The organism is Halodesulfovibrio sp., from assembly GCF_025210605.1.
Lineage (GTDB): Bacteria > Desulfobacterota > Desulfovibrionia > Desulfovibrionales > Desulfovibrionaceae > Halodesulfovibrio.
In genome coordinates, this window is sequence record NZ_JAOARI010000002.1 from 173015 (window position 1) to 230685 (window position 57671).

Consider the following 57671-nt stretch of genomic DNA (forward strand, 5'->3'; position numbering starts at 1 on the left):
AGGTACTTTGAAACTGGCATTCCTAATAAACTGTAGAATCTTCGAGAGAAGATTTTACAGAGCACAACAAAGTGCCAGTCAGCAGTAAACCATCTTTTTTTTAATTAGTGTGTACTGTTAAGTAGCTGCACAGGGATGTTAGACAACGTTGGTATCCATATACGCAGAAGCAAAAATATTGTGGAGGCGTAACAACCCCACGTTGCAACACATTTTTGCTGATAACGCATTAAGGAAGAAAAGAGGGCAGCAACACAAGGTTGCAATGTAAAAATACGCCCTACCAAGTTGTAGAATTTTTTCGAGAAAATGATTCATACATGAATCATTAACAGATGAGAGGCGGAGACCAGACAGATAAGCGACCTAGCAACCCGCCACAACGAAAAGTTTTTTCAACCATGCATTACATGGGAAAAGAAGAGAACCGAGTCCCTGTGCGGTAGACATCTAAAAAATCTTTACGACTTTTTCCGAAGTAGACGTCTCTAAGTCATTTTTGCATGACATTCAACAACACTTTTTTAACACGATCCCTTTTGTCATAAAAAAATATCTCAAAAAGGACTACAGCATCATGGTATAAAGCACATGAGATACACGTAGTACAATGCGGAATCTAAAAAAATGAAAACAGTTTCATGTAATGCGATACCAAAATGCTGATTCGATACTCCTAACTACATCGCATGGCACATTTTTCGCCATAAATACCATAGATGCTTGCAAACTGTTTACAGATATTTTTTTCGACTTCTATTTCAATATACTATATTTGTTACCAAAACATTGCACTATTCTGGCATCCATATTGTGTCACAGAGTAAAACTGCTTGCCCACTATGCAAACATATTTGACGGAGCCTTCAATGCATCACCGCTACACGTTTCTTCTTCTCTTCCTCTTTTCTTTCGTACTCTTGCTGAGCAGCGGATGTTCCAACAGACAATATGTTTCCGGCGACCCAACCTATACAACCAAAGACTGCATACAAGTTTTAGATGTCGATGAACATGAAGCATTGAAGATTGGATACACCGCGGCTTTAGAAGCGTTCGATAGCGTCACATATCAACCAAGTGCACAGCGCATACGAGCCTCATATTACAGTGACGTAGTGGGAAATGCCCGTTCCAACATTGATGTTGTCGAATTAACTTCAAAAACTGACAATACGATCTCTGGCTTTGTCTTTGATGTTAACACAAAGGGCAAAGGACTTAACAGCACACTTATACCAAGCTATCTGACAAAAAAATTTGCTAAAGAGCTTCAGATTTATATTAATGAAAAAAAAGTGCTCACCAATGTGATTTGTGGATTTGAAAGGTACAACTCATCGAACAAATTACATCGAGCATCGGGGACATGCTGGCTTGTAGATTCTCGTGGCTACCTTGTTACCTGCGAGCATGTTGCAGGACACAAACGTGCATTAAAAGTATTCTTGCCGGACGGAACCGTAGTTCCAGCGAGCGTCGTCATTACCGATGAAGCTAATGATATTGCCATTCTTAAAATTGACCCTCTGCCGGAAAAATACCGTCCAATTCCTGTGGCACTCACAGGTATGAGTGACATTGGCGAATCCATTTATCTTCTCGGTTTTCCGAAAGGAGATACGATTGGCACTGTGCTGAAAATGACAGATGGCATTATCAGCGCTCATCTGGGATTTAAAAACAACACGTCTGAATATCAGGTAGATGCAGCAATCAATGGCGGCAACAGCGGAGGCCCTGTGCTTGATGCGCACGGCAGAGCTATTGGCATGGCTAGCTCTAAAATTGTCGATAAAGGAACCGAAGGACTCGGGTACATAAAAAAATCCAGCTGCCTTGCATTACTCTTCGCACAAGTTGGTATTTCTCCCATGCCATCAATTAAAGAAAAATTTACCGCACCTGAAATTTATTCCCAATACCGCAACTCTGTTTTCCTTATTAAACGAAACTAGCGTACCTTGCCGAGCAAACTGACAACTTACCCACGTTGCTATTTGAATGAGGCAAAACACACTGCATGCATAAAAAACTTTTTATCAATAATTACAGACGATAAAGCATTGAAAGCTCTCCATTATCAATTTTTGACGAACACGCCGAGATGATTATATAGAGAGCGGCATTGGCGTGAGAGCAATTTTTAGCGTGATGCCCCTGCATATACCGGCATCGTTATCGCATCATTATATACAGAAAAAGAGAACCGAATGACACCAGTCACTGAGCAAAAAATGGTCGAGGTAAAAATCGACCCGCGTGACATCCATAGCCCGAAAGTAATTCGAAAGGCGGCATTGCGAAAAGCTGGTCTTCCGAATATTCCAGAAATTCAGTCGCATGTTGTGCGTCGCTCTATTGATGCGCGCTCTAGAAGCCCTAAATTTGTATGTCAGGTACAGCTTGGGGAAGCTCCGCAGGAACAGTCTGGTTCTATCTTCTGTCCACAAAAATTAAATGGCAAACGAGTCGCAATTGTCGGTGCGGGACCTGCCGGATATTTTGCAGCTCTGACTCTCCTCGAAAAAGGGATTAAGCCAATTATCCTTGAACGCGGTAAAGACGTAACTACACGCCGATACGATCTGAAAAAAATTCAGGCAGACGGTGTTGTTGACCCGCATTCAAACTACTGTTTCGGTGAAGGTGGTGCCGGTACCTATTCAGACGGCAAGCTCTACACTCGCGCAACAAAGCGCGGCAATGTGAAGCGCATCCTTAACCTATTCATTGAAAACGGTGCAGACCCAAGCATTCGAATCGACGCACATCCGCATCTTGGCTCGAATATGCTGCCACGAATCGTGAGCAGTATGCGCGAAGCCATTGTTGCTGCGGGTGGCGAAATTCATTTCGGAGCACATGTCGCCGACCTGATAAAGGATAATGACACCGTTAAAGGTGTTATTCTGGCATCCGGCGAACGAATTGATGCCGATGCTGTCATTTTGGCAACAGGACATTCCGCACGCGATGTTTTCCATATGCTTATTCGCAATAAGGTACCTGTGGAAGCAAAACCATTTGCTCTTGGTGTTCGTATTGAGCATCCACAGCCGCTTATTGACCAAATCTTCTATCACCAATCACCGCGTCACAATAACCTTCCCGCTGCCAGCTACCGCATTACTACACAGGTAGATGGACGCGGTGTATTCTCTTTCTGCATGTGCCCGGGGGGATTTGTTGTGCCTGCGTCCACAGCTCCGGGTGAGCTTGTGCTGAACGGTATGAGTATGTCCAGCCGCAGTGCCCCATTTGCCAACGCAGGGCTTGTCGTTGAAATCCGCCTTGATGATGTTGGTGGTGATCCTTCTGACCCACTTGCAGCGCTGGCGTTCCAAGCTGCTGTAGAAAAAACAATGTTTGAAGCAGGTGACGGCACATCACAAAAAGCACCGGCACAACGTGTGGGCGACTTTATTGCAGGAAAAATCTCTGAATCCCTGCCAGAATCCTCGTACGTCCCGGGGCTATATTCTGCGCCACTAAATGAGCTGTTACCAAGCAACGTTGCAGAGAGACTCGCCAAAGCACTACCTGTTTTCGGGAAGAAATATAAAGGATTCGACTCCAACGAAGCCAAAATGATGGCAGTTGAATCCCGAACCAGTTCACCAGTACGCGTGCTTCGTGACCGTATTACGCTAGAGCACCCTTCAGTGCGTGGGTTGTACCCATGTGGAGAAGGCGCAGGCTATGCAGGTGGGATTGTTTCGGCTGCTATTGACGGTGAGCGTGTCGCAAATTCCATTGCCGAATCTCTGTAACAGATCAGCAACTGTCACATGCCTTGCTGACTCTACGACTCCGGGGTGTTTTTTTCGATCGAAAAAGCCTGCTAGAACTCCTTGCTCAAGAGATGACGTCCCTTTTTGCATCTGAAAGTTGTTTCTAAAATCCAAAAAAAAACGTCATGAGGTTATCGACGTATCTGTCGTAATCTCATGACGTTTTTTTATTCTAGCAGACATATATTCTCATCATGCAACAAGCATTACTCTGAGAAGATAGTAATTTATTTTTTCTATGGCATTTTTTCCATTGACAGCCTTTCCAAGAGTTACTACTAATCTACTCATTGATTGAGCAATCAATCTAAGACACAGATGCATTTCCGCAGCATCACTGCTCCACCACCACTTAGCAGGTGTCTATCTCATAAATTTCTTTATGAAACGCTCTTGGAACCCTCTTCTCACCGGAAGAGGGTTTTCTTGTATGCAAAGTACTGCCACACAATTGCATCGAAAAAACAACCAGCCCCCCAAGATTCATTCTGCTAAAAAGAATCCATGAAATCTGCAAATAACTTGGTATGATCCCCAGTGTGGCGCATGGTTACATTCAGTGTAAATGTACCATCGCTAGTCAATACTTGCTTAATAACAGCATCAATCATCACAACATCTTTTGCGCCAAATGGAGTAATATCAAGCACTACCTGTTGCCCTTCCGAAAAGGTAATACCATACGTCTCTTCATCTGCGCAGACAGAAGCAGCCGCAAGTAAAATAGTGCTGCAACTCTCCGAAACATGTATCAATATCCCCTCATTGATAGCATCTCCAACGTGTACAGCTACCGGACAAAAGCAGTTATAGTCTGACTCATTTTGTATTAGCATCCGTTCTACTTCCTGTAACAATTCCCAAAGGCTTGCAACGATACTCCAGTGCAGCATAGACCCCATCTATCCTCACTGGATTCTTTCCCCCCACGTCATGAGTGCACTAACGTGCTATCCCAAAGAAAATAGAATCTATCCCGACATAACATTCTAAGAAATAACGTTTTTTGTACTCATTCCGCATAATTTGTAAACAGATCCCCCAGCGCCTGTTCATTGGCTACAATCACGAAATTACGCATGCAGACACTTTGCACTGCGTAATTTTTTATTTTTACATACAGCAATTCAGGTAATACCTTTCTATAATGCTACTAAGATATTTGAAAAAAATAAAGTTACCATTTTTTTTGATTGCAATACGTCATTCTTACAAAACACCGCATTCTACTAAGGGAAAATCACAGTAACCTTCTTTTTCACCACCTTTCAGAAAAATATATTTGCAGCACTCTCCCGCTGTATTCACACTGAGTGCAACCAGCATCACTTTTTGAGCTAACCAGTTGTCCTATGGGCATAAAAAAAGCCGGAACATGAACCGTTCCGGCTAAAAAAGTAACAATATATGATTATTAAATATAGACTCGTCGTACACGAGCCATAAGACGCGCTACAATTTCATAATTAATTGTTCCGAGCATCTGGGCTGTTTCATCCGCAGTAATGGAGCTATCTCCTTGTGAACCAAGGATAACGACTTCATCACCACAATCAGCATCCGGTACTGCTCCAAGGTCAATCATAGTCTGATCCATACAAACTCTACCCACTACAGGAACCCGTTTACCATGCACCAGCATAATTCCCTTTGATGAAAGTGATCTATCATATCCGTCTGCGTAGCCTATCGGGACAACTCCTATCCGCGTATTTTCTTCGCACACATGAGTATGACCGTAGCTGACGGTTGTCCCGCCCGGTGCTTCTTTAACACTCACCAAGGAAGCTTTGACTGTCATGGCAGGCTTTAAATCAAGCATACTGCGATCTATTACGTCAGAAGGATACAGCCCGTATGTGACAATCCCCGGTCTAACCATTGTAAAATGCGCTTCCGGCATCGTCACAATTGCTGCACTGTTGGCAGCATGAATGCGTGGAAACTCAAATCCGGCAGCCTTCAAGGATTCGATGGTCTGTTTGAATAGATCCAATTGCCTGTAGGCATTATCCAAGCAGGCAGCATCACTGGCGGCAAAATGTGTACAAATTCCTTCCAAATCAAACACGCCATGCCGATTAATATCATTCACACGGTCAACAATCGAAGATTGCCCCGCAAAGCTTTCCGGCAAAAATCCTAAGCGTCCCATTCCGGTATCAATTTTAATATGAACCGTAAGTTTCGCCTTGGCACAGTGTAAAAATGATGCAAGACGTTCTGCATATTCACAGGAATGCACTGTCTGCGTTAATTTAAGATCAACAAGGCGCGGTGCACAATCGGGCGGCGTATATCCCAGAATCAAAATTGGTGCTTTAATACCAGCATTTCGCAACACAATAGCTTCGCTCAGCCGCGCTACACCAAGGTATTCCGCGCCTTCACGAATAGCGGCGTTAGCAACCTGAATTGCACCATGACCGTAAGCATTGCCCTTCACCACAACAAGCATTGCTTTTTGATTTCCGACAACACGCCGGATTTCTCGTACATTATGACGAATTGCAGAAAGATCTATTTCAGCCCACAATGGCTCTGAATGCAGCATATTTCCTTCCTTAGATGTAAAACAGCTTTGTCTTTCCCCCGCATGTCCGTACGGAAGCATGCACCCGATAGAACACAGACCAGCACCCTTTTGTTTCTATAATCAAACAATAGCAGCAACAAACAAAAGTCCTGTGTGCAAAGAGATAGCGGCAACAATCTTCCTCTATCGCAGCATACAATCCGCTTTACAAATAGCTTTATAAACAAAAAACCTTCCCGAATTGTTACCAAAGCAGGAAGGTCTTTATTTCATATCAAAAACGAGTCCGCCTTACTACTCAACTGTAACACTCTTAGCGAGGTTACGCGGCTGATCTACGTCTTTCCCGAGATAGTCAGCAGATTCATAGCTGAATAACTGTAACGCCGGAAGCACCATAAAGGATGAGAGTGGATACGCAAAGTTTGGCAGAATCCATTTATGCTTTACAGAAATATCCGAATCAGGGTTCGTCAGTGCTATCACATCACCAGCTCGAGCTTGGACTTCTTCAAGGTTTGATTTTACCTTAGTAAAGAACTGATCCTGCAAGGCAATGGCAAACGTTGGGAATTCAGGATCAATAAGAGCAATAGGCCCGTGCTTCATTTCACCGGCTGCATAGCCTTCCGCATGAATGTAAGAAAGCTCTTTGAGTTTAAGAGCACCTTCCATGGCAAGCGGGTATCCCACACCGCGACCAAGGAAGAAGAAACTTCGGGCTGTTGAGTATTCACGGGCAAGACGTTTAGCGTCTTCACGAATCCGCGGTAACTCAGCTTCCAAAAGATTAGGGAGCTTACGAAGCCCTTCAAACATTTCATGCCGCAACGAGTCTTCCATCAACCCTTTGCGCTCTGACCATGCAAGCCCCATAAGCAGCAGTACTGCCATCTGTGAGCACATGGCTTTGGTAGACGCTACAGAAATTTCAGGCCCTGCTTGCGTGTATACAGTCACATCAGATTCACGCGCGATGGATGATCCCACAACGTTGCATAAGCCGATAACAGGAACGCCCTGCTCCTTGGCAATGCGAAGTGCTGCAAGAGTATCTGCGGTTTCGCCGGACTGACTGATGACCAGTACCATATCTCCTTCATCAAGGATAACGTCCCGATACCGGAACTCAGAAGCAATTTCCATGGAGACAGGAATCCGCGCCCAACTTTCGAAAAGATGCTGCGCCCACATGCCTGCGTTAAAACTAGTGCCGCATGCCACAATGTGCAGACGCTTTGGTACAGGCAACGCTGTAAGCTCCGGCAAAAGTACTTCCTGCTTTTGCCAGTCCACTCGACCAGCTAAACAATCAGTAACCACACGCGGCTGTTCAAAAATTTCTTTCAGCATAAAGTGCTTGTAGCCATCTTTTTGTGCAGCCTGCACATCCCACTCAATGTGGTGAACCTCTTTTTCAACCGGCTCAAGAGTGCGGACGTTTTTTACTTCCCAGCTGTTTGCATCAATGCGTACCATTTCACCATCTTCAAGAAAAACAACAGTACGTGTGTATGCAAGAAAAGCAGGAACGTCAGATGCAACGAAGTTTTCACCTTGCCCGACACCAAGCACAAACGGACAGGCGCAACGTGCACCATAAATAACGCCGGGGTTGTTTTCTTCCATCACGAGTACGGAATATGCACCTTCTGCTTGATTAACAGCCCAGCTCAGCCCTGTTTCCAGAGAGCCAGTCTCTTTCACACCTTCAGCAATCAGGTTACCGAAGATTTCAGAATCAGTATCAGAACGGAAGCCGTACCCTTTTGAAGTCAACAGGTCTTTTAATTCCTGATAGTTTTCAATGATACCGTTATGAACAATAGCAAGAGATTCATCCCATGACTTATGTGGATGAGCATTACGCTCTATCGGCGCACCATGCGTTGCCCAGCGGGTGTGTCCCATGCAGGATGTTGCAATCGAAATATTCATGGATTCAAGTTTGGACTCTAAATTGCCAAGCTTGCCTTCCGCACGAACCGTTGTGAGCTTATTATTTTGCACAAATGCAACACCGGCAGAATCATATCCACGATACTCGAGGCTTTTCAATCCTTTCAATGCAAGAGGAACAGCAGGTCTATGCCCTGCATACCCAATAATTCCACACATATACTATGTCTCCTGAACTAAATAAATTCGAGGCTTTTACTACAAGTTTCACCTGACAAATTGAGACAATTTTGTACCATATAAGGTACGATAACCATCAGATAGTTTGCACAGTTTACCCAGCATAATTATCTGAATTTCCAGTAAATAAAGTCGCAAAATGCGAAATTGTCATCAATATAATCCAAGTCTATTTTCCGGTTATGTATATGCTTTCCGAGCAATAGGCAAGAAATGCACCAACACTACTTAACTATTGGAAATTGTAACGCTTTCCATACTTCAATCCCACCATCTAAGTGAATAACGTCATAGCCCGCTTCCTGTAAAAATCGCGCTGTTCGAATGCTACGATACCCAGTGGCACAATAGACGACATACACAGCATTCCGTGGTAATTCTAACAGCTTCCGTACAAACTCCTTTCCATGGTAGTCATAAAGCAATGCCCCTGAAATATGACCGGATGCATACTCTTCCGGTGTACGTACATCTAATATAACTACAGCACTATCTGTATTACGTAAAAAGTCATATACCTCTTCCGCAGAATACCGCGAAAGTTCTGCTGCAACTGCTACGGAAACGCTACACACCAATATCAACACAAAAAGTATCTTACGTATACACTGCATCCCACTCTCCTTATTAGAAGTTTAGTATACATATTCTCCGTCAGGAAACAATAATTGTTCCTAAATCTGCCCGGTGGCAAAAATATATGATGGGAAATCCCCCCTTCTTAGTGAAAACGAGGTGATGATATGGGGCAGCGAGTACCGGATATTGACTTTCAACTCGTCCGCCGAGGCGATTTAGCCATTGAATCGATGGACAGAGCTGTACAAGCAACAGGTGTAAAACAATGTTATCCGTATAGGGCACGGTGGCAATGGATGCGTAGGCTTTATTTACAGGGGCGTGCTACGCCTTCCCTGCTACGCACGTTCATTATCCGTCTTTCAAGACATACGCCTTACTCCCTGCGAACCTTAATGGATCTTCATATTCGCTCCGGAGTAGACCTTGTATGTCCTGTAATGGACGAAAAAGGACGCTTCGATCTATAAATTTTCTGCATCTACAGAACATAGGCAGGGCTATCTATTTTTTGCGGTAGCCCTGCTATTGTTTTACCTTTATAATCAGTAATGCTACCCTGCCTTTTTATAGTCACAAACTTATGTACTAAAGTCGACTCTGGCTTTCCTATCGCTGTTGAATATATTAGTAACAAATTACTTTGTCGCTAAATACCTTTTCCACAGCGGCTCTTTTCTCCATCTCGCGTTAAATAAAGCATAAGTTACAGGTAGTAAGGAGTGTTATATGATTTATACAATCTCTGCATTGGTTAATAACCAGCCGGGTGTTGTTGCCGACGTCACAGCTGTTTTTCGAGACCGCAGCATTAACTTCAAATCCATTTCCTGTGCGGAAACTGAAGAATTTGAAGTATCCAGACTGGTTATTACTGTCGAAAGCGATTCCGACACTATTAAAACACTTATTCAGGACATCGCTAACCTTGCCGCAGTTTCTGAAGTAGATACACTTGAAAGAAATGACTTTGTTGACCGTCAAATGGCGCTTATCAAGGTCGGCTTTACGAAAGATACCATGACACAGGTCATGCAGATTTTCGAAGTTTTCAGGGCAGATGTTGTCAGCATGGGACAACAAACTATCACGGTCGAAATTACAGGAGATGAAGACAAGGTAGACGGTCTCATTAAAATGCTCCGTCCACACGGTATCCGCAGTCTGTGCAGAACCGGCGTTGTTGCCCTTAAACGCGGCGACGAATAAGCAGGTCGGAGAAACACACTATGCCTATAACTTCCCTTCAGTCCCTTGCAGATTACATTATTGAAGGCCGTGTTGCCACCAAGCTCGCCGTTGCTGCCTGTGCAGAAGGCTTTGTCCTTCGCGCATGCGTTGAAGCTTACGCCAAAGGAATTGCTGAACCAATTCTTGTTGGCGATATTGAACTTGCAGAAAAGCTTGCCGCGGAACGCGACCTTGATCTCTCTCCGTTTGAAAAACATCACATTCCTGACCCAGCTGAAGCTGTTACTAAATGCATAGCCTTAGTAAAAGAAGGTCATGCCGGTGCTATTATGAAAGGTAAAGTTAACACCGATGTACTGCTGCGCGGTGTGCTTAACAAAGAAACCGGCATGCCGCCAAAAGGTGTTCTTTCCCATGTTGGTGTTTTCAACGCTCCGGATGAAGACCGCCTGATGCTCATTACAGATGCGGGAATTAACATCGCACCGAACATGCAGCGTAAGGTAGACATTGTAAAAAATGCACTGCGCATCGCAAAAATGCTCAAAATTGAGCAACCGAAAGTTGCAATGCTGGCAGCAACAGAAAAAGTTATCTACCCAGCTATGCCCGCCACACTTGATGCCCAGATGGTTGCTAAAATGGCAGAACAGGGTGAATTTGGCGATGCACTGGTTGCTGGACCTTTTGCGCTTGATCTTGCGGTTTCCATGCGCGCTGTAGAAAGTAAAGGTGTGGACAACCCTGTAGCAGGCAAAGCTGATATTCTTGTTGCACCGGATATCGAAAGCGGGAACATTTTATACAAATCGCTCACAGCACTTATGAACCGGGATATGGCTGGAATGGTTGCCGGTAGCGAAGTACCGATTGTACTTCCTTCACGCGGAGACACTGACCGCACAAAATTTTACTCTATTGCGCTAGCCATGATTATGGCTATGGATAAAAAGGAGTCGCCTTAATGGCTGAGCACATCCTGGTAATCAACCCGGGTTCAACCTCGACCAAAGTTGCCGTTTTCGACGGAGAAAATGAGTTATTCTCCTGCACAGTTGAACATGGCAAGCACGAAACACTCGCTTTTAATACAGCGATGGAACAAATGGAATTCCGTCGCAATACAATTAAGGCAGTCCTTAAAGAAAACAACTTGGATACCGTGCACTTTGACGGCATTGCAGGGCGCGGTGGACTGCTGGCACCAATGCAGGGCGGCACATGGAACGTAACCGATGCCATGCTTAAGGATCTTGAATCCATCCAGTATGGCGAACACGCATGTAACTTAGGTGCTCCGCTCGCACTCGAATTTGCGAAAGAACACGGCGTACAGGCATATATTGTCGACCCCGTTGTTACTGATGAACTGGACAGCCGCGCCAGACTCAGCGGCTTACCGGAATTACCGCGCCGCAGCGTATTTCATGCCTTGTCCCAAAGAGCGGCTGCACGAAAGGCGGCAACAAAGATTGGCAAAAAATATGCTGACAGCCGTTTTCTTGTATGCCACATGGGCGGTGGTGTATCTGTTGCGGCTCATCGCAACGGCAAAATTTGTGACGTGGTCAATGCACTGGAAGGCGACGGTCCCTTCTCTCCAGAACGAACCGGTCGACTTACAGCACTGGGAGTGCTTGATCTCGTCAAAAATGGAGCTTTCACGTATGAAGAGTTGCGCTCACGCATCCTCAAAACAGGAGGACTGTGGGCACATCTTGGCACAAACGATTTACGTGAAGTTGAAAAACGAATGGCAGCAGGTGATGCTAAAGCGCAGCTCGTCTTTGAAGCTCTTGCATATAACATAGCAAAAGAGCTTTCGAGCCTTATCCCCGCGCTCATGCGCCTTGACGAAGGTGAAAGCACGCCTGTTACCATTGATGGAATCGTCCTCACAGGCGGTATGGCAAACAGCAAAAAACTTGTTGAAACAATCATTACCAATCTACCACCGCTTGCACCTGCAATAGTCTTCCCTGCTGTAGAAGAGATGCATGCACTCGCAGGCGGCGTTTTACGCGTACTTCGGGGCAAAGAAAGCGCCCGTGATTACACAGGAACTCCCGATGACTTACTGTAAATCACAACGCATTGATTTTCCTTCTTATTTCCACTAATAAGTAAAGGATACGGTTCCCGTTATTACAGGACCATAACTTAACACCGTGGGGCAGACATGGGTTCATCCAAAGAACTAATTCTTACTAATGCACGCCAATTATTCGCTGAAAGAGGCTTTAAGGGGACAACAGTTGCCCTTATCGCACAGCTTTCTCATGTGACAGATGCTGCTATCTACAGACATTACAAGTCTAAGCAGCAAATCTTTGACAAAATTATCGAAGAACTGCTCAGTGAATACAAAGAGATGCTCAATGAGATTAAGGCTCGCCAAAAATCCGGCTACTGCCTTTTAGAAACTCTCATTCAGGACGTTGTGGTTTTTGTTAACGAAAATGAGACAGGATACAAAGTAATCCTAACAACATATGCCACAATTCCAAGTGCCAAAATTGCTATGGAAAATATGACTGACGCACTGAAAGAAACCATTAAAGCCTGCCTTGAGCGCGGCATTAAAGATGGTACCGTGCGTGAAGATATTGAAATAGACAACACAGCCGAGATCATTACATGGCTTCTTGCGGGACTTAACCGTCGCCGCATTTTCTGGCCGGAGCGTGAAGGTATTACCGAACCGGCAGTTACCTTCTGTCTCAATTCCATCAAAGGCTTTTAGACGCATATTATTGCGTACAAAAAAAGGGAGAGCATCAAAAGCTCTCCCTTTTCAAACATCGTAATTTCCGAACAGTCGGCAATGTTCTTATATGCCGGACTGAACAGTTCTGTATACTCTATCAATACAAGAATTCGGGGTAGGGCATCTTTTTAAAAGACTGCCTGCAACGGAATGCTAATAGGTTTTTGTCCCCATTTTCCGTTCTCTGATACGAGCGTCTATAAATTCTTGATACGTTTTCTGCTGGGCTTCAGTAAGAACAGTGTTCAACTCTTCTCTAAACCGCTTATGCTGTTCTAAAATATCCATTTTTATTTCGCGCTGTTCTTCTTTATCATTTGCTTCTTTAAGTGATTTAAACAGCGGCTCCATTTCAGCATCTCTGCGCGTAATAATATCTTCGACTTTTGTCTGCTGCTCAGGAGTCAGATCAAGCAATTTCGTCATGCGTTCTGCACGTTGCTGTGGAGTTTTTTTCGTATATTCATGTCCTGCCGCAAAAGCAGACGCACACATTGCTACAGCCAATACAGCCACCAATACCGTCAACAGTCTTTTCATGCTCGCCTCTCTTAGATGAAATTTAATGCAGCAATACACGTCGCGCCTGCATCAAAAATCATTATGTGAGAAAAGCAGTATTAGTCGATAGTATATTAATAAAGCTAATCAGTTATGCCTTCAATATGATTCAAAAGCTGCTGCGCAACATACTCAGGATCAAGCTCAGAAAGACATTTATATCCGACAGGGCAGGTGCTGTTATTGCACGGACGACAATCAATATCTGAATTAACGGTTGTATGCGCATCAGATGGGAAACGCCATGCATCGCTGCTGGAGCCAAGAACAACAAACGTCGGGGTTCCCACAGCAACAGACATATGCCGTGGTGCAGAACAGTTGCCGAAGTGCAAGATGCAGCGTTCCTGACATGCAGCCACTTCACGCAGTTGCAAGCTCGGCTTCGGAACAATCACCGCTTCCGGCGTATCGCAGTTTTGCAAGATATCATCAAAAATACCTTCTTCACCGGGACCTGCCAGCAGAACAAAACGAAGATCGCTATGCTTTTTCGCCAAGGCACTGATAACCTTTGCATAGTTTTCCGCAGGATATTTACGCCCAAGGTCATGGTGAGTGGCATCAACAGTAATAAGCCTGTGCTCTTCAGTTACACCCCACTCCTTTAATCGCCCAGCCATTGCTGATCGCTCTTCTTCGGTCAAAAAAAGCTTAGGGGTAGTGCAATTCCACTCAATTCCCAACGGCGCAAGAATCGCTGCCTTTGATTCAGAAGCATATCCGTCTTTGGCTGGAGTAAGGTGAGTGTAGCCGAGATCATTAATCCATGAAGAGTGGTAGCTGAGCTTCACAGGCGCATCTGTGAGATAAGAAATCCAACGGATTCTTGGAAGATGCTGCAAGCCCACCATCAGGTCATATCCCTGACGTGCCACTTTTTTGTAGAACACAAACTCTTTAAAAGGGTTAGAGAGCTCTTTTTTATCCAGTGCCCATATGTGAGAAATATACGGATTATGCTGCAACACAGGGACACATTTTTTTTCTGTAAAATAATGAATCTCTGCATCAGGAAATTTTTTTGCGAGCAACTCTGCCACTGGTGTGGAGAGCATCACGTCGCCTATCTGCCTAAGCTGGCAAACAAGAATCTTTTTTACTTTTGAGGGATTAAGGGCAAGGGTGCTGTCAGTCACAAATACTCCAGATAAAACATGCAATAATTTATACGCGACTCACAAACATAATGCCCTATGCATGCATCGTCAACGCGCTGCATCTCGCCGAAAAATCGACCTCAAACACCAGAGCCAACGGTAAACATTGTTGTTATTCAAACAAATTGGCTACAACATTTCTTCTAATCTGTATAAAAACAATACAGTTTCAGACTTTAAAAAAATCAATCTTGCGTATAAGCTTCACAACTACTGCCAATACCATCACCTACCAACGTGCAAGACACATTTGCAATACAGTTACTTTTTCTGCCATTGCAAAAAACAATGCACAAAAGCAGCAGTAATACAAACTCATTAAAGACACATATTCTAGTCCATGCAGAAAAGTTGAGATAGATTTTATGCCGAAATATGCTTTCCCCATACTTCTTTTGAGCATCCTAGTATGCTCCGCATGTGCTCCTTTTGCACCTACGCAGACTATTGCGCCCGAAGTTCAGCTTCAAAAGCCCTATTCTATCCAAGTGACGGGTGAAACAACCAATGCACTCTGGTGGAAAAATTTTAATAGCAAAGAATTAAATGCACTCATTACCCGTGCTCTTTCCGAAAACTTCACAATACACGCAGCATATGCCCGCTTAAAACAGGCTCATGCTCAACTGGAACGGGCAGGGGCGGGACAATATCCAACACTCAATCTTATAGGGAATGCCAAGGCAGGCAGAACCGGAGTAAAAGCCAACAGCAGCCAATCGGGATTGTATGACGATACACAGCAATACCGTCTGGGAGCTGCTGCGGCATATGAACTTGATCTTTGGGGACGTATAGAAGCACAACGCAGTGCAAGCGAACAAAAACTGTATGCATCGCAAGCAGACCTTGATGCTGCCGCCGTTACTGTTGCGGCTTCCGTCGCCACCACATGGGTTGATCTACTCAGAGTACGTGAAGAAATAGCAATTTTAAACGAGCAAGTAGAAAACAACAAAAAACAACTCACATTCCAAGAACTCCGTTTTGAAAACGGATTAGCGCAATCTGTTGACGTATTGCAGCAACGACAAATTTTAGCCTCAAGTCAATCGGAATTGCCGTTGCTGGTTGCCAAGGAACAAGTCCTCCTTAATGCTCTTGCTGTGCTCATAGGCAGTACGCCTCTTGATGAACCGGAAATCACACAAAAAAAACTTCCTGAGCTTATACAACTTCCCACAACGGGACTTCCGGCAGACTTACTTGCAAACAGACCCGATGTCCGCTCCGCAGGTTTCGTACTTTTTTCTGCCAGATGGAATGTAGCCGAAGCACGAGCCAACAGGCTGCCGCAATTAACACTCAATGCAGATGCCGCACTGAACAGCAGTGTTGCGGCTGTTCTTTTCAACAACTGGGCTGCTACTCTTGCAGGCAATATTGTGCAGTCAGTTCTGGATGGTGGCGTGCGCGCCTCTGAAGTCGCACGAACCCGCGCTCTCGTCGAAGAAAAAGCTGCCACTTACAGCCTCACAGTATCCAAAGCTATTCAAGAAGTTGAAGACGCTCTCGTAAACGAAGAACAGCAACAACAATACATAAAACTTCTCTCCGCTCAGCGAAACGCAACAGCAAAGACCTTAGAAGATGCGCAGTTACGGTATCTTCAAGGGCAAAGTGGCTACCTGCCTTTGCTACAGGAAATTCTCAATGTGCAACGATTGGAACGCAGCATGATAAAGCAGCAGGCAGAGCTGATAAAATTTAGAATTTCTTTGTACCGTGCCCTTGGAGGCAGCTGGACTTACGGTCTTGCTGATGTGCATGAATCATTTCCAAAAGACGATAAAACAGAAGGGATATAACAGATATGCAAGCCAACGCCCCATCCCGCAAAAAAATATTCATCAATGCAGCCATCTTCATTCTTATGACGACACTCGGCATCACAGGATATATGTTTTTCATGAATTCTAAACCGAAGGTTGCCAAGAAGCCCCCTGTGAAAAAGGTGCTTACCGTTACTACGGCACATATCAAAAAAGGCAGTGTCCCCCTTCAGATTCAAGGAACAGGAACTGTTATTCCAGCGCAACAAATTGAACTGAAACCAGAAGTAACTGGCACTGTAGTATGGATTTCTCCACAATTCGCCGCTGGTGGGGTTATTAAAAAGGGTGAGCCTGTTTTACGCATCGATACAAGCGATTACGAAATTGCTCTGCGTAAAAGCATAAGCGCACTTGATACTGCAAAAGCCGAATTGATGCTTGAAGAAGGTCAGCAGCGTGTTGCCAAAGAAAGCGTGCGCCTGCTGGATGCAAATAAAAAATCGCCTAAATACAGCACTGAACTTGCGTTACGTAAACCGCAACTGATGAAAGCAAAAGCAGGGCTTGAAAAAGCACAGGCAGAAGTTGAACAGGCAAAATTGAACCTTAGCCGTTGTGAATTACGTGCACCATTTGACGTGCTGGTGCAGAAAACCGGAGTTAACCTCGGCTCTCGAGTCACCGCTTCTTCCACACTTGCAACTCTTGTAGGTATCGAAGAATATTGGATCGAAGCAGCCATTCCTGTTGATCGTCTGGAGCAACTGGGCTTGCACCGTGACACGATTACAGCAACAGTCGTCCGACAGGGAGGCTCCTCCAGTTGGGAAGGAACAGTTCTCAGACTTACCGGAACACTTACCGAATCAACAAGACTTGCCCGCGTCGTAGTAAGCGTCAAAGATCCGCTTCGTCTTGCATCAAAAAATTTCTCCACTCCGCTTATGCTCGGTGATTATGTGGATGTAAATATTCAAGGCAAGACTATTGAATCTGTATACAAAATTCCGCGCGACTTTGTTCGCAATGAAAATCAGGTATGGATTTATGCCAACGGAACGCTTCAAGTCCGCGACCTTGCCGTCGTATGGAAATCACCGGAGGCTGTCTACGCATCTACTGGCATTGCAGAATCCGACGCTGTTATCACATCGTATCTCAGCAATGCATATTCCGGCATGACTCTGGCTCTGGAATCAACCACGACGCCCAATGTTGCCAGCCAACCCGTAAAGCAAACGCATCCTGCCAAATCAGTACCATCCGGCAAGCGTTCTTCAAACGGAAACAACGTAGCCACTGCGGAGTAACACATGGGTATATCACCACTTGCTTCGCAGCACCGGATGCAGCGCTCGTCTGATCTCCCAAAATCGCGTGGGCCTGTTGCATGGATGGCAGGAAACTCTGTCGCAGCCAACCTCCTCATGTTTGTTTTACTCATCGGCGGTATAGTACTGGGAAGCAGCACCACGCAGGAAGTTTTTCCAGAAATTGAAATGGATACTATTTCTATTTCTGTCGCGTATTCCGGTGCAAGCCCTGAAGAAATCGAGCGTTCAATCGTACAGGCTGTTGAAGAATCCATTCAGGGCATTGAAGGTATCGAAGAGATTACATCCACAGCCAGAGAAAACAGCGCGACGATTACAGCAGAAGTACTCGACGGTGCTGACGTTGACCGCGTATGGCAGGATATAAAAACAGAAGTCGACAGGATTTCGACATTCCCAGACGAAGCAGAATCACCGCGTGTAACCATTGATGCAAGAAAACGCAGCGTACTCACGCTCGTTCTTAGCGGAGATGTTTCCGAGCTGGTATTGCGTGATTATGCAACGCAACTCGAAGACGCACTGCTCCTCAGTTCCGAAATTACTCAAGCAGAAGTAACCGGCGTAAGAGATTTGGAAACTCATATTGAAATCTCCCGTAACACTCTGCGAAAATACAATCTAACACTTACCGATATTGCAAAAAAAATAGCCCAATCCTCTGTTGAGGTCGGTGGTGGTAGCCTTAAAACAACGCAAGGCGAAATTCTTGTCCGTGTAGCTGACCGAAAACTTACCGCAATAGACTTTAAACGGATTCCTGTTCTCACAGATGTGAACGGGGCTTCTATTTACCTTGGTGACATTGCCGAAATATGGGACGGAGTTGAAGACACACACAACTGGAGCAGTTTTAATGGGCATCGCGCAGTCTCTGTCGATGTGTATCGAATCGGCTCACAAACACCAGTCAGTGTTGCTACAGCAGCAAATGCTGTTGTTGAAAAATTTCAAGCAGAACTGCCGCCAAACATCACCATCGGCTCTCACCATAACCGATACATCATGTTTAAAGACCGCTCCGAATTACTTCTCAGCAACGCGTATATCGGTCTTGCGCTTGTATTTATCTTCCTTGCTCTTTTTCTAGAAATCCGTCTCGCCTTCTGGGTGAGTCTTGGTATTCCTATTTCTTTCCTCGGTGCGTTTGTTTTTCTGCCTTTTACAGACTTCAGCATTAATATGATTACCATGTTTGCGTTCATCATAACGCTTGGTATTGTGGTGGATGATGCTATTGTTGTGGGCGAAAACGTCTATTATCATAGAAATCTAGGAAAAAGCAGACTGCAAGCAGCGATTGACGGAGCAAAAGAGGTGGTGGTTCCAGTAACATTCAGTGTTATCACCAACATCATTACTTTCCTTCCACTCTATTTTGTACCGGGAACTATGGGGAAAATTTTTAAATATATTCCTATAGTTGTCGGCATTGTCTTTGCGATTTCACTTATCGAAAGCTTACTCATCCTTCCGGCTCACCTCGCGCATGGAAGCAATCGTTCACGCATTCCGGGGCTTAGCTGGCTTATCCGCTTCCAGCAACGGTTCAGTTTACGATTTGAGTCCTTCATCGCTGTAAAATATGGCACTTTTATACGTAATCTTATTACGTACCGCTATGCTGTCCTCGGAACATCGCTTGCCGTTCTTCTTTTGACTGTTGGCTTCGCCATGTCAGGTCGGCTTGGCATGGTGCTTTTTCCAACTGTAGAGTCAGACTTCGCCTATAGCGCTATAACTATGCCCTACGGCACGCCCGTACATCGCATGAAAGAAGTAGAAGACCAGCTTGTGCACTCTGCCTATGACGTTATCAATGCGAATGGTGGAGATACACTCAGCACTGGTGTTTTCACACGTATCTCGAACAATGTTCTTAAAGCGCGTATCTACCTTACACCACCGGATATACGCCCTGCTTCAACATCTGACATCACAGCCAAATGGCGTACTGCGGTTGGCACAATTACAGGCGCAGATACAGTAGATTTTCTAGCAGACAAAGGGGGACCCGGTTCCGGTAAAGGCGTGACGATTCAACTCACGCACCGCGATACTGCCGTCCTTGAAAAAGCGGCGCAGGAACTTGCGTACGCTATGTCTCTCCTTAAAGGTGTCAGTGATGTCGATGATGGTACTGCTCGCGGCAAGCGGCAATTCAACATCAAGCTGCTTCCTGCCGGAGAGGCTGCAAAACTTAGCTCACGTGATATTGCAAGCCAGCTGCGTAATGCATTCTACGGCGCAGAAGCGTTAAAACAACAAGTCGGACAAGATGAAGTCACGGTGCGCGTACGTCTTCCAGAAAAAGAACGTGCATCTGTCGCCACCTTCGACGACTTAGTGCTCAAACTTCCATCCGGTGGTGAGATGTTGCTCAGAGATGCAGCACGCATCACTAAAGGCTTTGCCGCCACATCCATAGCCCGTCAAAACGGGAAGCGAATCCGCAAAGTTACCGGAAACGTTACGCCGCGTAAGCTTTCAGGACAAGTTGTAACCTCCGTTACAACCGACATCCTGCCAGAACTGCTGCACAAGTACCCGAGTTTGAACTATTCGCTCAAAGGAAAGCAAGCAGATATGCGCGACAGTGTTCGAAGCCTGATAACCGGCTTGCTGCTCACGCTACTTGCTATCTACGCGCTTCTGGCAATCCCGTTTAAAAGTTACACACAGCCGCTTATCGTTCTTCTTGCAATTCCATTTGGTATGGTTGGAGCAATCGTGGGGCACGTCGTCATGGGATACTCTCTCAGCCTGATGAGCATGTTCGGGCTGGTTGCCCTTTCCGGAGTTGTGGTCAACGACTCTCTTGTTCTTGTAGACTTCACCAACAGACTACGTCGCGAAGGCTACGAAGCGCACGAAGCCGTTATTTCAGGAGCAATCAAGCGCTTCAGACCAATCCTGCTGACAACCATCACAACGTGCAGCGGCTTGGCTCCTATGATTCTGGAAACATCGCGGCAAGCCCGATTCCTCATTCCAATGGCAATTTCACTCGGATTCGGCATCCTGTTCGCAACGTTTATCACACTTATTCTCGTGCCATGCTTCTACCTTGTGTTCGAAGATATCGCGAACCTCTTTGTAACTAAGGCATCGCCTACAACGGAGCCTGCCAACGATTCGATTTAATTGGAGCTAAGCTTTGGGCAGCTTTTTTTTGCCTTCGGCGACCAGAGAACCTTCTTGAAAGGAAGGTTCTCTGGACTCTCCAAGAACTTTTACCCGCGAGACCAGCACGTTTTTTGCGAAACCTCACGGCTTACCCGCCACACCCCCTCAAAAACTACAAAGGCTGTCCTAAAAACTAGGACAGCCTTTTATCATTAGGGAAAGGCAGTGGGGTATAAGCCGAAAGTCAGCATAAGAAGCGAGAGTCAATCGCAGGTAAAAGTCTTTGGAGATTTTTAAGAACCTTTCTTCGAGAAAGACTCTTAAAGTCCCGCTGATAAGCGCCGTCGAGAACAACACTACAGTCTACGACAAGAAGGTTCTCTGGACTCTCCAAGAACTTTTACCCGCGATACCAGCACGTTTTTTAGAAACCTCGCGGCTTACGCGCCACGCCCCTTCAAAAGCTACAAAGGCTGTCCTACAAAACTAGGACAGCCTTTTATGATTCGGGAAAGGTAGTGGGGTATAAGCCGAAAGTCAGCATAAGAAACGAGAGTCACTCGCGGATAAAAGTCTTTGGAGATTTTTAAGAACCTTTCTTCGAGAAAGGTTCTTAAAGTCCCGCTGACAAGCGCCGCCGGAGGCATAACGCCCCCCACCCCCGCCCTATTCTTCAGTAAGAAAACAGACAGAGGTGCTGTGTGTTTCAAGAAATTTTATAGACGCAGGGAACGCCTCTTCCGTGTGCGGTTCAAGCGTAGCGGACGGCTTCAGGTCATGCTCTTGTATAAAGTCAAATAATTCTAGAAGCGGAACGCTGCCAGCACCGAGTGCGAGGTGTTGATCGCCTGAGCCGTCGTTATCATGCAAATGCAGATGCCAGAGCCTTGGAGCAAACGCGGTTAGCCATTCCAGCATGTTTTGACGCTGAGCACCCTTGGCAAACGAATGCCAATGCCCGACATCAAAGCAGTGCCCTACCCGTTCTGCCGGTAAATGCTGCACAAGATCAACGAGCGGCGCTGGAGTTACTTCGTACGTATTCTCTAAAAAGAGCGGAGTTGTCTTGTCTGCTTCTTTAATGAGCAGTGACCATGTTAGAATAGAGCGTGACAACCATTCATCATAAAACGGCTCGTGCTGCCCTTTTTCATACAGCGGATGCCCGACATAATGCGTCGGGTTATAGATATGGGAAATCTCCAACGCCTCAAGTAAGGTCTTGCGTGTTGCTTTGAGTATGTGGTTATTCAAACTCCCTGCTGCAAGATCAAAAAATGGAAGATGAACACCACACGAAAGTCCCGCTGATTTGAAACGTTTTGCCACGTTTTTATGCCAGTCCACACCTATTTCTTGAATTGCATAGGTATCCATACCTAATTCGGGCGATACACCCTCTGCAATCAGCATATCAATGTATCGCGGCTCCCTGAAGGCAAAGCTTAGCGGTAAATTTACAAATAACCCCATACTATCCATCCTCTTTTCACGGTATCCGCAGACTACAATAATCCTGCACCTTATTTTTCATTTTACACTGTTTTTTATCAACACTCTAGTCTTGCTGAAGCAGGCTTTTGTTGTCTACTGATTGGCGCGGGAATAAATCCTACTTTTTTTGTATATTTTTATTCGAAAATATATATTCTTTCTTTTCAGCTAATTACACTACAAAAAAATGAAAACCGTTCCATCCGATCCCTTGACGAAATCTTTTAAATACCCTACCCCGTCGGTATGATAAAAACTCATACCGAATCGGTAGGTTTTAAATCTACGATTTATCGATGAGTTAGAGAACATTGCTTTTTTTTGTGATGTTCATGCAACCGCATACATACCAAGACTGCCACAGTGCCCTTAGGCCGTATGGCGAGTTCGGCGCGGTTCTGCTGTTCTTCTGGAGTTGGGGAACTTTCAGAAGGCTGATGGCTAAGGGGTGTCTGAGGACGAGTTAATATTTCATCGAAAGGACTGCCACTATGATGAAGGGAAAATCACTGCTCCGCTGGGCGGGCACGCTGATGGTTGTAGCGCTTATATCGGTCGTCGGTATCAAGGCGCACAGCTCAAATGTAACAGCTGCTCCTGCCGAGCATTATGCTGATGTCATCACAATTGATGTTATCGGCGAGCTGGGTGATATGGAACTGCCAGCCGTTACGTATCGCCACGATCTGCATACTGACGCACTGAAAGAAATGAACAAGGACTGTGCCAGCTGTCACGAAAGTACAGACGGCTACATGGAACTGACCTTTAAACGCACAAGTGATTTGTCTGCAAAAGAATTGCAGGACTTGTATCACAAAAACTGTGTAGGCTGTCATGTTGACATGGCTAACTCCGGCATGGACACAGGTCCTCTGGAAAGCGAATGTCGTGCATGTCACAATCCAAATCCGGACGCGAAAGCTAAAGTAATTCCTGTCCAGATGGATAAAGCACTGCACGAACGTCATATTTCATCTAAAAAGATTGTTGTTCCAGCAATGGATAAAAACTGTGGCGCTTGTCACATGAACATCGATCTTTCAGCAGGTACCGCTACCTACAAACCGAATACAGAAGACGCTGACAACGGTTATGGTAAAGGTTTCCTCATCTACAAATGTCCTAACGCTGCCGCGCACACAAGCTGCATCGGCTGTCACATGGAAGAATCTAAAAAAGATTCTGCATTCACAGGTCCTATCTCCTGTGGTGGCTGCCACGGCGTAAAAGCTGAAAAAGAAGCAACCAAAGTAACTCCGAAACGCCTCTTCCGCGGCCAACCGGATGCTGCTCTTATCGTACCGGACACCACTGCTAAAAGCGACATTGCTCCTGTGGCATTTGACCACAAGTTCCATGAAGCAAACGTAGAAAAATGTGGCACCTGTCACGTTAACGGTATCGGTAACGAACAGTACGGCTTCAAACCACTTTACGGTGATATGCACGATGCACAGTCCACAGCAAGCTGTGTTGGCTGTCACGCAAAACTTGTTGCACAGGATGCATCATGTGCGGGCTGTCACTCCATGATTCCAGTTAAAAACTTCAACGAAAAGTCTTGCGCAACCTGTCATAACGCTAACGGCGTTACCGCAGAACAGGCAGCTAAAATGAGCAAAGAAGAACGTAACGCAGTTGCTGCTGCTGTTATTGCTGCTCGCGAAGCTGGCAAAGTAGCGTACACCGCTGAAGAAATTCCTGAATTCGTAAAAATTGACGCTCTTGCTGACAAGTACGAAGCATCCAACATGCCGCACCGCAAAATCGTTGAAACTATGCTCAACGCCACCGCGGACAGCAAACTTGCTGGTAGCTTCCATGCAGAAAAAGGCAAAGTATGTCAGGCCTGTCACCATCAGAGCCCTATGAGCATCAAGCCTCCTAAATGTCAGAGCTGTCATAACGAGTCATTCACAAACGGTGACCGTCCGGGTCTTAAAGCTGCTTACCATCAGCAGTGCATGACCTGTCACACCGAAATGAATATTCAGAAGCCAAAGAACACTGAGTGCGCAGGCTGCCACGCCGCACGCGCTAACTAGGAATCAAGGAGCAATTATGCATCGCAGAAAATTCCTAAGCCTGCTTGGCGGCGCCGGTATTGCTTCCACCTTGGGAACTACTAAGGCGAAGGCTGCCAGCAACGCTTCATTTGACGGATACCCGGACGCAATGGGCGTCCTTCACGACAGCACCCGCTGTATCGGTTGCCGTAAATGTGAAGAGGGATGTAACACTGTAAATAAACTTCCAAAACCTGAGAAACGCTTCGACGACCTCTCTGTTTTGGATACAAAACGCAGAACATCCGCCACCGTGCACACTGTAGTGAACAAGTACAATGTTGCCGGTCTGGATCACCCTATTTTCCGTAAACAGCAGTGTAACCACTGCATGGAACCAGCATGTGCATCCGCATGTTTTGTTAAAGCGTTCACCAAAAACCCAGACGGCTCCGTTACTTACAACGGCGACGTTTGTGTTGGTTGCCGCTACTGCATGATCGCATGCCCGTACTCTGTTCCTACTTTTGAATACGATGATCCATTAGATCCACTCATTCAAAAATGTACTATGTGTCACCCGCTTATTAAAGAAGGCAAACTTCCGGGCTGTGTTCAGGCATGTCCTAAAGAAGCTCTCACCTTCGGCAAGCGTTCTGACCTTATTGAAATCGCACGCGAGCGCATCCGCAAGCATCCTGACCGCTACGTAAAGAAAATTTACGGCGAAACAGAAGCTGGCGGAACCAACTGGCTCTACCTTGCTCCAGTAAAACACACTGAACTTGGTCAGCCTGTTGTCGGTAAAAAATCCGCTCCGGAGCTTACCGCTGGTGCTCTCGGCGCTGTTCCTATGGTAGTAGGCATCTGGCCTGTACTGCTTACCGGTGCATACGCAATCAGCAAGCGTAAAGAAAAAATCGCTGCTGACGACCAGAAAGCCGCTGTAGCACAGGCTGTTTCTGAAACTCAGTCCGCTGCTGACGACAAGCTTAAAGCTGCAATGGATAAAGCTGCTAAAGATAAAGCTGCTGCCGTTGAACGCGAAACAAAGAAAGCTGTCGCTAAAGCTGAAAAAGAGTTTGAAGAAAAGCTTGCTGCACTCCAGAACCCTGAGAGCGAAGAAGTAGACGAAAGCTCCAAGCCTGAGGGAGATGCATAATGAGTCACGATCAGAAAAAATTCTGGCACGCCGGAAACATTCTCACTGCTATCATCCTTGCTGGCGGTCTGGTACTTACTTTCCTGCGTTTCTATAAAGGTATCGGCGCTGTATCCAACCTTGACGACAACAACCCTTGGGGTCTGTGGATCGGCTTCGACCTTATGTGTGGTGTAGCATTGGCTGCCGGTGGTTACGTAACTTCCGCATCCTGCTACCTGTTCGGCATGAAGCACTACCATTCCGCAGTGCGTCCTGCTATCACAACCGCTTTTCTTGGCTACTTCTTCGTAGTTGTAGCTCTCCTGTACGATCTGGGTCACCCATGGAGACTCCCGTACCCGCTGGTATACTCTCAGGGCACAACCTCCCTGCTTTTCGAAGTAGGCTTGTGTGTATCCCTGTATGTATCAGTTCTCTTTATTGAGTGGTCTCCAGCAGCATTCGAATGGCTCGGCATGCGTAAGCTTCGCAGCATTGCACTCAAGCTTACTCTGCCTCTCACCATTATGGGTGTTGTACTTTCCACTATGCACCAGAGCTCTCTCGGCGCACTGTTCCTTATTGCACCGGGTAAACTGCATCCGCTTTGGTACTCCAGCTTTATGCCTGTGTTCTTCTTCATCTCCTCCATGGTGGCTGGTACATCCATGGTTATTTTTGAAGGCACACTGGCGCATAAAGGTCTGCACCGCATGATGGATGAAACACACCTTAAAGAAGCTAACGGCGTAGCATTCGGCTTTGCAAAAGCTGCCTCCTTCATTCTTGCCGGTTACTTCTTCATTAAGCTGTTCGACATCACAATGGACAACGACTGGAAATACCTCGCCACCGGTTACGGTGCAATCTTCCTTGTTGAAATGTTCGGTTTTGTACTGCTTCCTTCTTTCCTCTACGCAATCGGCGTACGTGAAAAGAACCTGAAGATTGTACGCATTGCATCCGTGCTTGGCGTACTCGGTATTGTTGTAAACCGCTTCAACGTGAGCATGGTTGCGTTCAACTGGCAGCTTCCTGCTGCTGAACGTTACTTCCCAAGCCTCATGGAAGTCGGCATTTCTATTTTTGTTGTAACTCTTATCGTTACTACATACCGCTTCATCACTACCCGGATGCCAGTTCTTTTCGAACATCCGGAGTACAAAGACGCTCATTAGTCCGGAGGTTAATACTATGGAAACAATCTATACTCTCCACGACTTCATGCTTCACACCAAAACCATCACATACGTGCTGATGGGTGTGGCTCTGGTCAGCTTTGTCGGTTACTGGACGTTCCTGTCCGGCAGAGACGAAAAAATGAGAAAGTACTAGTCAGGACGGGAGGATTTTCCTCCCTCTAGACAAGGAGATTACAATGATAGCTTTTCTTACCGGACCAATGCTGTGGATATCACTGCTGGTATTCTTTGGCGGTCTTACAGTTCGCGCCGTGCTGTACGTGCGCGGTCTTAACTGGCAGCTTGACCGTGTTGCATATAAACCGCATATGAACCTCGGTCTTCGCGGTGCTATTCACTCCATCCGTTGCTGGCTCATTCCGGGCGGCACATACGGCTGGCGTCAGCAGCCATTTATGGCAACAGGCTTTTTCCTGTTCCACATTGGCGCAATCCTGCTTCCGCTTTTCCTGATCGGTCATCAGGAACTTCTTAAAATGGCATTTGGTTTCAGCCTGCCGACCTTACCGTCCAGCGTTGCAGATGCACTTACAGTTCTTGCAATCATCGGTGGCTTTATGCTTGCTATCCGTCGTATTGCGCTTCCTGAAGTACGTATTCTTACAACTCCATACGATTGGTTTATCCTCGGCATTTCAGTAGCACCGTTCGTAACAGGCTTTATTGCCCGTCTGCATCTCGGTAACTATGATTTCTGGCTTACTTGCCACATCATTACCGGCGAAGCTGTGCTGCTTCTGGCACCATTCACCAAGCTGTCCCACATCGTACTGTTCTTCATGTCCCGTGGTCAGCTCGGCATGGATTACAATATCAAGCGCGGTGGCGCTAAACGCGAAACCGCATTCCCGTGGTAACAGCAAGCTGCTAGGAGAAAACAATGCCTCAAGGTACTTTTTGTAACACCACACCAATCAGCACCGAAGAAGAGCTTAAAGCTCTGCTCGGTGATAAAGGTGGTGCACAATACTACGCTGAGATGGAAGAGCTGGACGTTGATACCGACGCCCTTGCTGCTATGCTCGAAAAAACCTGTCAGTCCCGTATTCGTACGTGGCTCGAAATATGTGCCCACTGCGGCATGTGTGCAGACTCCTGCTTCCTGTACCGTGTAAACGATCGCGATCCAAAACAGGTTCCTGCATACAAAATCCAGTCTACCCTTGGTGAACTGGTTAAGAAAAAAGGCAAAGTGACTAACGAGTTTATGCGTCATTGCGTAGACGTTGCATGGTCACAGTGCACATGTTGTAACCGCTGTGGCATGTACTGTCCGCACGGCATCGATATGGGTGTCATGTTCAGCTACTTGCGCGGCGTTCTCAACTCTCAGGGTTTTGTACCTTGGGAAATGAAAATCGGTTCCGGCATGCACCGCGTGTACAACGCTCAGATGGACGTTACCACTGAGGACTGGATTGATACATGTGAATGGATGGCGGACGAATACGGCGAAGAGTGGCCGGGTCTTGAGATTCCTGTTGATAAGGAAGATGCGGACATCATGTACACTCTTAACGCTCGTGAGCCTAAACACTATCCGGAAGATCTTGCAGAAGCTGCTATCCTGTTCCACCTCGCTGGTGAAAACTGGACTGTACCAAGTGTAGGCTGGGAGCAAACCTCCCTTGCTATGTTTGCCGGTGACTGGGCAGCATGTAAAATGCAGGTTGAATCTGTATACAAAGCAATTGAACGCCTCCGTCCAAAACGTGTTATCGGCACCGAGTGCGGTCACGCACACCGTGCAACCGTAATCGAAGGTCCTTACTGGGCTGGTCGTGAAGACGGTCTGCCGCCTGCACCGTACATTCACTATGTTGAATGGGTTGCAGAAGCGCTGCGCACAGGCAAGATCAAGATTGATCCAGAAAAGAAAATTAAAGAACCTGTTACACTTCAGGATTCCTGTAACTACGTGCGTAACCACGGTTTAGCTAAAGCTACCCGTGAAATCATGAGTTACATTGCTGAAGACTTCCGCGAAATGGGTCCTAAGCGCGAACACAACTACTGCTGTGGCGGTGGTGGCGGCTTCAACGGTATTGGTAAATACCGTAAAGAACGTAACAAAGCGCTTCAGACTAAACGCGATCAGATTCTTGCAACTGGCTGTAAGCTTGTTATTGCACCGTGCCATAACTGCTGGGACGCTATCCGCGATCTCGAAGAGGAATACGAAATCGGCATCCGCTGGTCATTCCTCAAACCGTTGCTTATCAAAATGGCTATTGTTCCGGATCACCTTAAGCTTCCAGAAGAATAGTACTTTCGCTCACTATAGTAAGATTACAAAAATCTGTGTATCTCTCATACACAGAAGCGGCTATGTAACCATACCGTTCTGTCTTACATCTAGCGAGTTATCCTCCGGAGCGGAGAGCGTACCGCTTTCCGCTCCGGTTTTCATCTTGGCGCCACGGCAGGTGCCCGCAACGTTTATCAGAAGAGCACGGTATGAGAAAACGTATCCTTGTTATTGAGGATGATCCCAATGTCCTCGAGTACATGATCAATTTCCTACAGGCTGGTGATTACGATGCTGTGGGTGCACAAAACGGTCATACAGCCCTTGATATTGCAGCGGGAACTCCTTTTGATCTGATTACTCTGAATATGGAAATGCGCCACGATTCCGGCGCAGTAGTCTATAAAAAGTTGGCTTCCGGCAATTACAATAGCGAAACACCGTTCATTTTTGTGGGTGGTCCAAAAGAAATTCATCAAGCCATTCCTAATGCTGTGGCAACAGTAAACAAGCCCTTTGATCCCGACCGGATGCTCAACATCATCCGGCAGACTCTCGGCGAATAGCAATCACGCTAGGTCGATTATGAAATTTACCACACGAAGCCGTTATGCAACCCGCATGCTTCTCGATATCGCAATGAACGAAGAAGATGGTCCTGTCTCTATTAAAGATGTAGCTATGCGACAGGAAATCTCCATCAAGTATCTAGAAAAGCTCATGCGTGACTTAAAAAAAGAAGGCTACCTTAACAGCATATTGGGTGCTAAAGGCGGCTACCATCTTGCGCGCAATCCTTCACAGATACGTTTGGGTGAGCTTGTACAGGCTCTGGAAAAAACAGAGCCATGTTACGGGTGTGACGAACAACACTCCTGCTGCCCGCGCATTCATGTATGTCTCACACGCACAATGTGGGAAGAAGCCTCAAAGGCTATGTACCAGAAGCTAAACCAGTTTTCACTGGCAGACCTTATCCGCGATACTTCATTGTGCCCTAAAAACCAGCCGGACTCTGTTCCCTCGCGGGCATAATTACACTTCTGCACTTACTGCGCAGGTTCTGCGCATTATATTTTTGCCCGCAGCGCATACTTATAACAGCCAGATCCCGCGCAGATTTATAAAAAAACAGCTTGACAACCAACCAAAAACTTTCTGCCCCATCCCTTGACTTTGAATACATAAGGGCATAGTAAATAGCAGTTCAGCGCTTGCTGTCGTGCTATTGTTGCGCGCCAAGACAGGGCATACGGGGTTCGCCCCACGCACTGTTTGCTGAAAACATCCTGTGGTCGTAAGACCGTCGTTTACGGGGTGGCCTTTTTTCAGGGGCCTCCTTTTTTTTATTTGAGCGACAGGAAATAAGGAAGCAAAAATGACCGGAAACGGACTGTACCAGCAGATCAAAGATATAATTACCCCACTCGTCGAAGACGCAGAGCTTACCCTTTGGGGATTTGAGCTTGCCTCCGGCCAACGTATGGTGGTTCGAATTTATGTAGAGGGCGCTGACGGTGTTACCATCGACCAGTGTGCAAAATTATCCAGACACATCGGCTTGACTCTTGAAGTAGAAGACGTGCTGTCCGATGCGTATACACTGGAAGTTTCTTCCCCCGGCCTTGAACGCCCATTTTTCACCGCAGAGCAGGTATCCAGATATGTTGGAAAACCTGTAGCGCTTGTACTGCGCGATCCTCATGATGATTTTCCGGGACGCCGCAAATTCCAAGGCGAAGTCAAGTCCGTAACAGACAATACTATTGTCCTCACTCTTCCAAATGATGAGGGCGACCTGACTATTGATTGGAATGATCTGAAAAAAGCACACTTGGTACACATTTTTCCTGATACCAGCAAAGGCAAGAAAAAGAAGTAGGCAGACTTAGCGCAAGAGCGAGTCGGAGGAAATCAAATGAGCATGGATATTAAAAAAGCCATCGACCAGATCAGTAAAGACCGCGGTCTTGACCGTGACATGCTGGTTGACACTTTAGAAGAAGCAGTTCGCACGTCAGTTATTCGTAAATATGGCGAAGACCTCGACGTGGAAGTAAGCTTTAACGAAGACACCGGTGAAATTGAGGTGTTCCAGTTTAAAGTCGTTACTCGCGATGAAGATATCGAAAACGACATTACACAAATTTCTATTGAAGATGCTCGTGAACACGACCCTTCAGTACAGCTCGACGACGAAATGGGCTTCCGCCTCAAGGTAGAAGACCTTGGTCGTATTGCTGCACAGTCTGCCAAGCAGGTTATTATCCAGCGCATGCGTGACGCTGAGCAGGAAATTATCTACGAAGAATTCAAAGATAGACAAGGTGAGATTTTAAGCGGCATCATTCAGCGCCGTGATAAAGCAGGTTGGATTATCAACCTCGGTCGCACCGAAGCTCTGCTGCCTAAGGACGAACAGATTCCACGCGAACATTACAAACGCGGTGACCGTGTTCAGGCACTGGTTATTGATGTACGTAAAGAAGGTCGCGGTCCTCAGGTTATTGTTTCCCGCTCCCACCCGGACTACATGGCTATGCTCTTTAAGCGTGAAGTACCGGAAGTTGACGACGGCACCGTTGTTATCATGAACATTGCACGCGATCCGGGCAGCCGCGCAAAAGCTGCTGTTATGACTCGTGACCGTGATGTTGATCCGGTAGGTGCATGTGTCGGTATCCGTGGTTCCCGTATCCAGAACATTGTTCAGGAATTGCGCGGCGAGCGTATCGACATCGTTGTCTGGAGCCCTGAAATTGCTACATATGCACGCAACGCGTTATCTCCAGCTGTTATCACCCGCATTGTTGTGGATGAAGAAGAGAACATGCTGGAAGTAATCGTGCCTGACAACCAGCTGACCAACGCCATCGGGCGTAAAGGTCAGAACGTTAAGCTTGCATCCAAGCTTCTCGGCTGGAAAATCGATATATTTACCGAAACCCGCTATAACGAAGGTCACGCAATCGGAAAAGGTCTCGACCAGCTTGCGAGTGTGGCAGAAGTGCCGCTTCAGGCTTTTGTTGATGCTGGCTTCCAGACCATTGAAAAGCTCCAAGACGCTACAGACGAAGAGCTGCTCACGGTTGAGGGACTTACTGAGTCTAAAATTACCGACCTTCGCACTGCTATCAACTTCCTCTCCTCTGCTATTGAGGGAACTCTTTCCGAGGAAGCTGATGAATCTGTAGAGGCTGATGACGCTGCCGAAGCTCCTGTAGCAGCTGAAGAAGCACCTGCAGAAGAAGTTGAAGAAGCAGGCGAAACTGAGGAAGACGTAACCGAAAATAAGGTAACGGAATAATACCGGATGCACAAAGCCATCCGGAAACACCATACACCCGTTCGCAGATGTGTAATATGCCGCACCAGCTTTCCTAAAAGCGAGCTTAAGCGATATGTTTGCACACAGACAGAATCCGGCGAACTGATTCCTGTATTCGATGAGAAGCAGGTAATGCCGGGTAGAGGTTACTATATCTGCAACAGCCCAAAGTGCGAAAAGCGTTTTGCAAAGTTCAGAGGCTGGCGGAAGTAAAGGGGGTTTTTGCTACATGAGTGATAAGAAAATTAAAGTTAAAGAACTAAAAACAGAGCTGGATGTGCCTACCAAGGATATCCTTTCCGCTCTGCGCGAACTTGGGGTCTCTGCCAAAAGCGGTGAAACCTCTATTCCTACGGAAATGATAGAGCAGGTTCGCGACCACATCAAAAACGGTCCGGCTAAAAAAGAAGTAATGCGCAAAGAGACTTCCTCTGGCGTTATTGTTCGCCGCCGCAAGAAAGCTGCTAAAACAGCAGACGCAAAGCCTGCAGAAGAAAAACAGGCAGCTGAAGCAGAAAAGGTACAGAAAGAAGTGAAAGAAGCTCCGGCAAAAAAAGAAGCTCCTAAAGCTAAAATTGTTACCCCTAAAAAGGAAACAAAAGCTGCGCCTGCTGCTGAAAGCGCCAAACCTGCTAAAAAAGAGGCACCAAAGGTGCGAGTAGTGAAACCTGAAGAGCTTGCAAAACAGGAAGCTAAGAAAAAGACTGCTGATACCCCCCAGCCGTCCGCAAAAGCTGATGCTCCTAAAAAAGAGCAGAAGCCAGCTCCTGAAGTAAAAAAAGAAGCTGCACCAAAAGCTGAAGCAAAACAAACTGCTAAAGTTGTAAAAGCTGAAAAAGTTGAGAAGGCTGAAAAAGCTGAAGCTGCTCCTAAAAAAGATGCACCTGCAAAAGCAGCTGCTAAGGATAAAGCTGAAACTCCAGCTGATGCTGATGGCGCTAAGAAAAAGAAAAAACCTGCGAAAAAGCGTGAAGAAGCTCCGGCTGCGCCGCAGGTTCGTATTATTTCCCGTCCTGACCCTGCTGTAGCAGCAGCAGAAGCCAGAGAACGTGAGCAGCGTGCTGCCCGTCCTCAACAACGTCGTGATGACCGCGGTGGTCGCCCTAATGGTGGTCGTCCGGGTGGCGGCGGCGGTCGCCCTAACGGTGGTCGTCCGGGTGGTCAAGGTGGTCGTCCAGGTGGCGGTCAGGGTCGCCCAGGTGGCGGCGGTGGTCGTCCGGGTGGTCAGGGTCGTCCGGGTGGCGGCGGTGGTCGTCCAGCTCCGAATTTTGCGGATGCTCCAGCTTCACCAGATAAGCCAGCAACCCGTAATAAAAAATATTCAAAAAACAAGCGTACTGTTGATTTCAACCAGCGCGACGGTTTTGATAAGAAAAAGCGCAGCAAAGATGCAGCATTCACTTCTGATGAGTGGAAACGCAGCAAGCGTAAGCGCAAGAAGCAGGAGCAGACTCCTTCTTCTACCCAGCCTCTCAAGGCTGCAAAGCGTAAGATTAAAGTAGACGATCACATTCGTGTATCTGACCTTGCTCACCAGATGGGTATTAAAGGTTCAGAGATCATTAAAGTGCTCATGCAGCTTGGTGTAATGGCTACCATTAACCAGTCTCTCGACTTTGATACTGCTGTTGTTGTTGCTGGCGAATTCAAATACGAAATCGAAAAAGTAGGTTTCTCTGAAGAAGATTACCTCACTCCGCGTGAAGAAGATAAAGCAGAAGATCTCCATATCAGACCTCCTGTTGTTACCATCATGGGTCACGTTGACCACGGTAAAACTTCTTTGCTCGACGCTATCCGCAAATCCAGCATCACCGACCGTGAAGCAGGTGGTATTACACAGCACATTGGTGCGTACCACGTTGTAACACCTAACGGTGACCTTTGCTTCCTTGATACTCCGGGTCACGAAGCGTTTACCGCAATGCGTGCTCGTGGTGCTAAGGTAACTGACATTGTTATTCTTGTTGTTGCTGCTGATGACGGTGTAATGGAGCAGACTCGTGAGGCTGTAGCTCACGCCAAAGCTGCTGAAGTACCTATCATCGTTGCAGTTAACAAAATGGATAAAGAAGGCGCAAACCCAGAACGTGTAATGCGCGAGCTTTCCGAAATCGGACTCGTGACAGAAGACTGGGGCGGCGACACAATCTTCGCGAACGTGTCCGCTAAAACCGGTATGGGTCTTGATGATCTTCTCGAAATTCTTGCTCTTCAGGCTGAAGTTCTCGAACTTAAAGCCAACCCGAACAAACCTGCTCGCGGTCACATTGTTGAAGCTAAGCTCGACAAAGGTCGCGGTCCGGTTGCTACCGTACTCGTTCAGGAAGGTACTCTGAAACAGGGCGACATCTTTGTATGTGGCACTTTCTCAGGTCGTGTACGCGCAATGTTCAACGATCAGGGCAAAAAAGTTCAGGCTGCCGGTCCTTCTACTCCTGTTGAAGTACAGGGCTTTGACGGTGTACCGGAAGCTGGTGAAGAGTTTGTAGCTCTTAGCGACGAAAAAGTAGCACGCCGCATCGCGGATCAGCGCTCTATTAAAGAACGTGAACGTGCTCTTGCTCGTGAGTCTAAAGTTACTCTCGAAACCTTCCTCGCAAGCCGTGCAGATGCAGAAGAAGCTCAGGTTCTTAACGTTGTGCTTAAAGCTGACGTACAGGGTTCTGTTGAAGCTATCGTTGATGCACTGAAAAAACAGGCAACCGAGAAAGTAAAAGTAGACGTTATCCACTCCGGTGCAGGTTCCATTACTGAATCTGACATCCTTCTCGCTTCCGCTTCCAACGCTGTTATCATCGGCTTTAACGTTCGTCCGACAGTAAAAGTTAAGGAAGTTGCAGAGCAGGAAGGCGTAGATATTCGCTTCTACGACATCATCTACAAGCTCGTTGAAGAAGTTCGTGCAGCTATGGCTGGTATCCTTGCTCCTATCGTTAAGGAACAGTACCTCGGTCAGGCAACTGTACGTGAAACCTTCAGCGTACCTAAAATCGGTGTTATTGCCGGTTGTCACGTTGATGATGGTAAAATCACCCGTAACGCAGGTGTTCGTCTGCTTCGCGACGGTGTGGTTATCTACACAGGTACCATTTCTTCCCTCAAGCGCTTCAAAGACGATGCAAAAGAAGTACTGAAGGGCTACGAGTGTGGTATCGGACTCGACCGCTTCAACGACATCAAAATTGGTGACGCTATCGAAGCATTCGAAGAAGTAGAAGAAGCTGCTACTCTGTAAGCAAAACAATACTAAGCGGAACCGGATGTTTCGTCCGGTTCCGCTATTTTTTTGTACTAACGGTATCGCCCTCCTTGGCACAGGCTGACAGTAGAAGAGCATACGTTTTTCTTGAAAAGCAACGCCACAAGATTGGGCAGATACAATGCGCCTCTCTGGTTACACTGTAATCCGAGTAGCGTAGAAAACACTGAATCCTATATTTTGGTGCTGTTATGATTATCGGAGTTCTGCGGGTTGAATACGCACTGCATGGCAATGAATCCTTGAAGGATAAGCGCCGTATTGCAAACAGCCTGAAGTCAAAGGTTCGTAACAAATTCAATGTTTCCATTGCTGAAGTTGGCTCAGAAAACTCTATGTCAACGCTGGCACTCAGCCTTGTAAGTGTGAGCAATAGCGAAAAACACCTGCAAAGCAGACTCACTAAGTGCCTGAACATGATGGAAGCGGTGTGTCATGAAGAAATGACATACAGTGATATGGAATTTTTCGGCGTTGAATAACGCAAGCAGTACACTGCGTGCACACTTTATATAGAAAACCAACATCCAGAAAGAAGACATAATGTCAAACGTACTCTCTGAAATTGCACAGACAATTCGTGCTGGTGAAACTTTTCTCCTTACAGCGCATATAAGCCCAGACGGTGATGCTGTCGGGTCAGTTGCTGCCATGGCATGGTTACTCACCAAGCTGGAGAAAACACCGGTTATCTTTTTGGAATCCGGCATTCCTAACTATCTTGAATGGGTTGAGTTTCCGTGCTCTGTTTTTACCACTGCTGAAGAACTTGCAACCTGCACTCCGGACACTATTATTGTTATGGATTGCGGTGAAGCTGAGCGAGCAGGAAATATCGTTACGGATTATCTTGCCCATACAGATGCGCCTGTTATCAACCTCGATCATCATCTGCATAATCCAATGTTCGGCTCGATCAACCTTGTTGACACTACTGCTAGTTCTACTGGCGAATTGGTTGCAGATATTGCTGAAGAGCTTACCATCGGCTTTGATGGTTTTCTTGGCGAAAGTCTGTACCTTGCTATCAGTTCCGACACCGGACGATTTTCATATAACAACACAACCGCCCGTGCACATGCAGTTGCTTCCAAAGTTGTCGATGCCGGTTTAAAAGCTGGTGATTTTAACGAAAAATTAGACAGCGAATGGAGTTTGAATAAAATTAGACTCTGGGCGGAACTCTTTACGAACATTGAAATTGCGCTTAACGGAAAAGTAGCTTATCTGACTCTTCCTGACGCACTTTTTGAACGCACAGAAACTGAATATTCAGATATTGAATCCATCATCAACTACCTTCGAAAGATCGAAAACGTTGATGTGGCTATGACCGTGCGCGAGACAGACACCGGCTCTAAAGCGAGTCTGCGATCTCATGGTGCTGTTGATGTACAAAAGATGGCAGCAACTCTTGGCGGCGGCGGGCATAAAAATGCAGCCGGAGTCAGCCTTGACCTTCCGCTCGATGCAGCGGTTGAAACCCTGCTTGCCACCATCGCTCAGAATCTGGTATTAAACGAGGCATAACTTTACATGGCACAAGTACCACAGCAGCACGGTATTCTGCTTCTTAATAAGCCCAAAGGCCCTTCTTCCGGCGGATGCATCGGCAAGATTAAACGTCTGGGGCAGAAAAAAATAGGTCACGCAGGCACCCTTGACCCTATGGCTCAGGGATTGCTCATCGTGTTACTCGGACAGGGCACTAAACTGTCCAACTACCTTATGACCGGCGGCGAAAAAGTGTATTCCGGCACCATTAAACTTGGTGAAACAACCGATACATGGGACGCAGAAGGTCAGGTAACAGCCACAGCAGACTGGGAGCACATTACAGAAGATGATGTGCGTGCCGAAGTTGCGCATTGGCTTGATATTACTGAGCAGGAAGTTCCTGCATTCTCAGCGGCAAAACATAAAGGGAAATCCTTGTATAAGCTGGCGCGAGAAGGTAAAGAGACTCCGGTTAAGATAAAAACCGTAAAAATTTCCGAAGCAGCAACTCTATCGGTTGAGTTGCCGTTTCTCCGTTTCCGGGTACGGTGCAGTTCTGGTACGTATATTCGGTCCCTGGCCCACAGCTTGGGGATTCGATTAAAGTGCGGGGCAGTACTCACTGAACTCATCCGGGAATACAGCCACCCGTTCTCGTTGGACAACGCTTGCGAACCCGATGAGTTGGTTGAAAATCCAGAATTGCTTGAATCAAAGATGATTTCTTTAGAACAAGCGCTGCCGAGCTGGCCTAAGATTCTTCTTTCTAAAGAAGAAACTGCGCTAGTCAAAAACGGCAATCCGATTCCGTATGATCCTGAAAAAATTGCGCAGATGCCGTTTTCTGTCGGTGTAAATGCAATGCTTCTGGATTCAGAAAGGACACCTCTGGCTCTTGCAGAAACCAACATCGTACAACGTCAGCCCGTATGGTCCATCCTGCGCGGTCTCTGGCAATCCTAATTAACCTATTTATCCTTGGAGGATATCGCTGTGGTAATGACACCTGAAACTAAACAGGCAGTTATTAATGAATTTGCTCAGAAAGAAGGAGACACCGGTTCTCCAGAAGTACAGGTAGCTCTTTTGACTGCCCGTATCAAATACCTTACCGAGCACTTCAAAGAACACAAACATGACTACCATTCCCGTACTGGTCTGTTGAAACTCGTAGGTCAGCGTCGTAAGCTTCTGAAGTACCTTGCTAACAAGGACATTCAGCGCTACCGTGACCTCATCAAAAAGCTTGGCCTCCGTAAGTAGGCACTTTTACAGGGGAATCCTATGGATTCCCCTGTTCTCATATATTTATTGTATCCGTTAGGTGTACAGAACAAAGCAGAAGCTTTGTCTATCTGAGCAATATTGCTTGCTCAAAAACCAACGAGATACCTACGTAGTATCGCGAAAGGGGGGTCCGGGAAGAAGGTTTTTCCCACGCTTATCAGCACGTATACCAATACGTTAAGACTGTTAAAAGCACTCTCCCCGGAATCCCCTTCGCCAAACGATGAGGATTTTATAATGGAAAATAAATTTGGCGCACATCGCCTTACCGCCACAGTTGGCGGCAAAGAAATTACATTCGAAACCGGTCGCCTTGCTAATCAGGCAGACGGTTCTATCTGGATTCAGTGCGGCGGCACAGTAGTTCTCGTAACTGCGTGTACACAGCCTACTGACCGCGACCTTGGCTTCTTCCCGTTGACTGTTGAGTACACTGAAAAAATGTACGCAGCAGGTCGTATTCCGGGTTCTTTCTTCCGTCGTGAAATGGGTCGCCCTTCCGAACGTGAGACTCTTTGCGCTCGCGTAATCGACCGTCCTATCCGTCCTATGTTCCCTAAAGGGTTCCGCGACGAAGTACAGATTCTTGCAAACGTTATTTCTTCTGACCAGCTCAACGAATCTGACGTTCTTGCACTTACTGGTGCTTCTGCTGCCCTCACTATTTCTTCTGTTCCATTCGACGGCCCTATTGCAGGTGCTCGCGTTTGTCGCGTTAACGGCGAGTTCGTTTTGAACCCGACTGTTAAAGAACAGGAAGGCGCAGATCTCAACCTCGTATTCGCAGCATCCCGCGACGCTGTTGTAATGGTAGAAGGTGAAGCTGATTTCGTTCCTGAAGCTGTTATTGCAGATGCACTCACATGGGGTCACAAAGAAATCGAACCTCTCTTCGACGTTCAGGACGAACTCCGCAAGCTTTGCGGCAAAGAGAAAATTGAATTTGTACCTCCAGTTCCTAACGAAGAGTTGAAAGCTCGCGTTGAAGAAATTGCAACTGAAGACCTCAAAGTAGCACTTCAGGTTGCAGACAAAATGGAACGTAAGAATGCTCGCAAGGCTGTAAAAGTTAAGGTTATGGAAATTCTTTCTGCTGAAGAGCAGTATGTTGAAGATCCATCCCCGCTTGCAGAAGTTGGCGAAATTCTCGGCGCGCTCGAAAAAACTATCGTACGCACACGCATTCATAAAGAAGGTCTGCGTATCGATGGTCGTGACGTAAAAACAGTACGTCCTATCATTGTTGAAACCGGCGTGCTTCCACGTGCTCACGGTTCCTCTATTTTTGCCCGTGGCGAAACCAAGTCCATGGTTGTAACAACCCTTGGTTCAACCACAGATGAGCAGCGTATGGACTCCCTTATGGGTGACGTTACCAAACGCTTTATGCTCCACTACAACTTTGCACCATACTGCGTTGGTGAAGTTAAAATGGTTCGTGTATCCCGCCGCGAAATCGGTCACGGTGCACTTGCAGAAAAAGCTCTGCGCCCTATTTTGCCATCAGGTGATGACTTCCCGTTCACTGTTCGCGTAGTTTCTGAAACTATGGAATCCAACGGTTCTTCTTCCATGGCAGCTGTAACTGGCGGTTGTATGTCCCTTATGGACGCAGGCGTTCCTGTTAAAGCACCTGTTGCAGGCATCGCAATGGGTCTCATTAAAGAAGGCGACGACTACATCGTTCTTACCGATATTCTCGGTGATGAAGATGCTCTCGGCGATATGGACTTCAAAATTGCCGGTACTGCTGAAGGCATCACCGCAGTTCAGATGGACATCAAAATCTCCGGTATTCCTTCTGACGTAATGGTTCGCGCTCTCGATCAGGCTCGTGACGCTCGTCTGCACATTCTTGATGAAATGGCAAAAGAGCTTCCTGCTTCCCGTGAAGAGCTTTCCAAATACGCTCCGCAGATTGCTACCCTCGAAGTTAATCCGGATATCATCCGTGTTATCATCGGTCCTGGTGGCAAAAACATCAAAGCTATTACCGCAGCAACCGATGCTTCCATCGACATTGAAGACAGCGGTAAAGTAACCATCTTTGCACCAACTCTTGAGTCTCTTGAGCAGGCTCGTGAAATGGTTCAGTACTACGACCAGCGTGCTGAGCTTGGCAAAGACTACATGGGTAAAGTTAAAAAGATTCTCGAAATCGGTGCGATTGTAGAGATTCTTCCTAACGTTGAAGCTCTTGTACACATTTCTCAGCTCGATATAGCTCGTGTTGAAAAAGTAGAAGACCTCGTTTCCCTTGGCGAAGACATGAAAGTTAAGGTTATCGAAATCAACGATGGTCGTGTTCGTGCTTCCCGTAAAGCAGTACTTCTCGAAGCTCAGGGTACTCCTTGGACTCCAGAATCAACTGCACGCCCTCAGCGTCGCCCAGGTGGTCGCAATGACCGTCGTGGTGGTGGTCGTGATGACCGCCGTGATGGACGTCGCGATGATCGTCGTGGCGGACGCCGCTAATACCGATACTGTTCAAAGAGCGAAAGCATTGCTTTCGCTCTTTTTTTATAACTTTAGTATAGTTACAGCTTCATTTGAGTTTCTCAGCAGCACTGTAAAATTCAGTTGTATTTATTAGATAATTTGCAGGAGAAACGCCCTCCTCACCCCATTGTTCCTTGTACTTTAGAGCATTCGTCATGCATCGTAACATCCCTACATGAAACGATAAAAACGCGCTGATAACGCAAATCCGATTGACATTCACCATATCTAATAGCTACTGTGCCCCCATATAGCTCAAAGCGGAGAGCTAACCCCAGCGATCAGATTCAAAACGCCGTTACCGGGGGGGCAACGGTAAGAGAGAAAACTATGTATACAGTGGATCACCTTCAGGCGCAGCATACCGAGACAATGCAGCGCCTCTCCAAGGATCAGGAACGAAGTGCCAAAAAACTGAAATTTCAACTCGACGAACTGAACGAAGCCTTTGGCGAGTTAAACGCGGCAGTTTTGACCAGCCTTTCGAACGCTGCTCCGGCACACATTAAACCACCTCGAGTGGGTGGTTTCTTCTCACAACTGAAAGGACTTTTTCTCTAAATTTTCAGAAGCCGCTACCAAGCGGCTTTCTTTATGCACAAAAAACAGCACCCTGCTCACAACAGGATGCTGTTTTTTGTTATCTAATTGCTGTATACAAGCCCGCTGCTAACGCGCTCTAAAGTCATCTCTATCGAGAATGTACAGATCTTTTGCTAATGGCATTGGTGGCTTACCACTCACAGTGTCTGGACGTAAAAACATCACACGCGTAATAACTCTGCGACCTATTAGACGGTCATATACATCCACTTTATATCCGGAAGCCAACGGATTTCCGGTACCTTTGATATATTCAAAATAACGCTGATATTCTAAGCTCGTATTTGAAGGATCAAGCTGATACACATTTTTTCGCCAACCCGTTCCCCATTTAGCTGAGGTTGAGCCTATAAGCGGGCGAACAAAGTAGCGGTTTCCAGATACCTGCATAGTCTGCGACAAAATATAGGCATCGCCTTTTGCAAACACTGTTGTGCTGAATGTTTGGTATGGAAATGCGCCACTTTCCCATGTTCGCGGCTCAACATTCACACTCATGCCACCAACACGTTCATATCCTTCTGGAAGCTTGAATTCCGAAACACCATACACTTTATACATGCGTGTTTCTGGATTAAGCCGTGGTCCACAGCCTGCAAGCATGCATACTGCTACTACCAGCAATACTAATTTTCCAGTCGTATTCATTTTCACCTCTTCTCGCTGTCACAAAACTACTTGGTGTTACAACATACACGATGCGTTACGGTACAATGGCAGTATTTCCTGCCTGTGCCCCAATCGTACTGTATGCAGTTATCGGATACAATTCCTGAAATTGCGGAATAAGCACACTCCCGCCAGTCGACGGGACAAACTCAAGAACACGCACAATGACTCGTCCCGAAAAACGCTTAGCGTACACTTTGACTGCGAATGCTTCCGGCAATGTTTCATCATTTTTCTTCATAAAAGCGATATACTGGGCATATTCACTGTTCACTGTACCCGTAGGCACAGTAAACGTTGTCACCTGCCATTTATGTCCCCAACGCTCTACGGTTTCATTACTAAGAGGCTTGAAGTAAAATTTATCTGTATCAAGACGTGTCCACTGAGTTAAAAAATATGTTCCGTCACTTTCGTAAAAGGTAGTGGAGAGGTACTGCGGAAGTGATAAATCTGGAATAGTCACCGCAGGAGTCCATGTAACATCTACTGTACCTAAAGAAGAGTAGCCTGACGGTAAATCTATTGCGATATGCCCATAGACCACTTTTTTCAAATCAATTGCTTCTTCACCAAATACCGCGTCCTCACCGAATGCAGAAGGCAGCACCGTAGACATTACATTACCGGAGCAACCTGTCATCGCTATGCAGCAAAGCAGTGCTACAATCAGCCCGATCAATTTTTTTTGGCTCTGCACAATGTTCCCCCTTAAAAAAAAGAATGCCCCCGAAGTATACTCCGGGGGCATTTTTTACTTATATTATTACATTAGCTAGGATCGCCTCCAAATCCATTACCGTACTCGTTGTACTGGTATAAATCATTAAACGAAGGCATCGCAGCGAATCCACCTGTTGAAGTAGGCGTAAGCTTGATTACGCGAGCTATAACATTAGGAGTCACTCTTTGGTCATACATAGCTACAGTGTACATAGGAGCAAGCTGTCCGCCGTTTTCACGAATAGATGCGAAGTACTGTGCGTATTCCTGATCTGTTGTTGCAGAAGAAAGGCTGTAGTCGCCTTTTCTCCAACCGGTGCCCCACATTTCTGCTGTGGAACCAACAAGAGCACTCACTCTATAGTATGGAGTTTTGAACACCATTTTTTGTACAATTACGTAGCTGCAATCCTTGCCGTAAATTTCGGAATTCCATCTTTGGTATGGGTACAACCCTTCAACCGGAATATTGATGGTGTCCGGCAGGACAGATACAGATGTTGAATCAATCATTGAATACCCGACAGGCACTACAGTTTTTGCACATCCATACACTCGCATAGGCTCGCCAGCCTTTGTTTGAGCGCAGCCTGCAAGCACCATAAGTGCAAGAACAATAAACAAGCAACGTGTTAGCTTCATAGCATTCCTCACTAGAGTTATGTGAAAATACTGTTGAACAAGAATAATCCATATAATTCTTTACCAAGGGACTCTGCTCTATTCAGTTTTTCAACAATAGCGAATAGCGAATCTATTGCCATAATATTTTGAAATAACATCATTCTTTATAACAATTTATTGCACTTTCGGCTTGTTTATTTTTGACGTCGTCAACAGAGATAAGTTTCTTCCTACCAATATGTATTATTGTTATTATATTTACTGTTGTTACATTATATTATGACGTTATATACCATAATCAACGACAGCCCTCCCACTCCTTTTGGTTTTATTTCCATACTAAGCCTCAATTTACAGTTCAAAATAAATACAAATAACGATGTACTGCATAAGTTACATTCATTACGTACCAAAACATCATATAGCTATTGTATTTTTCAAATGCTATACGCAGTTATTAAACTGAATTTGATTTAGTACACCACAAAAAAACGCGGTATATTCATTACACCAGCGTAATGAATATACCGCGTTTTAACCGCACTACTCAAACAATATGTTTGAAATATATGTCTAGGTCATCAGCAATTTGCAGCAAAGCAGATGCAATAACATACAGCCGCTACCCTTGCCTGTCCAAGCAGTTGGAAATCGAAGCACCCGGAAAAACAACTGATTTCTGGTATCCACGATAAACTGATGACTTCTTTTTGCTTGCTAAAAGTTGAGACTTTAATGAGGCGTGCAATTTTTTAAGCTCATCTGTCAGCAGCAGTTGAACATGCTGCATTTTCAGTAGCTTTTGACGCAACTCATTTTCTATATCGCCTGTTCGGATTGCCCACGCCTCAGATATAAGTCGTTCGCGCTCCACAGCGGCCTCATCAGCAACATCCATGTCACCATTTTTCAAGGCTTCCAGTTCTTGCTCTCCAATCCGGAGGGCTTCATCAAGCAATGTAAGGCTGTTTGCCATACTTTTATTCCTCGCAAACATTCTCCAGCTTCTCACGCATAGCAGTCACAAGACCTTTCCAGTGAGAAACAGCTGTCGCAAATTCGCCGTCAAGAATTCCGGCAAGAGTCTGCCAATCTTCATTTGAAGTAGCTTCACCCATAGTTTCAAACTGGGCAGAAACTTCTTCTACTGTTTTTTCAAACAGCTCTTCGTCACCTTCAATGTATTCACTGCGGAGTACTGCAAGCATACCCATAAAGTCGTGCAATACATTCAGCAATTCAGTGAACAAAGTTAATGCGTCAGCTTCCTGCCCATTGCGGAACATGCCAGCAATGTGGTGAGAGCTGTTTTCCATAAGAGCTACTACTTTATCCAGTTCAGTAACGATGCCGATTGCAAACTCGTTCGCAGGAACGCTTTTGATTTCAACACGCTTAATTGAGCTGGTGTCTACCTCAACAGCCTGATTAGGATATTCTTCCTGAAACTGTGTCTCATCTACGAGAACATCAGTAACAATTCTATCCTCAAGTTTATCTTCCATAACCTTAACGAGCAATTCCTCAAGATTTGCGAAAGTGTTTACATTGTATTCTGCTGCATTACCGTCAATAACAATCATTATTGAGCCTCCTGATGCCTGATAAGGCGAAATTTTCCTTTGCCGCTAATACTACAAGTTCCATGCCACGTAATATTCCAGCATTACTCAAAAAAGCTTTTTGCCCATATTTCTGCCAGCATCAACTTGTATAAACCAGCAAACAACACTCTGATTTTAATAACGATGTTATAGGAAATAGATTTTTTTATTTTTTTATTCGACCTTCATTGCAAAACAAACTTTTTCACTTAGGCAGCGTGCAGTTTGTTCCCATCACGTCAAGTTACTGACTTCATGCCGCTGGCTGGTATAGACAAAAAACTGTACAAATTGCCAAATCAATCCACATACTATACCGACTATCTATGTAGAGTCGTTCATACTTTTATCACAAGGAATTGCTTGATTTCACCAGACAAGATGCTTAAAGCCATCTCGCAAGCAATTTTCATCGCATTCTCTAAGCAGTGTAGCAGCTCCGGTACTGATAGTACGGACAGGGAGCACAACACCCTGCTGTTCAGTTCCGCCTCAGAACATAGCTTACGGTATGCATAATCCGCCCAACGTAAACAAAGGTTCAAAAAAATGGCGTTATTCACCAAAGAAGAAGCACTGGAGTACCACAAGTCTCCTCGCTGCGGTAAAGTTGAAGTTGTTCCAGTCAAACCTTGCGGTTCACAGAAAGATCTTTCTCTGGCGTACTCACCGGGCGTTGCAGAAGCATGCAAAGAAATCCACGCTACACCGGAAACCGCTGCTCTGTACACTAACCGCTCGAACCTTGTCGGCGTAATTACAGACGGCACAGCAGTGCTCGGTCTTGGTAACATCGGTCCTTTAGCAGCAAAGCCTGTTATGGAAGGTAAGGGTGTTCTGTTCAAAACATTTGCGGATATCGACGTATTCGACATCAATCTGGACACCAAAGATTCCGAGCAATTCATTGCAACTGTCAAAGCTATGGAACCAACCTTTGGCGGCATCAACCTTGAAGACATTAAAGCACCAGAGTGTTTCTACATTGAAGAAACACTGAAGCGTGAGATGGATATTCCGGTTTTCCATGACGATCAGCACGGTACTGCTGTAATTTCCGGCGCAGCCATCATCAACGCTTGCGAAATTACCAACCGCAACATCGAAAAGCTGAAGGTTGTCGTTGTCGGCGCTGGTGCTGCTGGCATCGCGTGTTCAAAATTTTATGTAGAGCTTGGTGTGAAACGCGAGAACATCTTTATGTTCGACTCCCGCGGACTTATCTACACCGGACGCGACGGGCTTAACGAATACAAAGCCGAATTTGCACAGGATAAAAACTACGGAACACTTGAAGAAGTGCTTAAAGGCGCAGACTGCTTCCTTGGTCTTTCCGTCAAAAACTTGCTCTCCAAAGATATGGTTGCCTCTATGGCTGACCAGCCTATCATCTTTGCAATGGCAAACCCTGACCCAGAAATCCCGTACCCGGATGCGAAAGAAGCATCACCGGAATGCATTATGGGCACAGGTCGTTCAGACTTCCCGAACCAGATCAACAACGTATCCGGCTTCCCATACATCTTCCGCGGCGCACTGGATACTTGTGCAACAGAAATCAACGAAGCAATGAAAATTGCTGCTGCTACCGCTCTTGCCAAGCTTGCAAAAGAACCAGTGCCGCAATCCATCTGCGATGCATACGGCGTAGAGTCTCTGACATACGGCACTGATTACGTTATCCCAAAACCGCTCGACCCACGCATTCTTGAATGGGTTGTACCGGAAGTAGCAAAAGCTGCTATGGACACCGGCGTTGCACGCCATAGCATTGAAGATTTTGATGCATACAAAAAAGAGCTTACAGCACGACTGGACGCTTCCCACAAGCGCGTCGATGCGTTTGTAAAAAGCTATTAGTCAACGTAAGATTTAGTATAGCATCTGGACTCTGAACCATTCCAGACTTATACTGCCGGATGAACAACTAAAGCGGCGCGTCTTGTAGTCATTTCGCGCCGCTATTCTGCTTTGAATTAATCAACAAACCGGTCATTCCGGACAATTTGCTGTGGAGATAACCATGAATCTTCGATTCCAACAGGCACCAGCCGAAGAGTGGCAAGCAAACACTGTTCTCCTTTTCAATTTCAAAGGTGAAGAAGTAACCGAAAGCATTCCTAACCTCAGAGATTCTATTCCGTGGATTACCATCACCCCTGCTATTCAGGACGCAAAAGGCGAAAAGAATCAGGTTACCGTTGCATACGGTCATCCTTCTGTTCCAATGCCGCGTGCTGTTATTGTTGGTCTTGGTGATCGTAAAAGCTTTACACTTGAAGTTCTGCGCGACGCTGTAAAAACAGCAGCTCTCAAATGCAGAGAGCTTAAAGCAGATACCTGCGCTATCCCAGTTGAAGCTCTGGATACCATCGAAGAAGAAAACACCGTGCTCGTAGAGGAAGCAGTTGCTTCTGCTCTTATTGCACTCCACACCTATGATGCATTAAAGACCACCCAGAAAGAACCGGCACACACACCGCGCTGGATGGCTCTGCTCTCCACAGAAGACTTTTTCCCTGACGACATCCATGCAGCAGCACGCCGTGGTGAAGCAGCAGCACTGGGTGTTAACTACACTCGCGACCTTGTGAATGCGCCAGCAAACATCATCACACCTTCTGCACTTGCAGAAAAAGCAGAAGAGCTTGGCAAAAAGTACAATTTCAAACGCACTATCCTTGGACGCGAAGAAATCATCGAAGCAGGCATGGGGGCATTTATGTCCGTTGCCGCAGGCTCTGATGCTGACCCTAAATTTATTGTAATGGAGCATGCACCGAAAGGTACTGAAAACGACGATCCTATCGTGTTTGTCGGCAAAGGCGTTACCTTTGACACTGGCGGAATCTCCTTAAAGCCATCCCTCAATATGCATGAAATGAAATGCGATATGGGCGGCGCAGGTGCAGTGTTCGGTCTGTTTGAAGCATTGGGCAACTCCGACATCGAACGCCGCGTTATCGGTATCACACCATGCACAGACAACATGCCGAGTTCAACAGCAACACACCCCGGTGATGTTGTAACGTCTCTCAATGGCAAAACCATTGAAGTTATCAATACTGACGCAGAAGGTCGTCTCATTCTTGTTGATGCCCTGACTTACGCACAAAAAGAATACAAGCCTTCAGCAATCATCGACCTTGCAACTCTTACAGGTGCATGTGTTGTTGCACTTGGCGCGCATGCAGCAGCAGTATTCGCTACAGACGATGATTTGACTAAAAATATTGCAGAGACAGGAAGCCGTGTCGGTGACAGATACTGGCCTATGCCATTATGGGATTTCTACTTTGAAGCCATGAAGTCTGATGTTGCCGATATGAAAAACGTAGGAACCCGCGAAGGCGGTACAATCCACGCTGCACTCTTCCTCAAACAATTCATTGAAGAAGATGTCCGCTGGGCACACCTTGATATCGCAGGCCCTGCATACAACTCCAAAGGCGGCGCTACCGGCTTTGGTGTACGTACGCTGCTTGAGCTTGTACGCAGCGGCGTATAGGTCATTTCAGGCTTATTCCTTATAGCTGAACACAACGGGCTGCTTTTCGTATGAAATGCAGCCCGTTTTTATTTTTACTACGTTTTTTCATGCAACTATACTGCCGCCCTGAAAACCTGTGTGGTATCGTACCAAGAATAATCACACAGCAATGGGAGCAACTATGAAGTTTGGAATAGATCATCTGACACTCAACGTAGACAGCCCTGACGTATGCGTACAATTTTACAGCAAGGTTTTAGGATTACCTCCTGAAAATTATGAAGAATGGAAAGAAGGCAAAGCCAAATTCCCTTCCGTAAGGCTGAACGCCAATAACATGATACACTTCTTTCCTCCTGAAATGTGGGAAGAGCTTGGCGACCTTATCTGTACGCCGGGTAAAGCAAATCACGTTTGCATTGCATATGAACGAAAAGAATGGAAAAAATTACTCGAGCGTTTGAATGCACACAAGATAACGCCAAGAGGTCCTTTCAACCTCATGGGCGCGCGCGGAAAAGGTACATCTATCTTTGTTGATGACCCAGAAGGATTCACAATAGAATTGAAGGTTTATGACGAAGAATAAACATTCTTATTTCATACTGCTCATTATGCATTTTTTATATTGACATGACTGCCCCATGCCCTCTAAAAATTCGCACACGTTTATTCTAAAATAGACGTATCCGTGCCCCTTGTCTTTAGGAATAAGGGACTCGGCTGCAAGGGTTACGGCAGGTAATTTTTTTCACTGCCGGTTGGGCACACCATTAATGGAGTATGTATGAGGTACGACAGTTGGCAAAGAAAAACGCCCTCCAGCAGTGGAGTATTGATGACTCTGCTGAACTGTATGGCATCCGCAATTGGGGTGCCGGTTACTTTGACATTACTGACCGTGGCGACGTTGCCATCCACCCGTTTGGACGTGGCAGCAACGTAGCTGTCAGTATCCCCGAGGTCATTAGAGAGCTTAAAGAACGCGGTCTTGAGCTGCCGGTTCTTTTACGTATTGAGAACATTCTCGATTCTCAGATTTCTTCTCTGCACAATTCTTTTAGAGACGCCATTTCCACGCTGGACTATCAGGGTGAATACCGAGGCGTTTTCCCTATTAAAGTCAACCAGCAACAGCAGGTTCTTGAAGAGATAGCCAACTTTGGCTCATCCTTCCATCACGGTTTTGAGGTAGGCAGTAAGGCTGAACTTATCGCCGCAATATCTCAAATGCGTGACCACAAAGCATGTCTTGTCTGCAACGGATACAAGGATGAGGAATTCATCGACCTTGGACTTCATGCCATGCGCATGGGCTTCAACTGTATCTTTGTTATGGAGATGGGCTGGGAACTGGCTACACTGCTGGAGCGTGCCGAACTGCTCGGTGTTGAGCCGCAGATCGGGGTACGTGTAAAGCTTTCTGCAAAAGGCGGCGGTCATTGGACTGCATCCGGTGGCGAACGTTCTTCGTTCGGGCTTTCCATGTCTCAGATTACAGACATCATCGACACCCTGAAAGAGCAGAACAAGCTGCATTGTCTTAAGCTGCTGCATTACCATTTAGGGTCACAGATTCCTAACATCCGTAATATTCGTTCAGCAGTTCAGGAAGCTTCCCGCGTATACGCAGAGCTTGTGCAGGAAGGCGCACCAATGGGCTACATTGACCTTGGTGGCGGACTCGCCGTTGACTATGACGGTTCACACACAAACTATGTCTCCAGCCGAAACTACAGCGTCAATGAATATGCTATGGATGTTGTAGAAGCGGTTATGACTACGCTCGACAAACAGAATATTCCGCATCCGCACATCATAACCGAATCCGGTCGTGCTGTTGTGGCGTACTATTCTGTTCTGCTTTTCAATATCCTTGATGTAAGCAAAATCGAAGACGGCTGTGTTCCGGGTGAATTACCGGAGAACACACCGGAAGCTATTGTCAGCATGTACGAGGCATATAACTCGCTCACGCTACGCAACCTTCAGGAAGCGTATAACGACGCGCTGTTCTACCGTGATGAAGTTCGCCGCATGTTCCTTGACGGAAGAGTCAACCTTCGCCAGCGTACTCTGGCGGACAACATCTTCTGGGCAATTACCAAAGCCGTTGCCAAGCTGAAAAACAAATTAAAAATAGTCCCCAAAGAGCTGGAAGAAATTGATACAGCTCTTGCTGATATATATTACGCAAACTTCAGTGTATTCCAGTCCCTTCCGGACGCATGGGCGATTGACCAGCTTTTCCCTGTGATGCCGTTGCATCGCCTGAAAGAAGAGCCAACACGCCACGCTATCATTTCGGATATCACATGCGATTCTGACGGAAAACTGGACACCTTTATCGATCCTAAAGGCGAAAAACCTCTGCTTGATCTGCACCCAATGAAAAACGGTGACGAATACTACCTCGGCGCGTTTCTCGTCGGTGCATATCAGGAAACCCTTGGCGATCTGCACAACCTTTTCGGTGACACCAATGTTGTCAGCATACGCATGTATGAAGACGGCAGTTACGAGTTTGTCAGGGAAATCGAAGGTGATACTGTTGGTGAACTGCTTGAATACGTAGAATACGATCAACGCAGAATTATGGAAGACCTGCGCTCCATGGCTGAACAGGCTGTTCGGGAAGGACGCATCACTGCCACAGAACGGTATAGTCTTCTACAAGCATTCTACGCCGGTTTACGCGGCTACACATATTTTGAAAAATAATTTTTGCGGTCAAATCTGTTTCAAAACTCATTGCGTTCAGAATCAGATTTCACAGCCGCTCATGCAAGGAGTACAACTATGTCCAAAGTGTTGATTATCGGCGCTGGCGGCGTCGGTGGCGTATGTGTACACAAGTGTGCACAGGTTCCTGAAGTATTTTCTGAAATCGTCCTCGCTTCCAGAACAATTTCCAAATGCGATGCCATTGCAGCTTCCGTTAAGGAACGTACTGGTCGTGACATTATTACTGACAGCGTTGACGCTGATAACGTGCCTGAACTTGTAGAGCTTATTAACAAGCACAAGCCGGTTCTGGTTATCAACCTTGCGTTGCCGTATCAGGATCTCACCATCATGGACGCATGTCTTGAAACAGGCGTGCACTACCTTGATACTGCTAACTACGAGCCTATCGACGAAGCTAAGTTCGAATACAAATGGCAGTGGGAATATCAGGAGCGTTTCAAAGAGAAAGGTCTTATGGCACTTCTCGGCTCCGGCTTCGATCCAGGTGTAACCAACGTATTTTGTGCGCATGCAATGAAACATCAGTTTGATGAAATCCATCAGCTGGACATCATCGACTGCAACGCAGGCGATCACGGACATCCATTTGCAACCAACTTCAATCCGGAAATTAACATCCGCGAAGTAACAGCAAATGGTCGCTACTGGGAACACGGTGAATGGATTGAAACTGATCCTCTCAGCTTCTCCATGAATTATGACTTCCCTGAAGGCATCGGTCCTAAAAAGTGTTTCCTCATGTACCACGAGGAACTGGAATCTCTGGTAAAACACCTGAAAGGACTCAAGCGTGCACGCTTCTGGATGACATTCTCCGAGCAGTACCTGAACCATCTGAAAGTGCTTGAAAACGTCGGCATGACCCGTATCGATACCGTAAAATACAACGGTCAGGACATTGTGCCTCTCAAGTTCCTGAAAGAAGTTCTTCCAGAACCTGCTGGTCTTGGCAAACGCACAAAAGGGCGTACCTGCATCGGTTGTCGCATTAAAGGCATCAAAGACGGTGAGCCTAAAGATTACTACATCTACAACATCTGCGACCATGAAGAAGCATTCAAAGAAGTAGCTTCTCAGGCTGTTTCCTACACCACAGGTGTGCCAGCCATGATCGGCGCAATGCTCATGCTCACAGGCAAGTGGACAGGCGAAGGTGTCTTCAACATGGAAGAGCTTGACCCAGACCCATTCATGGAAAAACTGAACATTCACGGTCTCCCATGGACAGAAATTACCTTCAAAAATTAAGACCGGAGCGTTTGCCTTCTCCATGCTTTGTTGTGGATGAGGCAAAACTTGCGGAAAACGCGGCAATACTGGACTCCGTTCAGCAACGTACAGGAGCAAAAATTCTCCTTGCGCTCAAAGGATTCGCTACGTTCAGCACCTTTCCGGTACTGAACGATATCCTGCACGGAACCTGCGCCAGTTCTCCACATGAAGCGCGACTGGGACGTGAAGAATTTGGCGGCGAAGTGCACAGCTTCGCCGCTGCATACTCCGATGACGATATGGCAAAACTTATCCAGTACTCCGATCACATCGTATTCAACTCTTTTGCCCAGCTCCGCAAATATCGCCCGCTCATTCAGACAGCAGAACGAGACATCAAAATAGGTGTGCGTGTTAATCCGCAGCACTCCGAAGGTGCAGTCCCTATTTATGACCCGTGCTCACCGGGGTCACGTCTTGGCGTGCGCCTTGAGCATTTTGACGAGAACGACCTTGAAGGCGTTTCCGGTCTGCACTTCCATACTCTTTGCGAACAGGATGCCGACGCTCTTGATCGCACATTGGAAGCTGTAGAAAAACAGTTCGGGCATATCCTGCACAACATGGAATGGCTCAACTTTGGCGGCGGGCATCACATCACCCGTGAAGATTACGACCTTGATCGCCTGTGTGCGTGTATAGAACGTGCTCAATCACGATACAATGTTCAGGTCTATCTCGAACCGGGGGAAGCTGTCGCACTGGATGCCGGAATTCTCGTAACAACGGTACTCGACATTATTCAAGCAGACATGGACATTGCCATTCTGGACGCATCTGCCGCATGCCACATGCCGGATGTGCTTGAAATGCCGTATCGCCCGTTCGTGATTGATTCCGATACAAAAGGTACAAAAGCATATTCGTATCGATTTGCAGGGAAGTCCTGCCTTGCCGGTGATGTAATCGGGGAATATTCTTTTGATGCTCCTCTGAACGTCGGGGATCGTCTCGCATTTACCGATATGGCAATCTATTCCATGGTGAAAACAAACACCTTTAACGGGCTGCAATTGCCTGCAATTGCCCGTTACAATCCCAATTCCGGTGATCTGCATATTGTACGCGAATTTGGATACGAAGACTTTAAGTGCCGACTGTCGTAGCGCAATTGCACAATCTACACAGCACATGACCATATATACAAAGGCTGTCCTGCATTCACAGGACAGCCTTTTATTTTCTAATCAATGACACAAAGCATTTCGTAAAGATTTTCTATACGAGATTGTAACGCTTAAAGAAGCTTTGCAGTTGCTCAAAGCACAAATTCTTCACGCTACAACTCACGGCAATCCCATAAGTTCTAGCCAGATATTCAGAAAACCTTTCCTTTGATTCTCGCGCCACTCGTACCCAATTTACTTTTCAATAATCGGATGGTGTGCAGAGTCGTACACGCTCATTTCTTCAGTGTGACACACACAACCACCTTCAGAGCCTAACGGCGCTGCGAACTTTTGGTACTGCATCGGTGCTATATTATTCAGCACCTCACCGTAATCATTCTCAGCTGGATACAAAGCATGAGTAGCACCATGGCATGCCTGACACATAACAGCATCCAATTCATCTTTACGATTCTTGAACAAGCCTTGCGATTCTTCTGCCCAGCTATTTACAGCTGATGCATCGAAGTCTGGAGATTCTTCAAAATCATGACATCCGCTGCAATCCGGTTCATTCACCCATGCCTGACGCGGCATAATCTCGTCTGTTGAAGAACGCGGTGTAAGATTAGCCATCAGGAAGGCTGCACGAGGCTTTCCTTTCTTCTCTTCTGCTTTAAGCAGACTGAGAGCATGTTCTTCCATAGTTCCATGGCAATTTATGCATGAAATATCACGATCAACATGCAATCCACGCATACCTTGCGTATTTGTCTCTGCTGATGCCGGATGACAGCTATTACAGGTCGCATCAGTGTTATCTGTCAGATAATTTGCATGCCATCCATGAATGGCTGCCGAGAAACCAAGAAGTTCCGGCTTTCCAGCATCACCAGTACGCGGCGATTCGTGGCACGACTGACATTTCGGCGGCATTCCTTTCTGGACTCTTTCCTGAAGCTTTGTCCTGTTGATCTTGTCATGCGTCGCAAGAATATTGTCTGCTGTTTTATTGGAAATCCCAGCCGTATTATCAACACGCCACTCACCGTCATGACAATTACGGCAACCCCATTCTGTCGAAATTGGAACTGCAACACGTGTTGTGGCTAGCAGCTTACCATCAGGTGTGCGTGCTTCGACTGTCAGCAGCGGATATGGATTGACGTTGCCGTTATTTGAATACGGAAACACAGGAAGAGAACATGCTTCAAATGCCCGATTCTCTTCATCCACTGTAAACGTGCCAATCAAATTGGTTTCACAAAGTCCGGTATCTGGTGGCAAATCTTTGCCTGTCAGCTGCTTGGCATAATTCCAAAACGATACATGCCGCGATGGCGTGGAGAACGAATTTTCAATTCTATAGGTGAGTGTCACATCCTCAGTTATGATTTCTGGAACATCTCCACGCAAAAACAACTGTGCGCGAATGGTAGAACCGGGAAGCTGCATTGTGAACTTGTCATAGTTATCAGAAATGGTGTGCATTCCCTCAGTTGCCCATGCAAGCAAAATATACTCTGCATCTTCAGATGAATATGCTGGCAACTTAACCTCTTTTTCTGTCGGTATCGTAGCTGCTGCCTTTTCCAACGGCTTGTTCATTATTGTTGCCAGATATGCCGATACCGCATTGCGTTCTGCTTCATTTCCTAAAAATGGCGGCATAAACTGACGCAGCTTGCCCTGCCCGTTCAACTGCGTTGCAAGTCCATAACGGGTAAGCCCTGCGGCAGTCTTGGTTATCGGATACATTGGACCAGTCAGCCCATGGCAAGGCGAACACTGCGCGCGATACAAAGCTTCACCAACCTCAAGCTCGTTTTCTGCTGTCACCTCTTTGGCATTAATCCACTTGGCAAATACAAGCATACCTTTTTCGCGGACTGCTTCTGTCTGTGTTACAGGAACAGAACTTGACCACATATAGCCATAGATAAGATACGGACGCCGACCAGCTTCGCGAATCCATTCAAACGTCCCGATCTGCCCTATTCCAATAACAAGAAGCAGCCCCAATAATGCAGGACGTACCGCTTGCGGTGTAACATAGGCAAACGCCAATACACCCAACAAAAGAATAGCAGAAAGAGGGAGGAATATTTTCACCAGCTGTGGAGTCTGGGCAGATTTAACAAGCACCATTGAATACTGTGCTTCCGGCAGTGCCACAATATACCACACGGCAGTCACGACCAGCAGCACGAATGGCAATGCGACAAACCGCACTGCATACCGAATCATCTGTTCCCGTGTTTTTGAATCTTGAATACGATACGCTGTGACAAGCGCGAATAGACCGGCAAGCATGAGACAGATAGCAAACCGCAATCCTAAGGAAGGCCAGAATGTCGGATTCCAGAATCCATCCCAGAAGGAGCGAGTTTCGAGCCATTCCCCCGGAGTTAACATCATGGTGATGATGCCGTTAACCACAAATAACGACAGGAACGCAAACAGCGCATAAAACCAGCCGATTATTTGATGATCGCGGCGGGACATCTTACCGAATCGGTAATGATAAATAAGCAAGGCAACTATTTCGCCAAGAAAGAACACCCACTCAGTTGCCCATCCAAACGCAAAATCATGCACTAAAATTGATGTTGCAGCGGGCGAAAGAAGTCCAATGGTAAACCATATCCCGACACCGGTCATGCCGCCTGCAACCATTGTCAGCAGCAGAAAAAACTTTGTGTGCCGCTTAACATACTTCACAATTTCCGGATTATTTTCCGCGTAGCCTTTGCGTTCTGTAAGAACAAGAAAGAATCCACCACCAACAGCAAAATGCGCGATGAAGACGTGAAAAACAGCCATACAGGCAATGATAAGCCCGCCTGATATGGACGGAAGCCACCATACTGGATATTCCATGCTATGCCTCCCCGCTGCTACGCATTGCAAGCTTAATCATATACACTATGGCGACAAGCCCCAGTGCCAGAGAAATCAAAAAGACCAGAAACGATGAATATTCTCCCTGAACGGGCAACGCTGCGATTCCCCCATACGGGTCAAGCATAGCCTTGCGATACAACGCCCGTATGCCAGCCATTGCGAGAACAGTGCATAGAAGCGCACCAATTGTTCCATAAAGTTTGCCCGTTGCAGCAAGAAACAGCAAAACAGCAACAAGCGACAAAGCAGCAAGAAATACGCCCGTATATACCGTTGAGCCGCCTATAAACAACGCGCGCGCATGCTCCGGTAACGAAAACAGCAGACCAAGCCCTACGGGGAGTTGCGCCAGTGAAGAAACAAAAAATATTTTCAAGCCGAGCCGCTCTTCACGCAATGCAAGTTCCGTTGATTCTTTGGTAAGCCTGTAACGAGCAATTACCGCCAAAACCAGCCCACCCACAGCAATTGAAGCAACCACAACATGCAAATAGCGAAACGGAACAGTCGGGTCGCTCAAATTATGCAGCAGTCCATATGGTGATGAAAAATACGCACTCCATGCATCAGGACGCAACATGAGTGTCATATTGTTTGTCATGATAAGCCCAACGCACAACATGGCAGCGGCACTTATAAAAATAGAAAGGGAAAAGCCTGTATGTGTGGCATACTGTCCTGCAAACCAATACAAGGCAGAATAGGCAAGGATAGCAAGAAAAACCACACTCAGCCAATATACCGCCATCAGCACAGAGCTAGTATAGAGGTATTGCCCATACAAAACCTGAATAAAAAGGAGCGGAGCCACGCCTAGGTTGACCGCAAGCGCAAACAGCGACGGTAACGCTTTGGACATCCGTTTAACGGGAATACTGTTTTTATTGAAAACGCTACGGACAGAACAAACAACAGCTCCCCCCAGAACTGTATTTATCAGAAGAATGTGTAGAGCGAAGGTTATAATGAGGAGTCCTTCCAACCAGACGGCAG

48 protein-coding genes (1 of these 48 cut by a window edge) are annotated in these 57671 nt (G+C 46.4%); 34 read left to right on the forward strand and 14 right to left on the reverse strand.

Translation table 11 applies throughout. The annotated features are described in order from the left end of the window. Positions 1-869 precede the first annotated feature (869 nt). On the forward strand, positions 870-1958 hold the full coding sequence (locus tag N4A56_RS00835) for a serine protease (RefSeq protein WP_295544358.1): 1089 nt from the start codon (positions 870-872) through the stop codon (positions 1956-1958). 255 nt (positions 1959-2213) lie between these two features. Beyond that, positions 2214-3773 (forward strand): FAD-dependent oxidoreductase, encoded by a 1560-nt coding sequence (locus N4A56_RS00840; RefSeq protein WP_295544360.1) that lies wholly within the window; start codon positions 2214-2216, stop codon positions 3771-3773. Between the two features lie 512 nt (positions 3774-4285). Here the strand turns inward: N4A56_RS00840 and N4A56_RS00845 are convergent. The 4 genes from N4A56_RS00845 to N4A56_RS00860 all read right to left on the reverse strand — a co-directional run bounded on the left by N4A56_RS00845 (position 4286) and on the right by N4A56_RS00860 (position 9083). Beyond that, the gene (locus N4A56_RS00845) at positions 4286-4687 is read right to left on the reverse strand and encodes a hypothetical protein (protein WP_295544362.1); all 402 of its coding nucleotides are present in this window, start codon (positions 4685-4687) and stop codon (positions 4286-4288) included. Positions 4688-5208: 521 nt separating this feature from the next. Then, positions 5209-6348, reverse strand: coding sequence for an alanine racemase (gene alr / locus N4A56_RS00850; RefSeq protein ID WP_295544364.1), 1140 nt, complete (start codon positions 6346-6348; stop codon positions 5209-5211). 276 nt (positions 6349-6624) lie between these two features. After that, on the reverse strand, positions 6625-8448 hold the full coding sequence (gene glmS / locus N4A56_RS00855) for a glutamine--fructose-6-phosphate transaminase (isomerizing) (RefSeq protein ID WP_293671854.1): 1824 nt from the start codon (positions 8446-8448) through the stop codon (positions 6625-6627). A 245-nt stretch (positions 8449-8693) separates the two neighbouring features. After that, positions 8694-9083, reverse strand: a complete 390-nt coding sequence (locus tag N4A56_RS00860; protein WP_295544367.1) for a rhodanese-like domain-containing protein — start codon at positions 9081-9083, stop codon at positions 8694-8696. Positions 9084-9212: 129 nt separating this feature from the next. On the opposite strand from N4A56_RS00860, the gene N4A56_RS00865 reads away from it, so the two are divergent. The 5 genes from N4A56_RS00865 to N4A56_RS00885 all read left to right on the forward strand — a co-directional run bounded on the left by N4A56_RS00865 (position 9213) and on the right by N4A56_RS00885 (position 12982). After that, positions 9213-9518: a hypothetical protein gene (locus N4A56_RS00865; RefSeq protein WP_293671850.1), complete on the forward strand. Its 306-nt coding sequence runs from the start codon at positions 9213-9215 to the stop codon at positions 9516-9518. A gap of 259 nt (positions 9519-9777) precedes the next feature. Next, positions 9778-10257, forward strand: coding sequence for an acetolactate synthase small subunit (ilvN, locus tag N4A56_RS00870; RefSeq protein ID WP_293671849.1), 480 nt, complete (start codon positions 9778-9780; stop codon positions 10255-10257). A gap of 20 nt (positions 10258-10277) precedes the next feature. After that, positions 10278-11204, forward strand: coding sequence for a bifunctional enoyl-CoA hydratase/phosphate acetyltransferase (locus N4A56_RS00875; protein WP_295544369.1), 927 nt, complete (start codon positions 10278-10280; stop codon positions 11202-11204). Beyond that, positions 11204-12322, forward strand: a complete 1119-nt coding sequence (gene buk / locus N4A56_RS00880) for a butyrate kinase (RefSeq protein ID WP_295544371.1) — start codon at positions 11204-11206, stop codon at positions 12320-12322. The genes N4A56_RS00875 and buk overlap by 1 nt, the downstream gene beginning before the upstream one ends. Before the next feature lie 96 nt (positions 12323-12418). Then, positions 12419-12982 carry a TetR/AcrR family transcriptional regulator gene (locus N4A56_RS00885; RefSeq protein ID WP_295544373.1) on the forward strand — a complete coding sequence of 188 codons (564 nt, stop codon included), beginning with the start codon at positions 12419-12421 and terminating at the stop codon, positions 12980-12982. A 177-nt stretch (positions 12983-13159) separates the two neighbouring features. Here N4A56_RS00885 and N4A56_RS00890 read toward each other — a convergent pair whose 3' ends face one another. Together N4A56_RS00890 and N4A56_RS00895 are read right to left on the reverse strand one after the other, a co-directional pair. Then, on the reverse strand, positions 13160-13546 hold the full coding sequence (locus N4A56_RS00890) for a hypothetical protein (protein ID WP_295544375.1): 387 nt from the start codon (positions 13544-13546) through the stop codon (positions 13160-13162). Between the two features lie 104 nt (positions 13547-13650). After that, complete coding sequence (locus N4A56_RS00895; protein ID WP_295544377.1) at positions 13651-14706, reverse strand: glycosyltransferase family 9 protein; 1056 nt, start codon at positions 14704-14706, stop codon at positions 13651-13653. A gap of 386 nt (positions 14707-15092) precedes the next feature. Here N4A56_RS00895 and N4A56_RS00900 point away from each other — a divergent pair, with 386 nt between their 5' ends. The 3 genes from N4A56_RS00900 to N4A56_RS00910 are packed head-to-tail and all read left to right on the forward strand — an operon-like array spanning position 15093 to position 20980. Further along, positions 15093-16535 carry an efflux transporter outer membrane subunit gene (locus N4A56_RS00900; protein ID WP_295544380.1) on the forward strand — a complete coding sequence of 481 codons (1443 nt, stop codon included), beginning with the start codon at positions 15093-15095 and terminating at the stop codon, positions 16533-16535. Between the two features lie 5 nt (positions 16536-16540). Beyond that, entirely contained in the window at positions 16541-17812 is a 1272-nt protein-coding gene (locus N4A56_RS00905; RefSeq protein ID WP_295544382.1) for an efflux RND transporter periplasmic adaptor subunit, read from the forward strand. A 3-nt stretch (positions 17813-17815) separates the two neighbouring features. Beyond that, on the forward strand, positions 17816-20980 hold the full coding sequence (locus N4A56_RS00910) for an efflux RND transporter permease subunit (RefSeq protein WP_295544384.1): 3165 nt from the start codon (positions 17816-17818) through the stop codon (positions 20978-20980). A 648-nt stretch (positions 20981-21628) separates the two neighbouring features. Here the strand turns inward: N4A56_RS00910 and N4A56_RS00915 are convergent. Then, a complete protein-coding gene (locus tag N4A56_RS00915) occupies positions 21629-22435 on the reverse strand; it encodes a TIM barrel protein (RefSeq protein WP_295544386.1) in 807 nt (268 codons plus the stop codon). 512 nt (positions 22436-22947) lie between these two features. Between N4A56_RS00915 and hmcA the strand changes: the two genes are divergently transcribed. The 18 genes from hmcA (at position 22948) to N4A56_RS01005 (ending at position 41493) form a co-directional block, all read left to right on the forward strand. Further along, positions 22948-24504, forward strand: coding sequence for a sulfate respiration complex hexadecaheme cytochrome HmcA (gene hmcA, locus N4A56_RS00920; protein WP_295544388.1), 1557 nt, complete (start codon positions 22948-22950; stop codon positions 24502-24504). Positions 24505-24520: 16 nt separating this feature from the next. Then, the gene (hmcB, locus tag N4A56_RS00925; RefSeq protein WP_293671827.1) at positions 24521-25627 is read left to right on the forward strand and encodes a sulfate respiration complex iron-sulfur protein HmcB; all 1107 of its coding nucleotides are present in this window, start codon (positions 24521-24523) and stop codon (positions 25625-25627) included. Continuing rightward, positions 25627-26787, forward strand: a complete 1161-nt coding sequence (gene hmcC / locus N4A56_RS00930; RefSeq protein ID WP_293671826.1) for a sulfate respiration complex protein HmcC — start codon at positions 25627-25629, stop codon at positions 26785-26787. The genes hmcB and hmcC overlap by 1 nt, the downstream gene beginning before the upstream one ends. Positions 26788-26803: 16 nt before the next feature. Beyond that, positions 26804-26944: a sulfate respiration complex protein HmcD gene (gene hmcD, locus N4A56_RS00935; RefSeq protein ID WP_293671824.1), complete on the forward strand. Its 141-nt coding sequence runs from the start codon at positions 26804-26806 to the stop codon at positions 26942-26944. 43 nt (positions 26945-26987) lie between these two features. Further along, positions 26988-27668, forward strand: a complete 681-nt coding sequence (hmcE, locus tag N4A56_RS00940; RefSeq protein ID WP_293671823.1) for a sulfate respiration complex protein HmcE — start codon at positions 26988-26990, stop codon at positions 27666-27668. Positions 27669-27691: 23 nt separating this feature from the next. Beyond that, on the forward strand, positions 27692-29077 hold the full coding sequence (hmcF, locus tag N4A56_RS00945) for a sulfate respiration complex iron-sulfur protein HmcF (protein ID WP_293671821.1): 1386 nt from the start codon (positions 27692-27694) through the stop codon (positions 29075-29077). A gap of 191 nt (positions 29078-29268) precedes the next feature. After that, positions 29269-29625, forward strand: a complete 357-nt coding sequence (locus tag N4A56_RS00950; RefSeq protein ID WP_293671820.1) for a response regulator — start codon at positions 29269-29271, stop codon at positions 29623-29625. 19 nt (positions 29626-29644) lie between these two features. Beyond that, the gene (locus tag N4A56_RS00955; RefSeq protein WP_293671818.1) at positions 29645-30094 is read left to right on the forward strand and encodes an RrF2 family transcriptional regulator; all 450 of its coding nucleotides are present in this window, start codon (positions 29645-29647) and stop codon (positions 30092-30094) included. A 343-nt stretch (positions 30095-30437) separates the two neighbouring features. Beyond that, a complete protein-coding gene (locus tag N4A56_RS00960) occupies positions 30438-30941 on the forward strand; it encodes a ribosome maturation factor (RefSeq protein WP_293671816.1) in 504 nt (167 codons plus the stop codon). A gap of 36 nt (positions 30942-30977) precedes the next feature. Next, positions 30978-32366: a transcription termination factor NusA gene (gene nusA, locus N4A56_RS00965; RefSeq protein ID WP_295544394.1), complete on the forward strand. Its 1389-nt coding sequence runs from the start codon at positions 30978-30980 to the stop codon at positions 32364-32366. 6 nt (positions 32367-32372) lie between these two features. Then, positions 32373-32600, forward strand: coding sequence for a YlxR family protein (locus N4A56_RS00970; RefSeq protein ID WP_295544396.1), 228 nt, complete (start codon positions 32373-32375; stop codon positions 32598-32600). Between the two features lie 16 nt (positions 32601-32616). Continuing rightward, on the forward strand, positions 32617-35625 hold the full coding sequence (gene infB / locus N4A56_RS00975; protein ID WP_295544398.1) for a translation initiation factor IF-2: 3009 nt from the start codon (positions 32617-32619) through the stop codon (positions 35623-35625). A gap of 215 nt (positions 35626-35840) precedes the next feature. Then, positions 35841-36131: a DUF503 domain-containing protein gene (locus tag N4A56_RS00980; RefSeq protein WP_293671811.1), complete on the forward strand. Its 291-nt coding sequence runs from the start codon at positions 35841-35843 to the stop codon at positions 36129-36131. 61 nt (positions 36132-36192) lie between these two features. Next, complete coding sequence (locus N4A56_RS00985; RefSeq protein WP_293671809.1) at positions 36193-37179, forward strand: bifunctional oligoribonuclease/PAP phosphatase NrnA; 987 nt, start codon at positions 36193-36195, stop codon at positions 37177-37179. Between the two features lie 6 nt (positions 37180-37185). Beyond that, positions 37186-38109, forward strand: a complete 924-nt coding sequence (gene truB / locus N4A56_RS00990) for a tRNA pseudouridine(55) synthase TruB (RefSeq protein ID WP_295544401.1) — start codon at positions 37186-37188, stop codon at positions 38107-38109. A gap of 30 nt (positions 38110-38139) precedes the next feature. After that, positions 38140-38409, forward strand: coding sequence for a 30S ribosomal protein S15 (gene rpsO, locus N4A56_RS00995; RefSeq protein ID WP_293671806.1), 270 nt, complete (start codon positions 38140-38142; stop codon positions 38407-38409). A 261-nt stretch (positions 38410-38670) separates the two neighbouring features. After that, positions 38671-40908: a polyribonucleotide nucleotidyltransferase gene (gene pnp, locus N4A56_RS01000; protein WP_293671805.1), complete on the forward strand. Its 2238-nt coding sequence runs from the start codon at positions 38671-38673 to the stop codon at positions 40906-40908. Between the two features lie 354 nt (positions 40909-41262). Further along, a complete protein-coding gene (locus N4A56_RS01005) occupies positions 41263-41493 on the forward strand; it encodes a hypothetical protein (protein WP_295544403.1) in 231 nt (76 codons plus the stop codon). Between the two features lie 108 nt (positions 41494-41601). On the opposite strand, the gene N4A56_RS01010 is transcribed toward N4A56_RS01005, so the two are convergent. The 5 genes from N4A56_RS01010 to N4A56_RS01030 form a co-directional block, all read right to left on the reverse strand. Further along, positions 41602-42183: a hypothetical protein gene (locus tag N4A56_RS01010; protein WP_295544405.1), complete on the reverse strand. Its 582-nt coding sequence runs from the start codon at positions 42181-42183 to the stop codon at positions 41602-41604. A gap of 55 nt (positions 42184-42238) precedes the next feature. Next, a complete protein-coding gene (locus tag N4A56_RS01015; protein WP_295544407.1) occupies positions 42239-42904 on the reverse strand; it encodes a hypothetical protein in 666 nt (221 codons plus the stop codon). Between the two features lie 71 nt (positions 42905-42975). Continuing rightward, complete coding sequence (locus N4A56_RS01020; RefSeq protein ID WP_293671798.1) at positions 42976-43569, reverse strand: hypothetical protein; 594 nt, start codon at positions 43567-43569, stop codon at positions 42976-42978. A gap of 604 nt (positions 43570-44173) precedes the next feature. Further along, positions 44174-44527: a hypothetical protein gene (locus N4A56_RS01025; RefSeq protein WP_293671796.1), complete on the reverse strand. Its 354-nt coding sequence runs from the start codon at positions 44525-44527 to the stop codon at positions 44174-44176. Between the two features lie 4 nt (positions 44528-44531). Then, the gene (locus N4A56_RS01030) at positions 44532-45134 is read right to left on the reverse strand and encodes a hypothetical protein (protein WP_295544410.1); all 603 of its coding nucleotides are present in this window, start codon (positions 45132-45134) and stop codon (positions 44532-44534) included. Positions 45135-45704: 570 nt separating this feature from the next. Here N4A56_RS01030 and N4A56_RS01035 point away from each other — a divergent pair. From N4A56_RS01035 to nspC, 6 genes are all read left to right on the forward strand, one after another. Continuing rightward, a complete protein-coding gene (locus tag N4A56_RS01035; protein ID WP_295544413.1) occupies positions 45705-47015 on the forward strand; it encodes a malic enzyme-like NAD(P)-binding protein in 1311 nt (436 codons plus the stop codon). Positions 47016-47178: 163 nt separating this feature from the next. After that, a complete protein-coding gene (locus tag N4A56_RS01040) occupies positions 47179-48663 on the forward strand; it encodes a leucyl aminopeptidase (protein ID WP_293671794.1) in 1485 nt (494 codons plus the stop codon). 163 nt (positions 48664-48826) lie between these two features. Next, positions 48827-49234: a VOC family protein gene (locus tag N4A56_RS01045; protein WP_295544415.1), complete on the forward strand. Its 408-nt coding sequence runs from the start codon at positions 48827-48829 to the stop codon at positions 49232-49234. A 194-nt stretch (positions 49235-49428) separates the two neighbouring features. After that, on the forward strand, positions 49429-51366 hold the full coding sequence (gene speA, locus N4A56_RS01050; RefSeq protein ID WP_295544417.1) for a biosynthetic arginine decarboxylase: 1938 nt from the start codon (positions 49429-49431) through the stop codon (positions 51364-51366). A gap of 78 nt (positions 51367-51444) precedes the next feature. Then, on the forward strand, positions 51445-52641 hold the full coding sequence (locus N4A56_RS01055) for a saccharopine dehydrogenase family protein (protein ID WP_295544419.1): 1197 nt from the start codon (positions 51445-51447) through the stop codon (positions 52639-52641). Next, positions 52614-53771, forward strand: coding sequence for a carboxynorspermidine decarboxylase (nspC, locus tag N4A56_RS01060; protein ID WP_295544421.1), 1158 nt, complete (start codon positions 52614-52616; stop codon positions 53769-53771). Before N4A56_RS01055 ends, nspC begins: the two co-directional genes overlap by 28 nt. A gap of 255 nt (positions 53772-54026) precedes the next feature. Here nspC and N4A56_RS01065 read toward each other — a convergent pair whose 3' ends face one another. Continuing rightward, positions 54027-56654 carry a cytochrome ubiquinol oxidase subunit I gene (locus N4A56_RS01065; RefSeq protein WP_295544423.1) on the reverse strand — a complete coding sequence of 876 codons (2628 nt, stop codon included), beginning with the start codon at positions 56652-56654 and terminating at the stop codon, positions 54027-54029. A gap of 1 nt (position 56655) precedes the next feature. After that, positions 56656-57671, reverse strand: the 3' portion of a protein-coding gene (locus N4A56_RS01070) for a hypothetical protein (RefSeq protein WP_295544425.1). 46 nt of this gene lie beyond the right edge of the window; only the last 1016 of its 1062 coding nucleotides appear in the window; its start codon lies beyond the right edge, outside the window — the gene reads right to left on this strand; its stop codon occupies positions 56656-56658.

What these genes read in the sequence shown, in the direction of transcription:
- ilvN (WP_293671849.1), top strand. Translation starts at nt 9,778, where the DNA reads ATGATTTATACAATCTCTGCATTGGTTAATAACCAGCCGGGTGTTGTT.
- hmcB (WP_293671827.1), top strand. Translation starts at nt 24,521, where the DNA reads ATGCATCGCAGAAAATTCCTAAGCCTGCTTGGCGGCGCCGGTATTGCT.
- N4A56_RS00950 (WP_293671820.1), top strand. Translation starts at nt 29,269, where the DNA reads ATGAGAAAACGTATCCTTGTTATTGAGGATGATCCCAATGTCCTCGAG.
- N4A56_RS00985 (WP_293671809.1), top strand. Translation starts at nt 36,193, where the DNA reads ATGTCAAACGTACTCTCTGAAATTGCACAGACAATTCGTGCTGGTGAA.
- N4A56_RS00970 (WP_295544396.1), top strand. Translation starts at nt 32,373, where the DNA reads ATGCACAAAGCCATCCGGAAACACCATACACCCGTTCGCAGATGTGTA.
- N4A56_RS00980 (WP_293671811.1), top strand. Translation starts at nt 35,841, where the DNA reads ATGATTATCGGAGTTCTGCGGGTTGAATACGCACTGCATGGCAATGAA.
- N4A56_RS01035 (WP_295544413.1), top strand. Translation starts at nt 45,705, where the DNA reads ATGGCGTTATTCACCAAAGAAGAAGCACTGGAGTACCACAAGTCTCCT.
- N4A56_RS01065 (WP_295544423.1), bottom strand. Translation starts at nt 56,654, where the DNA reads ATGGAATATCCAGTATGGTGGCTTCCGTCCATATCAGGCGGGCTTATC.
- hmcE (WP_293671823.1), top strand. Translation starts at nt 26,988, where the DNA reads ATGATAGCTTTTCTTACCGGACCAATGCTGTGGATATCACTGCTGGTA.
- N4A56_RS00915 (WP_295544386.1), bottom strand. Translation starts at nt 22,435, where the DNA reads ATGGGGTTATTTGTAAATTTACCGCTAAGCTTTGCCTTCAGGGAGCCG.
- nusA (WP_295544394.1), top strand. Translation starts at nt 30,978, where the DNA reads ATGAGCATGGATATTAAAAAAGCCATCGACCAGATCAGTAAAGACCGC.
- infB (WP_295544398.1), top strand. Translation starts at nt 32,617, where the DNA reads ATGAGTGATAAGAAAATTAAAGTTAAAGAACTAAAAACAGAGCTGGAT.
- N4A56_RS01010 (WP_295544405.1), bottom strand. Translation starts at nt 42,183, where the DNA reads ATGAATACGACTGGAAAATTAGTATTGCTGGTAGTAGCAGTATGCATG.
- hmcA (WP_295544388.1), top strand. Translation starts at nt 22,948, where the DNA reads ATGATGAAGGGAAAATCACTGCTCCGCTGGGCGGGCACGCTGATGGTT.
- N4A56_RS01045 (WP_295544415.1), top strand. Translation starts at nt 48,827, where the DNA reads ATGAAGTTTGGAATAGATCATCTGACACTCAACGTAGACAGCCCTGAC.
- alr (WP_295544364.1), bottom strand. Translation starts at nt 6,348, where the DNA reads ATGCTGCATTCAGAGCCATTGTGGGCTGAAATAGATCTTTCTGCAATT.
- hmcD (WP_293671824.1), top strand. Translation starts at nt 26,804, where the DNA reads ATGGAAACAATCTATACTCTCCACGACTTCATGCTTCACACCAAAACC.
- N4A56_RS00890 (WP_295544375.1), bottom strand. Translation starts at nt 13,546, where the DNA reads ATGAAAAGACTGTTGACGGTATTGGTGGCTGTATTGGCTGTAGCAATG.
- truB (WP_295544401.1), top strand. Translation starts at nt 37,186, where the DNA reads ATGGCACAAGTACCACAGCAGCACGGTATTCTGCTTCTTAATAAGCCC.
- hmcC (WP_293671826.1), top strand. Translation starts at nt 25,627, where the DNA reads ATGAGTCACGATCAGAAAAAATTCTGGCACGCCGGAAACATTCTCACT.
- N4A56_RS00960 (WP_293671816.1), top strand. Translation starts at nt 30,438, where the DNA reads ATGACCGGAAACGGACTGTACCAGCAGATCAAAGATATAATTACCCCA.
- hmcF (WP_293671821.1), top strand. Translation starts at nt 27,692, where the DNA reads ATGCCTCAAGGTACTTTTTGTAACACCACACCAATCAGCACCGAAGAA.
- speA (WP_295544417.1), top strand. Translation starts at nt 49,429, where the DNA reads ATGTATGAGGTACGACAGTTGGCAAAGAAAAACGCCCTCCAGCAGTGG.
- N4A56_RS00885 (WP_295544373.1), top strand. Translation starts at nt 12,419, where the DNA reads ATGGGTTCATCCAAAGAACTAATTCTTACTAATGCACGCCAATTATTC.
- N4A56_RS00955 (WP_293671818.1), top strand. Translation starts at nt 29,645, where the DNA reads ATGAAATTTACCACACGAAGCCGTTATGCAACCCGCATGCTTCTCGAT.
- glmS (WP_293671854.1), bottom strand. Translation starts at nt 8,448, where the DNA reads ATGTGTGGAATTATTGGGTATGCAGGGCATAGACCTGCTGTTCCTCTT.
- N4A56_RS00910 (WP_295544384.1), top strand. Translation starts at nt 17,816, where the DNA reads ATGGGTATATCACCACTTGCTTCGCAGCACCGGATGCAGCGCTCGTCT.
- N4A56_RS00900 (WP_295544380.1), top strand. Translation starts at nt 15,093, where the DNA reads ATGCCGAAATATGCTTTCCCCATACTTCTTTTGAGCATCCTAGTATGC.
- buk (WP_295544371.1), top strand. Translation starts at nt 11,204, where the DNA reads ATGGCTGAGCACATCCTGGTAATCAACCCGGGTTCAACCTCGACCAAA.
- N4A56_RS00845 (WP_295544362.1), bottom strand. Translation starts at nt 4,687, where the DNA reads ATGCTGCACTGGAGTATCGTTGCAAGCCTTTGGGAATTGTTACAGGAA.
- N4A56_RS00840 (WP_295544360.1), top strand. Translation starts at nt 2,214, where the DNA reads ATGACACCAGTCACTGAGCAAAAAATGGTCGAGGTAAAAATCGACCCG.
- N4A56_RS00860 (WP_295544367.1), bottom strand. Translation starts at nt 9,083, where the DNA reads ATGCAGTGTATACGTAAGATACTTTTTGTGTTGATATTGGTGTGTAGC.
- N4A56_RS00905 (WP_295544382.1), top strand. Translation starts at nt 16,541, where the DNA reads ATGCAAGCCAACGCCCCATCCCGCAAAAAAATATTCATCAATGCAGCC.
- N4A56_RS00835 (WP_295544358.1), top strand. Translation starts at nt 870, where the DNA reads ATGCATCACCGCTACACGTTTCTTCTTCTCTTCCTCTTTTCTTTCGTA.
- pnp (WP_293671805.1), top strand. Translation starts at nt 38,671, where the DNA reads ATGGAAAATAAATTTGGCGCACATCGCCTTACCGCCACAGTTGGCGGC.
- nspC (WP_295544421.1), top strand. Translation starts at nt 52,614, where the DNA reads ATGGACAGAAATTACCTTCAAAAATTAAGACCGGAGCGTTTGCCTTCT.
- N4A56_RS00875 (WP_295544369.1), top strand. Translation starts at nt 10,278, where the DNA reads ATGCCTATAACTTCCCTTCAGTCCCTTGCAGATTACATTATTGAAGGC.
- N4A56_RS01025 (WP_293671796.1), bottom strand. Translation starts at nt 44,527, where the DNA reads ATGGCAAACAGCCTTACATTGCTTGATGAAGCCCTCCGGATTGGAGAG.
- N4A56_RS00865 (WP_293671850.1), top strand. Translation starts at nt 9,213, where the DNA reads ATGGGGCAGCGAGTACCGGATATTGACTTTCAACTCGTCCGCCGAGGC.
- N4A56_RS01030 (WP_295544410.1), bottom strand. Translation starts at nt 45,134, where the DNA reads ATGATTGTTATTGACGGTAATGCAGCAGAATACAATGTAAACACTTTC.
- N4A56_RS01020 (WP_293671798.1), bottom strand. Translation starts at nt 43,569, where the DNA reads ATGAAGCTAACACGTTGCTTGTTTATTGTTCTTGCACTTATGGTGCTT.
- N4A56_RS01040 (WP_293671794.1), top strand. Translation starts at nt 47,179, where the DNA reads ATGAATCTTCGATTCCAACAGGCACCAGCCGAAGAGTGGCAAGCAAAC.
- N4A56_RS01005 (WP_295544403.1), top strand. Translation starts at nt 41,263, where the DNA reads ATGTATACAGTGGATCACCTTCAGGCGCAGCATACCGAGACAATGCAG.
- N4A56_RS01055 (WP_295544419.1), top strand. Translation starts at nt 51,445, where the DNA reads ATGTCCAAAGTGTTGATTATCGGCGCTGGCGGCGTCGGTGGCGTATGT.